Source organism: Mesorhizobium sp. M0862, from assembly GCF_040319795.1.
GTDB lineage: Bacteria > Pseudomonadota > Alphaproteobacteria > Rhizobiales > Rhizobiaceae > Mesorhizobium.
On the sequence record NZ_JAMYOJ010000001.1, the window covers coordinates 446221 to 503891 of the forward strand.

General features: G+C 63.7%; 52 protein-coding genes and 1 pseudogene (2 of these 53 only partly in view). 27 read left to right on the top strand and 26 right to left on the bottom strand.

Translation table 11 applies throughout. The features are described 5' to 3' along the window. From NKI15_RS02255 to NKI15_RS02265, 3 genes are all read left to right on the top strand, one after another. Positions 1 to 710: the final stretch of a mannitol dehydrogenase family protein gene (locus tag NKI15_RS02255; RefSeq protein ID WP_023739712.1), read on the top strand. It extends 769 nt beyond the left edge of the window; the window shows 710 of its 1479 coding nt (coding positions 770-1479); its start codon lies off the left edge, out of view; its stop codon occupies positions 708 to 710. Positions 711 to 721: 11 nt separating this feature from the next. Further along, a complete protein-coding gene (locus NKI15_RS02260) occupies positions 722 to 1381 on the top strand; it encodes an HAD family hydrolase (RefSeq protein WP_023689170.1) in 660 nt (219 codons plus the stop codon). Positions 1382 to 1515: 134 nt separating this feature from the next. Beyond that, the gene (locus NKI15_RS02265; RefSeq protein WP_023736918.1) at positions 1516 to 3102 is read left to right on the top strand and encodes an FGGY-family carbohydrate kinase; all 1587 of its coding nucleotides are present in this window, start codon (positions 1516 to 1518) and stop codon (positions 3100 to 3102) included. Positions 3103 to 3156: 54 nt separating this feature from the next. Here the strand turns inward: NKI15_RS02265 and NKI15_RS02270 are convergent, their stop codons facing one another. The 7 genes and pseudogenes from NKI15_RS02270 to NKI15_RS02300 form a co-directional block, all read right to left on the bottom strand. Then, complete coding sequence (locus NKI15_RS02270; protein ID WP_023739711.1) at positions 3157 to 4251, bottom strand: ABC transporter ATP-binding protein; 1095 nt, start codon at positions 4249 to 4251, stop codon at positions 3157 to 3159. Positions 4252 to 4253: 2 nt separating this feature from the next. Next, entirely contained in the window at positions 4254 to 5300 is a 1047-nt protein-coding gene (locus NKI15_RS02275) for an NAD(P)-dependent alcohol dehydrogenase (RefSeq protein WP_352515098.1), read from the bottom strand. Between the two features lie 15 nt (positions 5301 to 5315). Further along, positions 5316 to 6128, bottom strand: a complete 813-nt coding sequence (locus NKI15_RS02280) for a carbohydrate ABC transporter permease (protein WP_023689174.1) — start codon at positions 6126 to 6128, stop codon at positions 5316 to 5318. 11 nt (positions 6129 to 6139) lie between these two features. Then, on the bottom strand, positions 6140 to 7006 hold the full coding sequence (locus NKI15_RS02285; RefSeq protein ID WP_023683583.1) for a carbohydrate ABC transporter permease: 867 nt from the start codon (positions 7004 to 7006) through the stop codon (positions 6140 to 6142). Between the two features lie 97 nt (positions 7007 to 7103). Further along, positions 7104 to 8375, bottom strand: a complete 1272-nt coding sequence (locus tag NKI15_RS02290) for an ABC transporter substrate-binding protein (RefSeq protein ID WP_023739709.1) — start codon at positions 8373 to 8375, stop codon at positions 7104 to 7106. Between the two features lie 229 nt (positions 8376 to 8604). Next, a pseudogene (locus NKI15_RS02295) lies at positions 8605 to 9521 on the bottom strand (AraC family transcriptional regulator). A 94-nt stretch (positions 9522 to 9615) separates the two neighbouring features. Continuing rightward, on the bottom strand, positions 9616 to 10425 hold the full coding sequence (locus tag NKI15_RS02300) for a helix-turn-helix transcriptional regulator (RefSeq protein WP_023693096.1): 810 nt from the start codon (positions 10423 to 10425) through the stop codon (positions 9616 to 9618). A gap of 113 nt (positions 10426 to 10538) precedes the next feature. On the opposite strand from NKI15_RS02300, the gene NKI15_RS02305 reads away from it, so the two are divergent. From NKI15_RS02305 to NKI15_RS02330, 6 genes are all read left to right on the top strand, one after another. Next, positions 10539 to 11675 carry an ABC transporter ATP-binding protein gene (locus tag NKI15_RS02305; protein WP_023700452.1) on the top strand — a complete coding sequence of 379 codons (1137 nt, stop codon included), beginning with the start codon at positions 10539 to 10541 and terminating at the stop codon, positions 11673 to 11675. Continuing rightward, positions 11656 to 12819 (top strand): ABC transporter substrate-binding protein, encoded by a 1164-nt coding sequence (locus tag NKI15_RS02310; protein ID WP_023711362.1) that lies wholly within the window; start codon positions 11656 to 11658, stop codon positions 12817 to 12819. Before NKI15_RS02305 ends, NKI15_RS02310 begins: the two co-directional genes overlap by 20 nt. Before the next feature lie 34 nt (positions 12820 to 12853). Continuing rightward, positions 12854 to 13744, top strand: coding sequence for an ABC transporter permease (locus tag NKI15_RS02315; protein WP_196813865.1), 891 nt, complete (start codon positions 12854 to 12856; stop codon positions 13742 to 13744). Beyond that, complete coding sequence (locus NKI15_RS02320; protein ID WP_023725981.1) at positions 13744 to 14556, top strand: ABC transporter permease; 813 nt, start codon at positions 13744 to 13746, stop codon at positions 14554 to 14556. Before NKI15_RS02315 ends, NKI15_RS02320 begins: the two co-directional genes overlap by 1 nt. Before the next feature lie 28 nt (positions 14557 to 14584). Then, positions 14585 to 15346: an SDR family NAD(P)-dependent oxidoreductase gene (locus NKI15_RS02325; protein WP_023703705.1), complete on the top strand. Its 762-nt coding sequence runs from the start codon at positions 14585 to 14587 to the stop codon at positions 15344 to 15346. 189 nt (positions 15347 to 15535) lie between these two features. Next, positions 15536 to 16939: an MATE family efflux transporter gene (locus NKI15_RS02330; protein WP_023703704.1), complete on the top strand. Its 1404-nt coding sequence runs from the start codon at positions 15536 to 15538 to the stop codon at positions 16937 to 16939. 174 nt (positions 16940 to 17113) lie between these two features. Here the strand turns inward: NKI15_RS02330 and NKI15_RS02335 are convergent, their stop codons facing one another. Genes NKI15_RS02335 through NKI15_RS02355 form a run of 5 tightly spaced genes read right to left on the bottom strand, consistent with a single transcriptional unit; the run spans position 17114 to position 21822 of the window. Then, the gene (locus NKI15_RS02335; RefSeq protein WP_352443568.1) at positions 17114 to 18106 is read right to left on the bottom strand and encodes a phosphorylase family protein; all 993 of its coding nucleotides are present in this window, start codon (positions 18104 to 18106) and stop codon (positions 17114 to 17116) included. After that, positions 18049 to 18840: an ABC transporter permease gene (locus NKI15_RS02340; protein WP_023703703.1), complete on the bottom strand. Its 792-nt coding sequence runs from the start codon at positions 18838 to 18840 to the stop codon at positions 18049 to 18051. Before NKI15_RS02340 ends, NKI15_RS02335 begins: the two co-directional genes overlap by 58 nt. Then, a complete protein-coding gene (locus NKI15_RS02345; protein ID WP_023703702.1) occupies positions 18833 to 19720 on the bottom strand; it encodes an ABC transporter permease in 888 nt (295 codons plus the stop codon). Before NKI15_RS02345 ends, NKI15_RS02340 begins: the two co-directional genes overlap by 8 nt. Next, on the bottom strand, positions 19717 to 20754 hold the full coding sequence (locus NKI15_RS02350) for an ABC transporter ATP-binding protein (protein WP_023700444.1): 1038 nt from the start codon (positions 20752 to 20754) through the stop codon (positions 19717 to 19719). The genes NKI15_RS02345 and NKI15_RS02350 overlap by 4 nt, the downstream gene beginning before the upstream one ends. A gap of 27 nt (positions 20755 to 20781) precedes the next feature. Further along, positions 20782 to 21822 carry an ABC transporter substrate-binding protein gene (locus tag NKI15_RS02355; protein ID WP_023707771.1) on the bottom strand — a complete coding sequence of 347 codons (1041 nt, stop codon included), beginning with the start codon at positions 21820 to 21822 and terminating at the stop codon, positions 20782 to 20784. 195 nt (positions 21823 to 22017) lie between these two features. Here NKI15_RS02355 and NKI15_RS02360 point away from each other — a divergent pair, with 195 nt between their 5' ends. After that, positions 22018 to 23016 carry a LacI family DNA-binding transcriptional regulator gene (locus NKI15_RS02360; RefSeq protein WP_023703700.1) on the top strand — a complete coding sequence of 333 codons (999 nt, stop codon included), beginning with the start codon at positions 22018 to 22020 and terminating at the stop codon, positions 23014 to 23016. Positions 23017 to 23199: 183 nt separating this feature from the next. On the opposite strand, the gene NKI15_RS02365 is transcribed toward NKI15_RS02360, so the two are convergent. The 8 genes from NKI15_RS02365 to speB form a co-directional block, all read right to left on the bottom strand. Continuing rightward, positions 23200 to 24003: an ABC transporter permease gene (locus tag NKI15_RS02365; protein ID WP_023671272.1), complete on the bottom strand. Its 804-nt coding sequence runs from the start codon at positions 24001 to 24003 to the stop codon at positions 23200 to 23202. Next, positions 24000 to 24854: an ABC transporter permease gene (locus tag NKI15_RS02370; RefSeq protein WP_352515097.1), complete on the bottom strand. Its 855-nt coding sequence runs from the start codon at positions 24852 to 24854 to the stop codon at positions 24000 to 24002. Before NKI15_RS02370 ends, NKI15_RS02365 begins: the two co-directional genes overlap by 4 nt. Then, positions 24851 to 25888 carry an ABC transporter ATP-binding protein gene (locus NKI15_RS02375; protein ID WP_023671274.1) on the bottom strand — a complete coding sequence of 346 codons (1038 nt, stop codon included), beginning with the start codon at positions 25886 to 25888 and terminating at the stop codon, positions 24851 to 24853. The genes NKI15_RS02370 and NKI15_RS02375 overlap by 4 nt, the downstream gene beginning before the upstream one ends. A gap of 95 nt (positions 25889 to 25983) precedes the next feature. Continuing rightward, positions 25984 to 27072, bottom strand: a complete 1089-nt coding sequence (locus NKI15_RS02380; protein WP_502898662.1) for an ABC transporter substrate-binding protein — start codon at positions 27070 to 27072, stop codon at positions 25984 to 25986. A gap of 68 nt (positions 27073 to 27140) precedes the next feature. Beyond that, a complete protein-coding gene (locus NKI15_RS02385; RefSeq protein WP_023671276.1) occupies positions 27141 to 27788 on the bottom strand; it encodes an amino acid ABC transporter permease in 648 nt (215 codons plus the stop codon). Next, on the bottom strand, positions 27785 to 28441 hold the full coding sequence (locus NKI15_RS02390) for an amino acid ABC transporter permease (RefSeq protein WP_023683571.1): 657 nt from the start codon (positions 28439 to 28441) through the stop codon (positions 27785 to 27787). The genes NKI15_RS02385 and NKI15_RS02390 overlap by 4 nt, the downstream gene beginning before the upstream one ends. Before the next feature lie 6 nt (positions 28442 to 28447). Beyond that, positions 28448 to 29242, bottom strand: coding sequence for a transporter substrate-binding domain-containing protein (locus tag NKI15_RS02395; protein WP_352515096.1), 795 nt, complete (start codon positions 29240 to 29242; stop codon positions 28448 to 28450). A gap of 83 nt (positions 29243 to 29325) precedes the next feature. Beyond that, complete coding sequence (gene speB / locus NKI15_RS02400; protein ID WP_023695895.1) at positions 29326 to 30387, bottom strand: agmatinase; 1062 nt, start codon at positions 30385 to 30387, stop codon at positions 29326 to 29328. Positions 30388 to 30594: 207 nt separating this feature from the next. On the opposite strand from speB, the gene gcvA reads away from it, so the two are divergent. From gcvA to NKI15_RS02440, 8 genes are all read left to right on the top strand, one after another. Further along, positions 30595 to 31563, top strand: a complete 969-nt coding sequence (gcvA, locus tag NKI15_RS02405) for a transcriptional regulator GcvA (protein WP_023671280.1) — start codon at positions 30595 to 30597, stop codon at positions 31561 to 31563. A gap of 170 nt (positions 31564 to 31733) precedes the next feature. Next, positions 31734 to 33038 carry a nicotinate phosphoribosyltransferase gene (pncB, locus tag NKI15_RS02410; protein ID WP_023739694.1) on the top strand — a complete coding sequence of 435 codons (1305 nt, stop codon included), beginning with the start codon at positions 31734 to 31736 and terminating at the stop codon, positions 33036 to 33038. Positions 33039 to 33229: 191 nt separating this feature from the next. Continuing rightward, on the top strand, positions 33230 to 34672 hold the full coding sequence (locus tag NKI15_RS02415; RefSeq protein WP_023739693.1) for a hypothetical protein: 1443 nt from the start codon (positions 33230 to 33232) through the stop codon (positions 34670 to 34672). A 152-nt stretch (positions 34673 to 34824) separates the two neighbouring features. Beyond that, entirely contained in the window at positions 34825 to 36129 is a 1305-nt protein-coding gene (locus NKI15_RS02420; RefSeq protein WP_023832554.1) for an ABC transporter substrate-binding protein, read from the top strand. Positions 36130 to 36289: 160 nt separating this feature from the next. Then, the gene (locus NKI15_RS02425; protein ID WP_027049173.1) at positions 36290 to 37171 is read left to right on the top strand and encodes a branched-chain amino acid ABC transporter permease; all 882 of its coding nucleotides are present in this window, start codon (positions 36290 to 36292) and stop codon (positions 37169 to 37171) included. Further along, entirely contained in the window at positions 37168 to 38130 is a 963-nt protein-coding gene (locus tag NKI15_RS02430; protein ID WP_352515095.1) for a branched-chain amino acid ABC transporter permease, read from the top strand. The genes NKI15_RS02425 and NKI15_RS02430 overlap by 4 nt, the downstream gene beginning before the upstream one ends. Beyond that, positions 38127 to 38852 (top strand): ABC transporter ATP-binding protein, encoded by a 726-nt coding sequence (locus tag NKI15_RS02435; RefSeq protein WP_352515094.1) that lies wholly within the window; start codon positions 38127 to 38129, stop codon positions 38850 to 38852. Before NKI15_RS02430 ends, NKI15_RS02435 begins: the two co-directional genes overlap by 4 nt. Next, entirely contained in the window at positions 38849 to 39586 is a 738-nt protein-coding gene (locus tag NKI15_RS02440; RefSeq protein WP_352515093.1) for an ABC transporter ATP-binding protein, read from the top strand. The genes NKI15_RS02435 and NKI15_RS02440 overlap by 4 nt, the downstream gene beginning before the upstream one ends. Here the strand turns inward: NKI15_RS02440 and NKI15_RS02445 are convergent, their stop codons facing one another. Beyond that, on the bottom strand, positions 39587 to 40954 hold the full coding sequence (locus NKI15_RS02445; protein WP_352515092.1) for a sodium:proton antiporter: 1368 nt from the start codon (positions 40952 to 40954) through the stop codon (positions 39587 to 39589). It lies immediately after the preceding gene. A gap of 85 nt (positions 40955 to 41039) precedes the next feature. Next, the gene (gene pncA / locus NKI15_RS02450; RefSeq protein WP_023714546.1) at positions 41040 to 41654 is read right to left on the bottom strand and encodes a bifunctional nicotinamidase/pyrazinamidase; all 615 of its coding nucleotides are present in this window, start codon (positions 41652 to 41654) and stop codon (positions 41040 to 41042) included. Between the two features lie 281 nt (positions 41655 to 41935). Between pncA and NKI15_RS02455 the strand changes: the two genes are divergently transcribed. Genes NKI15_RS02455 through NKI15_RS02480 form a run of 6 tightly spaced genes read left to right on the top strand, consistent with a single transcriptional unit; the run spans position 41936 to position 49213 of the window. Further along, on the top strand, positions 41936 to 42799 hold the full coding sequence (locus NKI15_RS02455) for an FAD binding domain-containing protein (RefSeq protein WP_352460362.1): 864 nt from the start codon (positions 41936 to 41938) through the stop codon (positions 42797 to 42799). Positions 42800 to 42810: 11 nt separating this feature from the next. After that, on the top strand, positions 42811 to 45756 hold the full coding sequence (locus tag NKI15_RS02460; RefSeq protein ID WP_502898667.1) for a molybdopterin-dependent oxidoreductase: 2946 nt from the start codon (positions 42811 to 42813) through the stop codon (positions 45754 to 45756). Continuing rightward, positions 45753 to 47294 carry a 6-hydroxynicotinate reductase gene (locus NKI15_RS02465; protein WP_352460360.1) on the top strand — a complete coding sequence of 514 codons (1542 nt, stop codon included), beginning with the start codon at positions 45753 to 45755 and terminating at the stop codon, positions 47292 to 47294. Before NKI15_RS02460 ends, NKI15_RS02465 begins: the two co-directional genes overlap by 4 nt. Continuing rightward, entirely contained in the window at positions 47294 to 48178 is an 885-nt protein-coding gene (locus tag NKI15_RS02470) for a UPF0280 family protein (protein ID WP_023714548.1), read from the top strand. Before NKI15_RS02465 ends, NKI15_RS02470 begins: the two co-directional genes overlap by 1 nt. Then, complete coding sequence (locus tag NKI15_RS02475) at positions 48171 to 48755, top strand: amino acid synthesis family protein (RefSeq protein ID WP_286440592.1); 585 nt, start codon at positions 48171 to 48173, stop codon at positions 48753 to 48755. Before NKI15_RS02470 ends, NKI15_RS02475 begins: the two co-directional genes overlap by 8 nt. Continuing rightward, entirely contained in the window at positions 48752 to 49213 is a 462-nt protein-coding gene (locus tag NKI15_RS02480) for a MarR family winged helix-turn-helix transcriptional regulator (protein WP_023671294.1), read from the top strand. Before NKI15_RS02475 ends, NKI15_RS02480 begins: the two co-directional genes overlap by 4 nt. Position 49214: 1 nt before the next feature. Here NKI15_RS02480 and NKI15_RS02485 read toward each other — a convergent pair whose 3' ends face one another. Together NKI15_RS02485 and NKI15_RS02490 are read right to left on the bottom strand one after the other, a co-directional pair. Further along, positions 49215 to 50330, bottom strand: coding sequence for an aminomethyl transferase family protein (locus NKI15_RS02485; protein ID WP_352460359.1), 1116 nt, complete (start codon positions 50328 to 50330; stop codon positions 49215 to 49217). Between the two features lie 70 nt (positions 50331 to 50400). Beyond that, positions 50401 to 51171, bottom strand: coding sequence for an ABC transporter substrate-binding protein (locus NKI15_RS02490; protein WP_023695906.1), 771 nt, complete (start codon positions 51169 to 51171; stop codon positions 50401 to 50403). A 253-nt stretch (positions 51172 to 51424) separates the two neighbouring features. Here NKI15_RS02490 and NKI15_RS02495 point away from each other — a divergent pair, with 253 nt between their 5' ends. Beyond that, on the top strand, positions 51425 to 52315 hold the full coding sequence (locus tag NKI15_RS02495; RefSeq protein WP_352885648.1) for an SGNH/GDSL hydrolase family protein: 891 nt from the start codon (positions 51425 to 51427) through the stop codon (positions 52313 to 52315). Between the two features lie 22 nt (positions 52316 to 52337). Here NKI15_RS02495 and NKI15_RS02500 read toward each other — a convergent pair whose 3' ends face one another. Together NKI15_RS02500 and NKI15_RS02505 are read right to left on the bottom strand one after the other, a co-directional pair. After that, a complete protein-coding gene (locus NKI15_RS02500; protein ID WP_352515090.1) occupies positions 52338 to 54020 on the bottom strand; it encodes a hydantoinase B/oxoprolinase family protein in 1683 nt (560 codons plus the stop codon). Between the two features lies 1 nt (position 54021). Beyond that, positions 54022 to 56106, bottom strand: coding sequence for a hydantoinase/oxoprolinase family protein (locus NKI15_RS02505; protein WP_352515089.1), 2085 nt, complete (start codon positions 56104 to 56106; stop codon positions 54022 to 54024). Between the two features lie 219 nt (positions 56107 to 56325). Here NKI15_RS02505 and NKI15_RS02510 point away from each other — a divergent pair, with 219 nt between their 5' ends. Beyond that, on the top strand, positions 56326 to 57153 hold the full coding sequence (locus tag NKI15_RS02510) for a ferredoxin--NADP reductase (RefSeq protein ID WP_023671300.1): 828 nt from the start codon (positions 56326 to 56328) through the stop codon (positions 57151 to 57153). A 218-nt stretch (positions 57154 to 57371) separates the two neighbouring features. Next, a protein-coding gene (gene deoC, locus NKI15_RS02515) for a deoxyribose-phosphate aldolase (protein ID WP_023689207.1) crosses the window boundary here: on the top strand, positions 57372 to 57671 show its beginning. 750 nt of this gene lie beyond the right edge of the window; 300 of the gene's 1050 nt are visible here — the first part of the coding sequence; its start codon is at positions 57372 to 57374; its stop codon lies off the right edge, out of view.

Consider the following 57671-nt stretch of genomic DNA (forward strand, 5'->3'; position numbering starts at 1 on the left):
TCTGCGAGCCGTTCAAGCAATGGGTGCTGGAGGATCATTTCACCGACGGCCGCCCGCCGCTGGAAAAGGTCGGTGTGCAATTCGTGAGGGATGTCGCGCCCTATGAACTGATGAAGATCCGCATCCTCAATGGCGGTCATGCCACGATCGCTTATCCCGCAGGGTTGATGGACATCCATTTCGTCCATGAGGCGATGCAGGAGCCGCTGGTGCGCGGCTTCCTCGCCAAGCTCGAGCATGACGAGATCATCCCGACCGTGCCGCCGGTGCCGGACACCGTGCTGGAGGATTATTACCAGCTCATCGAGCACCGCTTTTCCAACCCCAAGATCGGCGACACCATCCGCCGGCTTTGCCTCGACGGTTCCAACCGGCAGCCGAAATTCATCATCCCGACCATCGCCGACCGGCTGAAAGCCGGGAAGAGCGTTGCGGGTCTCGCGCTGGAATCGGCGCTGTGGTGCCGCTATTGCTTCGGCACCACCGACAGCGGCGCCGACATCGAAGCCAACGACCCGAGCTGGGACCGGCTGCAGGCAACCGCCAAGGCGGCGAAGGATGCGCCCGGCGCCTGGCTTGCGATGGAGGACATCTATGGCGATGTCGGCCGCTCGGCGGCGTTCGCCGAGGCCTTTGCCCATGCGCTCAACGTCTTGTGGGCGAATGGCACGCGCGCGACGCTGACGCGCTACATCTCCGGCAAGCTCTGACGCCAGCCGCAATGACGCCCGAACTGGTCATCTTCGACTGTGACGGCGTGCTGGTCGACAGCGAGGCGCTGTCGGTTTCGGCTCTGCTCGGCATGATCTCTGCCGCCGGGGGCTCGGTCAGCGAGGATGCGGCCTACGAGCATTTCCTCGGCAAGAGCATGAAGAGCGTGCGCGAGATACTTCTTCGCGATTTCACCATCGACATCACCGACGTGCATCTGACCGATATGCGCGTCGAGCTGATGCGCAAATTCCGCGAGGAGCTGAAGCCGATTCCCGGCATCAGCGACATCCTGCCGAGGCTGGGCGTGCCCTGCTGCGTCGCTTCCTCCGGCACGCTCGACCGCATTCGCTATGCGCTCGACGTTACCGGCCTGCTCGGCCTGCTCGAGCCCCATCTGTTCAGCGCTGCCATGGTCGCGCGCGGCAAGCCGGCGCCGGATCTTTTTCTCCATGCCGCCGCTGCCATGGGCGCGCATCCCGGTAATTGCATCGTAATCGAGGACAGCCCTGCCGGCATCGCGGCGGCGCGTGCGGCCGGCATGCGCGTCTTTGCTTTCACCGGCGGTTCGCACGCCGGCAACCCGGCCTTGAAAGCGCGGCTTGCGTCGAGTGAACCGGACTTTATATTCGCGGACATGCTGCAATTGCCCGATCTGATTGCAGGCTAGAGCATGATGCCGAAAAGTGTGAAGCGGTTTTCGGACGACATCATGCTCTACTTCTTTGATTTAGAGACGGATTCAGATTTCAGGTCGAACAGACCTGAAATCATCCGGCTCTAGGGAGCGAGAGTAAAAGCATCTTGACGAAAAGCTTCGTTTGCGCGGTCGATGTCGGCACCGGGAGCGCCCGCGCGGGCATTCTCGACACGTCAGGCACCTTGCTCGGCCGCGCCGAGCATCCGATCGTCATGAACCAGCCGCAGGCCGATCACGCCGAGCACAATTCGCAGGATATCTGGTCGGCTGTGTGCATCGCGGTGCGTGCCGCGCGCGAAAAGGCCGGTGTGTCAGCCGACGATATTGTCGGCATGTCGTTCGACGCCACCTGCTCGCTGGTGGTGCTGGACAGGAATGCCGGCCAGCTCAGCGTCTCGGTGACGGGCGAACGGCGCTGGGACACCATCGTCTGGCTCGACCATCGCGCCATCGCCGAGGCAGATGAATGCACCGATAGCGGCCACGCCGTACTCGACTATATCGGTGGCGTCATGTCGCCGGAAATGGCGACGCCGAAGCTGATGTGGCTGAAGCGCAATCTGCCGGGAACTTGGCATGAAGCCGGCTACCTATTCGACCTCACCGATTTCCTGACCTGGAAGGCGACCGGGTCGCTGGCGCGCTCGCAATGCACGCTGACCGCCAAATGGACCTATCTGGCGCATGAGGAAACCGGCTGGCGCCGTGACTTCTTCGACAGGGTCGGGCTTGGCGATCTGTTCGAACACGGCAGCCTGCCGGAGAAGGCAAGTGCTGTCGGCGCAGACATCGGCACGCTCACCCCTGAAGCGGCGGCGGAGTTGGGCTTGAGCGAAAACTGTCGGGTCGGCGCCGGCGTCATCGATGCCTATGCCGGCGCGCTTGGCGTGCTCGGCGGCTTTGCTGGCGACGAGCAGAATATCGGCCGCCATCTGGCATTGATCGCCGGAACCTCGTCCTGCGTCATGGCGATGTCGCCCGACCCGCAGCCTTTCGCCGGCGTCTGGGGTCCATACTATGGCGCCGCACTGCCAAAACTCTGGCTGTCGGAAGGCGGCCAGTCGGCGACCGGTGCGCTGCTCGACCATATCATCCGCTGGCACGGCGCCGGCGGCGAGCCGGACGCGGCCATGCATGCAAAAATCGCCAGGCGCGTCGCCGAACTGCGCAGCACCGAAGGTGACAAGCTGGCGGCAAGGCTGCATGTGCTGCCGGATTTCCATGGCAACCGCTCGCCGCTTGCCGATCCGCATGCGGTCGGCGTGGTCAGCGGGCTGACGCTGGATTCCTCCTTCGACAGCCTGTGCAAGCTGTATTGGCGCACCGCCGTCGGCATCGCGCTCGGCGTGCGCCATGTGCTGGAGGCGCTGAACGAGAACGGCTATCTCATAGACACGCTGCATGTCACCGGCGGCCACACCAAGAACCCGTTGCTGATGGAGCTCTATGCCGACGCCACCGGCTGCGCGGTGATCGAGCCGCTGGCCGACGAAGCCGTTCTGCTCGGCACCGGCATGGTCGCCGCCACCGCGGCCGGTCTGTTCCCGGACCTGAATGCCGCTTGCGTCGCCATGCAGCAAGGCGGCAGAACCCGCGCTTCGAACCCGGCCGCTTCAGGCCGCTTTGACCGCGACTACAAGGTCTTCCTCGAAATGCACCGCCAGCGGCAGGAGCTCGACGCCATCAGCTAGAGCAATTCCAGGAAAAGCGTGAAACGGTTTTCCGTCCGGAATTGCGTACCAAATCTAGGCCTCCTCTCGCCGGCGCAAGGATGCGCCGGTCGCCGCGTCGAACAGATGCACGCTCTCCTCCTCGAATGTGTAGCGCACAGGCGCGCGCAACGCCGGGCATTCGCGGGCCGATACCAATGCGCCGGCCTCCTTGCCGCCGCAGGCGAACGTCACCAGCGCGTCATTGCCATGGAACTCGATGAGGTCGGCGGTGCCTTGCAGAAGATTGATGCTCTGAGCGCCGGCGGTCTTCAGGTCCGGCGGTCGGATTCCAAGCACGGCGCGCCGGACGCCGCGTAGATCGAAGCCCGAGCCTTCTATGGAGAAGCTCGAGCCGCCGCCTGTCAGCGTCCAGCGTTCGTCCTTCCGCCCGACGGCCACGTCGATGAAATTCATGTTCGGCGTACCGATGAAGCCGGCGACGAACAGATTGCCCGGCTGGCGATAGATCTCCGCAGGCGAGCCGATCTGTTCGATAACGCCATCCCTGAGCAGCACTATCCGGTCGGCCAGCGTCATCGCTTCGAGCTGGTCGTGGGTGACATAGACGGTAGTGGTCTTCAGCAACTGGTGCAGGCGGGCGATTTCGACCCGCATGTGGTTGCGCAGCTTGGCATCGAGATTGGACAGCGGCTCGTCGAACAGGAACACTTTCGGCGTCTTGATCATGGCGCGCGCAATCGCCACGCGCTGCTGCTGGCCGCCGGAAAGTTCGGTCGGCTTGCGGGCGAGGTAAGGTTCGAGGCCGAGCGTCGTTGCCACCGCCTCGACCCGCTTCCGGATCTCGGCCGGGGGCACTTTCTGTCGCTTGAGCCCAAAGGCGATGTTGTCGAAGATCGTCATATGCGGGTAGAGCGCATAGTTCTGGAAAACCATGGCAATGCCGCGCTCGCCGGGCTCGAGATCGTTGACCACTTTGCCGCCGATCGACACTTCCCCGCCGCTGATATCCTCCAGTCCGGCCAGCATCCTGAGCAAGGTCGACTTGCCGCAGCCGGACGGGCCGAGGAATACGACGAATTCGTGCTCCTCGATCGAGAGATTGAGGTCGCGGATGACGGTGGTGGCGCCGTAAGCCTTGTCGACATGGGAGCAAACGATCGCGGACATGGTCAGCCCTTCTCGCCGGTAAGAAGGATTTGCAGCTTGACGTCTTGCGGCTTGCCTTGCGCCGCCCGCTCGAAGGCCTCGATGCTGTCCGAGAAATCATAAGTGCCGGTGATCAGCGGCTTGAGGTCGACCTTCCCCGAGGCGATCAGCTGCAGCGCGCGGTCGAAGATGTTGGCGTAACGGAACACCGTCTCGATGCGCACTTCCTTGGAGATCGCCGCCGGAACGTTGAGAGTGACCGGTTCGACCGGCAGTCCGACCAGCACCACCGCGCCGCCCGGCCGCACGACATCGAACAGGTCGGCGAATGCCTTCGGGCTGCCGCTCGCCTCGAACACGATATCCGCGCCCCAATTGTCGGTCGCGGCGGAGACTGCGTCGACCAGCGATTGGTCGCCGATATTGACCGGCACGATGCCGGGATATTGCGCGGCAATCTTGAGCTTGGGTGCGGAAAAATCGGAGATCAGCACCTTCGAGCAGCCGCCGGCCAGCGCCGCCAGCGCGATCATGATGCCGATCGGGCCGCAGCCGACGACGACGGCGACGTCGCCCGGCACGATGCGGGCGCGGCTCGCCGCCTGCATGCCGATGGCAAAGGGTTCGACCATCGCGCCTTCGGCGAAGGTGACATTGTCCGGCAGTCTGTAGGTGAAGGCGGCCGGGTGCACGGCATAGGGCGCCAGCACGCCATGCACAGGCGGCGTCGCCCAGAAGGAGACGTCAGGGTCGACATTGTAGATGCCGAGCCTCGTCGCGCGCGACGACAGGTTCGGCACGCCCGGCTCCATGCAGACGCGGTCGCCGACCTTCAGCGTGCCGACATTGGCGCCGATCTCGACGATCGTTCCCGCGGCTTCGTGGCCGAGCACCATCGGGGCCCGCACGACATAGCTGCCGATGGCGCCATGGGTGTAATAGTGCACGTCGCTGCCGCAGACGCCGACCGTGTGGATGGCGATCTTGACATCGCCCGGTCCGACGTCGAGCGGCAGCGCGATCTCGCGCAGCGACAGTTCGCCTTTTTTCTCAAGCACCAGTGCCCGCATAGGTAAGTCCTCGCATCAAGTCTTTTTTTGCCGGAAAACGGAATTCAGGAAGCCGCTGAGCACGCCCAGGAACAGCAGCGGCGGTAGCGACAACAGCACGACCGAGGCGTTGAGGATTCCCCACGGCACGTTCATGCCTTGCTGTGAAAGTTCGGAAGCGACGATCGGCAATGTCTTGGCGTTGGAACTGGACAGCATCAGCGCGATCAGGAATTCGTTCCACACCAGCACGAAGCTGAAGGCGACGGCGCCGATCAGCGAGCGCGCCGCTACCGGCAGCGCAATGCGCCAGAACACCGAGTAAGCGCCGTAGCCGTCGAGGAAAGCGGCTTCCTCGATTTCCTTAGGCACGGCCTGGAAGGCGGGAATGGCGAGCCACATGATCACCGAGATGGTGAGCAGCGAATAGGTGACGATCAGCGCCGGCAAGGTGTCGTAGAGCCCGATCTGCAGCCAGATCACCATCAGCGGAATGGCGACTGCCACCGGGGGCAGGAAGCGCAGCGACAACACGAAGAACTGGATGTCGCCAGCGAAGCGATTGGGATAGCGCGCCACCGCATAGGCTGCCGGAAGGCCGAGCATGACGCCGATCAGCACGGCGACGCCGCAGGAAATGACCGAGTTATAGAGACCGGTCATTACGCTGTCGCGGCCGATGATGTAGCTGATATTGTCGAAGGTCGGGGTAAACACCAGGCGCGGCACGCGGGTGATGATGTCGACATTGTTCTTCAGCGAATTGACCGCCGTCCAGGCGAGCGGAAACACCGCCATGAAGCCGGCGAAGGCCAGGATGATCTTGCCGATGAGGCGCCCCGGTCTCATGCGATACGGCCTCATGCCTGCACCCGCTTCCACAGCATGGTGAAGGTGATGACGGTCGCGATCATCATCAGCACCGCCATGGCCGAGGCATAGGACACCTTGCCGGATTCGATGAAGCCTTGCGAGAAGGCGTACATGTCGAGCGTCTCGGTCGCCACGCCCGGCCCGCCGCGCGTCATCACATAAATCAGGTCGAAGGAGCGCAGCGATTCGATCATTTTGACGAACATCAGGCTGATCAGCGGCGCCTTCAGCATAGGCAAGGTCACATAGGCATGGATCTGCCAGCGTTTGGCGTGGTCGAGCCGCGCCGCTTCGATCGGCTGCGGCGGCAAGGTCTCCAGAAGCTTCAGCACGATGACCGCGAAGAACAGTCCCCACTGCCAGACATCGACCGAGGCGACGGCAAACAGGGCCGTCGACGGCTTCGACAGCGGGTCGAAGATCAGCCCGCCGGTGATCAGCCTGTAGGGATAGGTGGCGATGCCGTAGAGCGGATGATAGGCAAACTTCCACACGAAGGCCGCCGAGACACGCGGCAACAGCACCGGGATGATGAACAGCAGGCAGTAGATGTTGCGCAGCCGCGGCGACGCTACTTCGAACATCAGCACGCCGAGCCCGATCGCCACCATCATCGTCGCCACCACGGTGACGATTTCCCACTTCACCGAAACCCAGACCGCGTTGAGGAAACGCCGGTCGGCGAACAGGTCGATGAAGTTCGACAGCCAGACCCAGGAATAGTCCGACGAGCTCAGCTCGCGGTTCTGCAGCGCAATGACGATGGCGTACAGCGTCGGCACCATCGACAGCACCAGAAGAATGGCGAGCGTCGGAACCAGAAACGTCACGGGCAGGGAAGAGCGTCGGCGCATTGCCTATCCTCGGGCTGTGCCTTTTTGGGGAGAACCCGCGGCGCACAGTCCCGGCATCCAGTCGAATGCCGTGGACCGCGCGCCGCGGGCGGGAGGATTACTTCTTCTTCACCAGCTCGTTGGCGTAGGCCTCGAGTTCGTCGAGGCCGCCCTTGACGTCGGTGCGCGTGCCGGTGACCAGCTCTTCCAGGATGATGCCCCAGCGGTCGCCGAGATCCGGCCAGCGCGGATCCTGCCAGAAGTTCACCGCCGTCACCTTGCCGGTATCCGCAAGCGCCTGGCCGAGATCGGCGCCATAGATGTCGGCGAACTCCTTGCTGGACAGCACGCTGGTGCGGTTGAGCTCGCCGAATTGGTGCGCGTCGAGCCGGCGCTTCTCGTTCTCCTTCGACGTCGCCCAGGCGATGAACAGGCCGGCGCATTGCTTCGCGGCGTCATCGGCATTGGCCTTGGCGGCGATGGCGAGGCCGTGGCCGTAGCCGCCGCCGGTCAGTGGCGAGGGCGGCGGCAGGAAGCCGATCTTGCCGACCACTTGCGAGGTCTTCGGGTCGACCGCCATGCCCGACAGCGGCGTCGATTCGACCAAGATGGCAACCTGGCCCGACAGGAAGGCGCCGGTCGATTCATCCCAGCTGCCGGTCTGCGTGCCGGGCGCTGAAGCCTTGAACAGTTTAAGATAGGTCTCGGTCGCTTTGACCGCGGCCTCGGAGTTGAAAGCCGGCTTGTCACCGTCGAACCATTTTCCGCCATAGGCCTTGAAGAACGGCATCCAGCGCCAGACATTGGCGCCCGAGCCACGCGCGCCGCGCAGCGCGATGCCGTACATGCCCTTGTCGGGATCGGTCAGCTTCGGCACGTCGGCGATCAACTCGTCCAGCGTCTTCGGCGGCTGGATGCCGGCGGCTTCCAGAATGTCCTTGCGGTAGACCATCAGGTCGCCGCCGCCGGTCAGCGGCGCGAACCACACCTTGCCGTCATAGGTGGCGACCTTCTGCCGGCCCGGGTCGAAATCGGCGTAGTCGTAGTCAGCCGGGTAATAGTCGGTGAGCGGCACGATCCATTTCGACGAGGCGAACAGCGCCACATTGGCTTCGTCGACATAGTAGACGTTGTAGTTGCCCACCGTGGACGCATCGGCGCGCGATTTTGCCCGGCGGTCGTTCTCGTTGAGATAGTCGATCTGGAAGCTGGCGCCGGCCAGTTTCTGGAACTCGTCCTTGGACGCTTCCAGCAGCGTCAGCCCGTCACGCGGTTGCGCCAGCACCTTGACCGGCGCCGAGCAGACCGGCGCCGCCAGCGCCATGGTCGAGAGGGTCGTGGTAAGCATGAAAGCTGCGCTTATGCTCGCAGCGAGCCGAATTGGTTTCATTGATTTACTCCTCCAGGAACAGTCGCAGGAAGCGGAAGTCTTCGGTTGCGCGATCCTCGCCATCGCCCGAGCGACAAGCCACCCATCGCCAAAATGAGGAGTTGCTAAAGGCCGCGCTAGAAGGCCCGTTGCAGCAGACCTGTACTTTTATGCATTGTGCGCTGCAAAATCCGGCCCGCCTGCACGGCCTCTGTCACATGAGTACCGATGGAGTGAGGAAGGCCGGTTTTCAGGCGCGCATCGTCATCCGCTGCTTCGACAGCTTGCGGTAGGATGACGGCGTCATCCGGTGCTTGCGCAGGAAGGCGCGGTTGAAGTTGGAGATGTTCATGTAGCCGACCTGGAAGCAGATGTCGGTGATCGGAATATCGGTGTCCGCCAGCAGCTTGCAGGCTTGCCAGAGCCGGAGCTTGGCGATGTGGTCGCTGAAACTGTTGCCGGTGTTTTTCTGGAAGAAGCGCGAAAACGTGCTTTCGCTCATCCCCGCCAGCTCCGCCGCCTCCGGCAGCTTCAGGTCCTCGGCGAAGTGCTGGAAGAGATAGGTCAGCGTGCGCTGGATGATGTCCAGCGAGGTTGCGTCGAGCGCGGGTGAGAAATCCGGCGAGGACAAAAGCTCGTATTCGTCTGTCCTGGCCAGCAAATCGACCAGTTCGAGGAAGAGGCAAAACCGGGCGAGCCCGTGCACCGTGCCCATCCGTTCCATCAGCGCGGCGCCTTCGAGCGCGGCGCGGCCATGGAAGACCAGCCGCGCAGCGATCGCTCCAGGAACGGTTCCAGTTCGCGCAGCTCCGGCAGGAGTCCCGCCGAGCCGCGCAGCCGCTGCGGATCGAATTGCAGCACGATGTCGCGTCCTTCGATCAGCTCGCCGGGTTGCACCGATGTCACCCAGTCATGCGGCAGCCCGCCGCCGACGATGCTCAGGTAGCCCGGCCCGAATTCGCCGATGTGATCGCCGACCAGCGCGACCCCGGAAGACTTCCTCAGGAGATGGATCTCGTATTCCGGATGAAAATTCCAGACATTGCGCTCCCAGGGATAGTCGTCGAGCCGCCACAGGAAACTGTCGCTCGCCTCGGTGACGATGTGCTCGAAAGCCGGCACCGTGCGAGGGATCGCGGCCGTGTTCTTTCTGCGCCTGAATGCCATCGTCTGCTCTCCGGGGCGTATGAGGAAGCGACTGGTTTCGGGTAATCCGTAGCAGTCTGTCGCCCGCAAGTGAACGATGTCTGCCTCAGCGATTTCAACGCCGGCTCTCGATGATCTCAATGAAGCGGGCGAACAGCCCGGCCTGGGATTTGATGCCGAGTTTGCGATGGATGTTGCGGCGATGGACCTTCACCGTTCCCGGCACGATGCGCATGGCTCTTGCGATCGACTCGGTGGAATGCCCCTGCAGCACCAGATCGACGACATGCTTTTCGCGCGGGGTCAGCGACAGGCTTTCCCAAATGTGGGCGCGGTCGAACTCGTTGACGGCGGCGATCGTCTCGCCCTGCTCCGCTTCGTCCTGCTCCTCGGCCGCAAGTGCGGGCCAGCGCAACCGGGCGAAGTTGATGACCGCCGGCGCCATGTCGCGCAGCAGCCTGGCATCGGCGGTGCCGAAGGGACCCGAGGCGTGCAATCGCATCAGCGACAGCACCAGCGCATCCTTGCCGGGCAGCGGCACGAAGAAGCCGACCTCCTCGGCCAGCCTTGTCTGGCTATAGTAGGTGCGAAAATACTCGCTGGCATAGAAGCGGTCGGGCGCCAGTTCGCGCATGCGCCAGAACCCCTCCTTGCGCTCCACCGCCGCGTGATGAAATGGGTCGAGCAGATAAGGTCCTTCCTGATAGAGCGTGACGAAGACATGGCTCTCGGCCGGCGAGAAGGTTTCGAACAGCAGCGGCGGTCGCGAGGCGCCGCGGTAACCGAAGATCACGCAGTGGTCGAAGCCGACATGCTGGCTCAACCAGCCGACCATTGCCTTGCCGAACAGGTCGCCGCTCGTCTCCCGTGTCGCCGCGACAAGGGCTGCGAGCCGGCTGTATTCGTCGCTGCGGGACGCACTCAAAATATACCCCCTTAAACGAGAAAATAGATCAGATATACCACCAGCGAGGTATATACTAGCCGCCATTGGCTCTGGTAGCGTCCTGAAATAGCCCTGTTGCTGGAGCCAGCACTTTGACCGCAGTGCCCGACATCGAGTTTCGCGGCGTCACCAAGCGCTATGGCGCCGTGACCGCTGTCAGCGGCATCGATCTGGCTGTGCCGCCCTCCGCCTTTGTCGCCCTTCTCGGACCGTCCGGCTGCGGCAAGACCACATGCCTGCGCATGATCGGCGGCTTCGAGCAGCCGAGCGAAGGCCAGGTGTTCATCCGTGGCCGGGACATGGCCGGAACGCCACCCTATCGTCGGCCGGTCAACATGGTGTTCCAGCAATACGCGCTGTTTCCGCACCTCGATGTGGAAGCCAATGTGTCCTACGGGCTGCGCCAGGCACGGCCACGCCTGTCGTCGCAGGAAATCGGCCGGCGCGCCGGCGAGGCGCTCGAAATGGTGCGGCTCGCCGGCTATGGCCGCCGCAAGATCCACGAACTCTCCGGCGGCCAGCAGCAGCGCGTCGCGCTGGCGCGCGCACTGGTCAACAAGCCGGCGGTGCTGTTGCTCGACGAGCCGCTGGCGGCGCTCGACAAGAAACTGCGCACCGATATGCAGATCGAGTTGCAGAACCTGCAGCGCGAGATCGGCATCACCTTCGTGCTGGTCACCCACGACCAGGAGGAAGCGCTGTCGATGAGCGACTTCGTCTGCGTCATGAATGGCGGCCGCATCGTACAACTCGGCCAGCCGAGCGAGATCTATGACGAGCCGGCCGACCTGTTCGTCGCCGACTTCGTCGGAAAGACCAATCTGTTGAGCGGCAAGGTTGCCGGGCATACAGGCGATCTTGTCAATGTGGCGCTGGCGGACGGAACCGTCATTGCCGCGCGCAAACGAACCGCCTTGCAGCAGGGCGAGACCGTTTCTGTCAGCCTGCGTCCTGAATCGCTAAGCCTCGGCGCCACCAAAGGCAGCCCTTTCAAGGGCATCGTGCGCAACCGGATCTTCTTGGGCTCGACGGCGGAATACGCCATCGAGGTGCAGGGCATCGGAACGCTGCTGGCCAAGGCCGACCATGTGATCGGCCATGGCAACCTCTTCAAGCCGGGTGAACCCGTCGCCATCGGCTTTGCCTCCGGGACGCCGCTGGCGTTTCCGGAGACCAAGAACAACGGGACCAACCAGAGGGTAGCAAAAAATGTCGAAATCATATCGTGACGGACTGCCGATTAGCCCTGAGAACTTCGTCGACCAGCTGATGCGCCTGAAGCGCGGCTCGATCGGCCGCCGCGACTTCCTCCGCCTCACCGGCCTTGGCATCGCAACCGCGGTGATGGCGCGCGAGCTCGGCATCATGCCGACGCCGGCCTTCGCCGCCGAAAACCTCGGCGACCGCATGTCGATCGCCACCTGGCCGAACTATCACGACCCGCAGACCTTCGAGAATTTCAAGAAGGACACCGGCGTCGCCGTCGAGGTCAACGTGTTCGGCTCCAATGAGGAGATGCTGGCCAAGCTGCAGGCCGGCGCCTCGGGCTGGAGCCTGTTCGTGCCGACCAACTACACGATCTCGACCTACAAGAAACTCGGCATCATCGATCCGCTCGACATGGCCAAGCTGCCGAATTTCGACAGCTCCCAGGAGGACCCGCGCTTCACCTCGGAAGGCACGATCGACGGCACGACCTACGCGGTGCCGAAGAACTGGGGCACCACGGGCTTTGCCGTCAACACCAAGAAGCTGGCCAAGCCGATGACCAGCTGGAAGGAATTCTGGGACGTCGCCATGGCCGAGGGCGATGGCCGCACCATGGTCCACGACTACCAGCTGACCACAATCGGCAACGCGCTGAAATATCACGGCTATTCCTTCAACTCGCTGAAGCAGGACGAACTCGCCAAGGCCGAGGAGCTGCTGCTCAAGGTCAAGCCGCATCTGTTCGCGGTCTCGTCCGACTACCAGCCGGGCATGCGGGCGGGCGACGCCTGGATGACCATGTGCTGGACGAATGACGGCGCACAGCTGCATCGCGATATCCCGGAGATCGCCTATGTGCTGGGCAAGGAGGGCGGCGAAATCTGGACCGATTTCTACGCCATCCCGAAGGACGCGCCGAACAAGCCGGCCGGCTATGCCTTGCTCAACTATCTGATGACCCCTGAGGTCGCGGTGAAGGAGCATCTGGCCAACGGCGCGCCGTCGACCGACGCACGCGTCAACAAGCTGCTGCCCAAGGAAGTGCTGGACAATCCGATCCTCTATCCGGCGGCCGACCTGTTGACACCGCTGGAATTCGGTGCGGCGGCGACGCTGACCGATCCCGGCCGCGCCGAGCTGATGGCGCGCTTCAAGTCGGCTTGAGGCCGGCCTGACGCAAACGGAAACCGGTGGGCCTATGTCCGCCGGCATCGGGGCGGTTTCCATGCACGGCAACAGATTTCGGTATAACATCCTGACAGCGCTGCTGCTCGCTCCGGCTACAGCGTGGCTGGTGGTGTTTCTGGTGTTGCCGTTCGTCGCCATTGCCGTGTTCAGCGTCGGCGAGCGGGCGCCGGAGGGCGGCTACCAGGCCGCCTTCACGCTGGCGCAATATGCCAACCTCCCGGCGCGGGCGACTGCCTTCTGGAACACCATGATGCTGGCGCCGGTGGGCGCGCTTGCCTGCCTGCTCGTCGCCTACCCCGTCGCCTACTACCTTGCCCTGAAGGCGCCGCAACGCTGGCGGCTGATCCTGCTTGCGCTCGTCGTCATTCCGTTCTGGACCAGCCTTTTGATGCGTACCTATGCCTGGATGTACATTCTGGGCGGACGCGGCATTCCCGCGCTGCTGGCCTTTGTCGGTATCGAGGATGTCAGGCTGATCAACACGCCGGGCGCCGTGCTGCTCGGCATCGTCTATGGCTATCTGCCGCTGATGATCCTGCCGATCTATGTCAGTCTCGAGCGGCTCGACCGAAGGCTGCTGGAAGCCTCCGCCGATCTCGGCGCGACCCCGCTCTCAACCTTTCTGGGGGTGACGCTGAAGCTGTCGCTGCCGGGCGTCATGACCGGCTTCTCACTGGTCATGATCCTGCTGCTCGGAGAATACCTGATCCCGACGCTGCTTGGCGGCGGCAAGGTGTTCTTCATCGGCAATGCGCTGGTCGACCTGTTCCTGCAGTCGCGCAACTGGCCGTTCGGATCGGCCATCGCCATCACGCTGGTGGCGGTTTCGGTGGTGGTGCTGATCGCGGCAAACCGCATTTCGACACGGGTGTCGGGCGCCCGCAGGGTGGATCTGATCTGATGCGCGCCTTCGTCACAGCCGTCTTCGCCTTCCTCTATCTGCCGATCGCGTTGGTCGTGCTGTTTTCCTTCAACGCCGGCCGCCATGCCAGCGAGTTCACCGGCTTTTCGGTGCAGTGGTACGGCACGGCGCTGTCGAACCCGTTCCTGGTCGAGGCGTTGAAGAACAGCCTGTTCATCGCCACCACCAGCGCCCTTCTGGCGGCGGTGTGCGGCACGGCGGCGGCACTCGGCCTGGCGCGGGTCGGGCTCAGAACCCGCGCCGTCTTCGACGCGCTGATGGGTGCCGCGATCGTCGTTCCCGGCGTCGTCATCGGCATCTCGACGCTTGTCGCGCTGGTCCAGCTGTTTGGCGTGCTCAACCCGTTCCTCGCCTCGATCTGGCCAAACGACCAGCCGCCGCGCCTGTCGCTCGGCTATGGATCGATCATCGCCGCCCACGGCCTGTTTTCGATGGCGTTGGTGACGATAATCGTCGGCACGCGTCTCGCCAGCCTCGACCGCAACCTGGTCGAGGCCTCGAGCGATCTCTACGCCACGCCGCTGACGACGTTTCGCTCGATCGTGCTGCCGCAGATCATGCCGGCTGTGGTCGCCGGTTTCCTGCTCGCCTTCACCTTCTCCTTCGACGATTTCATCGTCGCCTTCTTCGTCGCCGGCGCGCAGACGACGCTGCCGATCTATGTCTTCGCCTCGATCCGGCGCGGCGTGACGCCGGAAATCAACGCCATCGCCACCATCGTGCTCGTCGCCTCGGTTCTTCTGGTGGTGCTTGCCCAATGGCAGCTGCGCCAGCGCCAGCCGTCAAACTGAACAAGCCATCCAGCTGAAAGACAAATTCATGATCCTTAGAGACCGCATCGCCGTGGTGACGGGCGCCGGTTCCGGCATCGGCCGCGCCGGCGCCATGATCATGGCCAGGGAAGGCGCTGTGGTGGTCATCGCCGACCGGGATAAGACCAGCGGCGAGACGACAGCGGCGGACATCCGGGCAGTGGGCGGGCAGGCCGAGGCCGTTGTTACCGACGTCTCTGACGACGCCGCGGTCGAGAAGCTCATCACAGGCACTCTCGGCAAGTATGGCCGCATCGACATTCTGCACAATCACGCCGGCATCCAGGTCGGCGGCACGCTGACCGAGGTCGAGGTCGATGGTATGGATGCGTCATGGCGCATCAATGTACGGGCGCAGTTTCTGGCCGCGCGGCTGGTCATGCCGGCAATGGTCGCGCAAGGCGGCGGCGTCATCCTCAACACGGCTTCGAATTCGGGCGTCTTCTACGACCGCGAGATGATCGCCTATGCCACGTCCAAACATGCCGTGGTGGCGATGACCAGGCAGATGTCGCTCGACTATGCCCGGCACAATGTGCGCGTCAACGCGCTCTGCCCCGGCTGGGTCGACACGCCTTTCAACGAGCCGTTCATCGCCCAGATGGGCGGACGCGATGCGATCGAAACCTATGTCCGCACCAGGATTCCGATGGGCCGCTGGGCCAGCGCCGAGGAGATCGCCGAAGCGATCCTGTTCCTCGTCTCCGACCGCTCATCCTTCATGACCGGCCAGGCGCTGGTGATCGACGGTGGCGAAAGCATCGGCTGATCCAAGGGCGGCCGGACAGGAGGGGGTTCCCGCCTCTGGCTCAATCGCCGGCTGCCCGTCCTCCCTTGCCTTCATGCCGCATTTCGTCCAATAGAACGACGCAAACGCTGCGAAACCGAAGGTTTTGCCGTTTGGAAGTGCGGCTTCCGGCCTCGTTGCCGACGCGCCGCAATCGGAAAGAGCAGGACAATGTCTGCGATCGAAGCCGGCGCTCGTGCGCCGGAAAATCTTTGGCGTCAGGAAATCAGGGCGACGCTGGCGCTGGCCTGGCCGATGGTGCTCACCAATCTCGGCCAGACCGCGATGACCGCCACAGACGTCATGATGATGGGGCGTCTAGGCGCGGACACGCTGGCCAGCGGCGCGCTCGGCGCCAACCTCTATTTCATGCCGCTGATCTTCGGCCTCGGCCTGATGCTGGCGACCTCGCCGATGATCGCCACCGAGCTTGGCCGCCGCCGCTATTCGGTGCGCGATTTGCGCCGCACCGTGCGGCAAGGGCTGTGGCTGGCGATCCTGATCTCGATCCCGATCTGGATGGTGCTGTGGCATGGCGAGGCCATTCTGCTGGCCATGGGCCAGGAGCCGGCATTGGCACATCAGGCCGGCATCTATCTGCGCTGGCTGGAATGGGCGGTGCTGCCCTTCTACGGCTATATCGTGCTGCGTTCCTTCATCTCGGCGCTGGAGCGGCCGGGCTGGGCGCTGATCATCGTCTTCGTCGCCGTCGCCTGCAACGCCTTCTTCAACTGGGTGTTCATGTTCGGCAATCTCGGCGTCACCTCGATGGGCATTGCCGGTTCGGGGCTGGCGACCACGCTGTCGAGCACGCTGATGTTTTGCGGCCTGGCAGCCGTGGTGATGCTGGAGAAGAAATTCCGCCGCTACCGCCTGTTCGGCCGCTTCTGGCGCTCCGACTGGCCGCGCTTCAAGGGTCTGCTGCGGCTCGGCATGCCGATCGCCGGCATCCTCGCCTTCGAGGTGACGATCTTCAACGCCGCAGCCCTGCTGATGGGCCTGATCGATGCGGATTCGCTCGCCGCGCACGCCATCGCCATCCAGATCGCCTCGATCTCCTTCATGGTGCCGCTCGGTCTCAACCAGGCCGTCACAGTGCGCGTCGGGCTGGCCCACGGCGCCGGCAATCCGGCCGGCGTTTCGCGCGCCGGCTGGACCGCCTTCGTCATCGGCGTCTCGTCCATGGCGCTGATGGCGCTGGTGATGGTGCTGTGGCCGCATCTGTTGATCAGCGCCTTCATCGACATGACCGATCCGGCGAACGCCAGGGTGATCGCGCTGGCCGTGTCGTTCCTGGCCTTTGCCGCGCTGTTTCAGATCTTCGACGGTGCGCAAGCCGTTGCCGCCGGCATGCTGCGCGGCCTGCACGACACCAAGGTGCCGATGATCTATGCCGCGATCGGCTATTGGGGCATCGGCCTGCCGCTCGGCGTGCTGCTCGCCTTCCATTTCGGCCTGCACGGCGTCGGCATCTGGATCGGCCTTGCGTCGGGTCTGGCCGTGGTGGCGGTGCTGCTGTTAGCGCGCTGGCTGCGGCGGGATCGATTGGCGCCGCCGCTCGTCTTCAGCCATTGAAGACGCACCAAGCGGTCCGCCAACTGCCCGAAGCAGTCACTGCAGAGCAGATGTATGGTGTCGCCTTTGGGACCGGAAGCGGCCGAACGCTTCGGGCGTGGGATCTTCAAAAGCGGACTCTCAGTTCGACGCGAGCATCGTTGCGAGTGAACGATCCCAGACTCTCGCTGCTTTTCAGAACCGGGTAGAACGCTCTGCCGGTTGGGGCGACTTCAAGCCGTGGCAAGAGCATTCCGGATTGGCCGGAAGTCGCGCCGCGGTCTCCAGCGCAACCCGCGAGGCTGTCATAGAGAGGCTCGGCAGCACGTGCTCCTGCAGCAATTTCTGGCGCTCGCGGTCCATATAGTCGTTGAAGCCGGCCGTGACGAACGCCAGGGGCACGAAACAGGCGCCGATCTCGCGCGATAAGGTGGCCTCAGGGGCGATCGAGTGGTTGAGCACGTCCGCTCCCATGTTTCGATACGCCAGAGCTTCGGCGGGAGTTGTCAGTCGCGGCCCGTAGCAGTGGGCAGCCACCAACTGCTGCTCGATGCCATGGACGCGGCATTCGGCTGGCCAATGGCGCCGGGCGGTCTCGGCCAACAATGCCGCACATCTTGGACATACGATCTGCTTGCCCGAGCAGTCGAAGCTCTGGCGGCCAGGCAGAAGTGAAAACGGGGTCTGCGACAGTTCGATGATATCGGCGTTTACGACTATGTCGCCGGGCTGGATCGCCTTGTTGACGGCGCCAACGGTCGAGCAGGCCAGCACTTGCCTTACACCCGCTTTCATCAAGACCCAGAACGCGCGGCGATGACAGGAATGGTCGATATGGTCTCGGGGATTGCCGTGCGAATACATGCACAGGGCACGTTTCGTTTTGCCCTCGACGGTAATAGATGCATCGAATTCGAGCAGTTTCCAATTGTCGCTGGGACCGAAAGGGGTTTCGAAACTCATGTCTCGTTGCAAGGTGCGGACGCCATCGACTTCGACATCTTCCGGAAAGGCGAGACCCCAATTCGCCGAGCCGGTGATGATCGCCAACCCCACCTGGGGTATGTCCGTTGAATGATCCGCCAGATCGTCGGCTGCATGATGATTGTTGGGCATGTTTCCAATCTCGGTCAGGATTTTTGGCGAAGGGTCACGACGAGGACAACGACCACGACGATGACGGTCCACAAGGTCGAAATCGCCGCAATGGTCGGGTCGATCTGATCGCGCAGCGACAGGAACATGAGCTTCGGCAGCGTGCTGTTTTGACCACTCGCGACGAAGATCGAAATGACGGATTCATCGAGCGAGGTCAGGAAGGCCATCAGCGTGGCCGACAACAGACTTATCCGAAGTTGGGGGACAATTATTCCGCCAATGGCTCTTGCCCAGTTTGCGCCCAGGCTGCGCGCCGCCTGAACCTGGTTCCAGTCAAAGCGGGCCAAGGCGGGCACCAACACAATGCAGGCGACCGGAATGGCCAGCACCACATGTCCGACCAGGACACCGAACAGCGTTCCGACCAGACGTTGGGCCGCCAGAACAAAGAAGAGACCAATCGCGAGCAGGATTCCCGGCACGATAGAAGGGGTTAGCAGAATACCCTGAATGGCAATGGCGGCCTTTCCGCCGAGCCGATTTATCGAAATGCAGGCCAGCAGCCCCAGGGGCACTGCGATCATCGCCGTCAATGTGCCAAGGATCAGGCTCGTCCTGAGTGCGGCCATCCATGCCGCCGAACCGAAGAAAGCCTCGTACCAGCGCAACGAGTATGCGCGCGGCGGGAACTCCAAAAGATTGGACGCCGAAAAAGAGAGCGGCACGACGACGAGCGTCGGCAGCATCAGGAACGCCATAACGAGCGCGCAAAAGCTCCACAGGAGGATGCGGGCCAGCCTGCTATCTGGATAGGCTTCAAGCATGGGCTGTGCCGATGCTGCGTCCGGCAATCAGCCGCCGCGCAGCCAGGAACATCACCCCCACCAACGCCATTAGTACGAGGAGCAGGATGCCCAGGACGCTCGCCGAGCCCCAATCCTGGAAGGTCGATAGCGTGCGCTCGATCCGGGTGGAAAGAGGGTTTACCTTGCCGCCGCCAAGCACCGCGGGCGTGATGAAGAACCCTATGGTGTAAATGAAGACGATGATCGAACCCGAGAAGATGCCGCCGGCCGAAAGCGGCAGAATGACCGTGCGGATCGTTTGTCCGAGCGTGGCGCCCATGCTCGCCGACGCGCGAACGAGGTTTGCATCGATATCGCGCATCGCCGCATAAACGGGCAGCAGGAAGAGCGGCAGCATGTAGTGAACCATGCCGATGAGCGTTCCCGTTAAGTTGTAGACCAGCGGCAAGGGCTCAGCTGTCAGGCCTGAACCGGTCAAAGCCGCGTTGATCAGGCCATCGCGTCGCAACAGAACGAGCCAGCCATAGGTGCGCACCAGAATGGAGGTCCACAACGGCAGCATGACGAAGGCCATCAGCAAATTGGCCACCCTTGGTCTGGTGCTGGCCAGGGCGAGCGCCAAGGGGGTACCGAGTAGAATGCAGATCGCCAGCGTGCCCACGGACAGCTCAAGGGTGGTGACGAGTGCCGACCATGTCAGTCCGCTCGAAAGCACTTTCTCGTAGTTGCCGACGGTGTATTCACCCGCTGTGGTGAGGAAGGATTGCCGGATAATCCAGACGATGGGCAGGATCGCCGCCAGCCCAACGATCAAAAGCGCGGGCACTGAAAGCGACAGGAAGAACCGCCGCTCGCGTCGTGCGTCTGCCGCGAGCGCAGGATCGGCGATGACGGTCACGCTCCTGCTCCCGGTATCGCGTGAACTTTCGCTGCCGGTGCATATGCGGTCACTCGCTGACCGGTCGCAAGCTCGCCGCAGCCGCTGGCCATCGCCGCCGGAACGCAGACAAGAATCTCTTGCCCGCCGTCAAGCGCCAGCGTCAAAAGCCAGTTCTCGCCGCGAAACGCCTTGGCGCGCAGCGTTCCCTCGAGCGCCACCCCGTCTCGCCCGACGAGCTTCGCATCAAGATGGAAACTTTCGGCGCGGATCATCAGAGCTTCGCTTGATGCATCGGCGCCGTCTATTCTGCGCACCGCGCCCGGGGCCACAATGTTGGCCTCACCCATGAACTCCGCGACAAAGCGGGTCGATGGACGATCATAAATCCGCTGTGGCGTGTCGATCTGCTGAATACGGCCGGAATTCATCACCGCGACCCGGTCTGACATGATCAGTGCTTCGCGCTGGTCATGCGTCACATAAATCGTGGTGATCCCCAGATCATCGTGCAGACGCCGGATCTCGTACTGCATGGTTTCGCGCAAATTCTTGTCGAGCGCCGACAACGGCTCGTCCATCAGCATCACGCGCGGCTCGAAGACGATCGCCCGCGCTAACGCAACCCGCTGGCGCTGGCCGCCGGACAATGCGGCAATGTTGCGCTCCGCCAAACCTTCGAGCTTCACGCGGTCCAAAGTGTCGAGCGCCCGCTGGCGGGCGTCGGCTTTCGGTACCTTGCGCAGCACCAGCGGATACTCAACATTTGCCAGAACGTTCATGTGGGGAAACAGGGCGTAGTTCTGGAAGACTATGCCGATGTTGCGCCTGTTCGGGGCCAGGCGGGTAATGTCGCGATCGCCCAACAGAAGTCTACCGGAATCCGGCCGGACAAAGCCGGCCAGAGCCATGAGCAGCGTGGTCTTGCCCGATCCCGATGGCCCCAGCAGCGTGAGGAATTCGCCAGCCCGAATGTCGAGCGAGACATCGTCCAGCGCGACGTAAGATCCATAGGTCTTGCGCACGCTGTCGATGGTGATCGGGAGCGACTTCATCATGTGCTCAAGCCTTAGAGCTGAGACTCAGCGGGCCATCATCTCATCGAAGGCTTTTTGGGCAGCCTCGCCATTCCTGACCCACCATTCTGAATTCGAAAACACCGAAGTGCCGGCATTTTCAGGCGCGGTCGCCAGCGTCTTGAGACGGTCCTCGGGGATAAGGCCACCCTCATAGCCAGCAGGATTGACCGGGCCATAGGCTATGAAGTCGGTCAGCTTCGCCACGCGCGCGGGCTGTGTCATCGCTGCGATGAGCTTCATAGCTGCTTCCTTGTTCGGCGCCCCTTTCGGCACCGCAAGACAGTCGGTGCCAATGACGGAACCCTTGAACGTGTAGTCGGCCGCGCCGCCATCTGCTTTTACGGTTTGGGCCCGCCCGTTCCAGGTAACGACCAAATCCGCCTCACCATCTTTCAGCAACTGCGCCGACTGCGCTCCCGAGGTCCACCAAACGGCGACATTTGGCTTGAGTGCTTCGAGCCGCTTGATAGCGCGATCCAGACCCTCTGGCGTGCTGAGAACGGGATAGACGTCCGCCGGTGCTACGCCATCGGAGAGCAGCGCGATCTCGATCGAGTCCTGGGCATTGGCACGCAGCGCACGACGGCCGGGGAATTTGGCAACGTCCCAGAACTCCGCCCATGTCTTCGGCGGGTTTTCGCCATAGGTCTTGGTGTTCCACGACAAGACGGTGCCATAGGAGTCGAATGGATAGCAGTAGTCGGACTTTGCGCCGTCCGGCACGGCCTTTGGGTCGATGATCGTGTAGTCGAGCGGCTCCAGCAGCGACTGTGCGGCGGCCTGCGCGCCCTCCGGTGAGCCCAGGTGAATGACGTCGGTTGTGACCGTGCCCGAGGTAACCTGCATCTTCAGGGCGGCCAAGCCGTCGCTGAGGGTCTCCTCGCGGATATCATAGCCAAGCTCTTTTGCAGCGGGGGCCCACATGGCTTCCTTCATGGCGTTGCCATAATCGCCGCCCGCGGTCGTGATGGTGACTGATTGGGCATAGACCGGCACGGCGGCCGAGAATGCGAATGCCGTCAAGGAAATGCGTAACCAAGACATAGGTTCTCCTCCCTAGAATTTGTTGAGACGCGCTAAAAAGGGCCAATTCTTGCCAATCGTAACGTTACGATTGCATCCAATTGCAGGAGAGTCAAGCTGCTTTAGCGAGAGCTTGGATTGACCGTGAGGTGGAATTCGGTCACCTAGTGAAAGTCAGCAAATCAGCCGGCGCTTTCGCAAATGAGGTCGGGCGACATGACCAACCTGAAACAGATCGCGGCGGAACTTTCCCTTTCGGTGACCACGGTATCCCGCGCGCTGAAGGATGGGCCGGAGGTTCATCCCGCCACCATCGCTCGCGTCAAGGAAGTGGCGCAGCGGGTCGGCTATGTGCCAAATCATCATGGCTTCGCGCTCAAAACTGGCCGCACGCTGACGATGACAGCAATCTACCCGATGGAAACACAAGATCATCTGTCCGATCTGTTGAAGCTTCCGTTAATCGAAGGCATGACGCTGGCGGCGCGGCAAGCGGGTTATAGTCTATCCATCTACTCCACCACGCCCGATGATGACCCCATCGAGAGTGTGCAGCGACAGCTTCAGGCGGGCAGCACAGACGGACTGATTATCACGCGCATGGTCTTGGGTGATCCACGCGTTAAGCTATTGCTGGATAGAGGCATGCCATTCGTCGCGTTTGGAAGAACTGACCTGGATACAGCATATCCTTATGTCGACATCGACAATGAACAGATTGCCTACGAGGCGACCCGGCGGCTCATGGACCAGGGCTGCCGACGCATTGCGCTGCAACTTCTCGTTCCGGGCGACCAGGCGAGTGCCATGCGTCTTTCCGGGTATGGAAGGGCAATGGCCGAGGCTGGTATTCCGATCGACCAGTCGCTGATCGGTCATGGAATGTTCACCATGGAATCGAGCGCAGCCTGGTTCGATCGCATGCTGGCCTGGTCAGATCCGCCGACGGGCTTGGCTTGCGCCAACGAACTGGGCCTTTTGGGGGCACTACACGCTCTTGGCAGAAGAGGTCTCGCGCCAGGGAGTGACATCCACATTGTCACTCGGGACAGCACGCGGCTGTCACGTTTCTTGCCTGCGAAGATCGGCGTTCATTTCGTGGACATAGCGGGTGTCGGACGCAAACTTGTCGAAGTCCTGGAGAGCCGGATCGTCAATCCCCTCGGGCCGGTGGAGACAGTCTTGTTCAAAGGTGAGTTCGACCCTGGCGAATAGTCGGGCGAAGAAGTCAGTTGTCCGCTTTCGAGGAGCACTTAAGTTCACCCCTGAGTCCGAGATGAGGCGCGAAGCTGCCGCCTGCGCGAGTGCATAGGGTGCACTCAGCACCTTCATGGCATTGGTGGTCTGAGCAGCGATCGAGGGGTGTTGTACTGGTGCTGTTACTTAGAATGAATGCGCTCAGCTCCCATCCGACGACATCGCCCCGAGCAGCCTGCGTATATCGCCGAACCTGGCGATCGAGCCGAACACCAGTGCCGCCACCGCGACGAAGAACACCGACACCGAAGCCATGGTCGGCGTGTAGCCGTAGCGCAGCGCGTTGAAGATCTTGATCGGCAGCGTCTCGGTGGTGAAGCCGATCGTCATATAGGCGACGATGTATTCGTTGAGCGACAAGACGAAGGCGAAGGCGTAACCCGAGACGAGGTAGGGCAGGATCAGCGGCAGCACCACGGTCTTCAGCACCGTGCGATCATCGGCGCCCATGGTCGCCGCAGCCTCGACCAATGAGCGGTCGATCGAGGCAAAGCCGAGCGACAGCGTCACCAGCGGCAGCGTCACGAAGAAGATAGCGTGGCTGATGATGGCGGTGAAGAACTGGCCGAACAGCCCGACCGTCGCCCAGAAGGAGAGGAAGCCGAGCGCGGTGATGACCGGCGGCAGGATGAAGGGGGCAAGCCCCAGCACCTGGAAGATGTTCGCCCATGGCGCGATGCGCCGCCACAGGAACCAAGCCAGGGGCAGCGCGACCGCCACGGCAATCGCGGCCGAGCAGACGGCCAGCGTCACCGAATGGATCAGCGCCAGCCGCCATTCCGGATCGGTGAAGATCTGGGCGTACCAGGCGAGCGAGAAGCCGACCGGCGGGAAGCTGAGCTCCTGCCGCGAATTCACCGACACGCCGGCGACGACGATCAGCGGCGCCGCCAGGAACAGCGCGACGATGGTGAAATAGACACGGCGCAGCAAGGTCGCGGTCATAGGGCGTTCTCCCTTCGTCCGACGAGCAGTGTCAATCCGACCAGCGCCAGCGAGATCAGCACCAGGAACACCGCCATTGCGGCCGCGAACGGCATGTTGGACTGGTAGATCGCCTGGTCGGTGATCAGCACCGACAGCGTCCAGTGTTGCGGCCGTCCCAGAATCTGCGGCAAAAGATACGAGCCGAGGGCGAACACGAAGACCATGATCAGTGTCGCCACAATGGTGTTGCGCAGTGCCGGCGCGACGACGGTGAAGAAGGCGCGGATCGGCGAGGCGCCGAGCGTGCGCGCTGCCTCGAGCAATGTCGGGTCGAGGCGCACGAGGGCGGGGTACAGCACCAGGATCGTATAGGGCAGCGCCTGGTAGACCATGCCGGTCAGCACCGCGCCAAAAGTCGGCAGCAGCGCCACCGGCTTGTCCATCAGCCCGATCGCCACGAACAAATTGGTGATGCCGGCGGTGCGCGAAAACAGCGTCGACCAGGCAAAGCCGATGATGACTTCCGACAGCGACAGCACCGACAGCAGGCCGACCAGCCACAGCGTCTGCACGCGGCGCGGCCGACGGGTCAAAAGGTAGGTGAAGGGGAAGGCGATGGCGACGCAGCAGACGGCGACCAGCACCGCCAGCAGCAGCGAAAAGCCGAGCACGCCGCCGAAGAACACCGACAGGAAGCGGGCGTAATTGTCGAACACGAAATCCGGCGTGTAAAAACCGGACGGGTTGCGCTTGAAGAAGCTGACCGCGATCATCGTCGAGAACGGCACGACGAAGAAGACGACCAGCATCAGCGCCGGAAAGAACAGCGGCGTGTAGTCGGCTATCGACTTCGGGGCTTCGCGTCTCATGCGCCGAGCACCACGCAGCTTGCCGGCGGCAATGTTACGCCGACCTTGGCGCCGACCGGCACGTCATGCCGCTCGCGCGGCGTCGTCACCGCAATGATGCTGGTGCCGCCGACGTCGACGAAGGTCTCGATGGTGCCGCCGAGATCGCGCACGAAACTCACCTCGCCGGTGATGGCCGAGCCGCCGGGGCTGCCGAGATGCACATCCTCCGGGCGAACCGAAACAGACGCTTTGGTCTGACCCGCCGGCATGGCAAGGCCCGGAATGGCTGTGCCCAGAATGGTGGTGCGCCCGGTGCTGTCGATCTCGGCCGGCAGCAGATTGGTGATGCCGATGAAGTCGGCGACGAAGGCGTCGGCCGGCTTGCGGTAGATCTCGATGGGCGGCGCCGCCTGCAGGATCCTGCCGTGGCCCATGACGACGACCAGGTCGGCCATGGTCATGGCTTCGCGCTGGTCGTGGGTGACGACGATGGTGGTGATGCCCAACCGCTGCTGCAGCTGCCGCAGTTCCACCTGCATGGCCTCGCGCAGTTTGGCGTCGAGCGCCGACAGCGGCTCGTCGAGCAGGAACAGCTTTGGTGACAGCGCCAGTGCCCGGGCGATCGCCACGCGCTGGCGCTGGCCGCCCGACAGTTTGGCCACCGGGCGGTCGGCAAAGCCGGTCAGATGGATCAGGCCCAGCAACTCGTCGACGCGTTTCTTCTGCTCCTCCTTCGAGGCGCCGCGAATGCGCAGCGCATAGGCGATGTTGTCGCCGACAGAGAGATGCGGAAACAGCGCCAGCGACTGGAACACCATGCCGAGATTGCGCTTGTGCGTCGGCAAAGGCGTGATGTCCTCGCCGTCGAGCACGATGGCGCCGCTGGTCGGCTCCTCCAGCCCGGCGATCATGCGCAGCAGCGTGGTCTTGCCGCAGCCCGATGGGCCGAGCAGACACACGAACGTGCCATGCGGCACGTTGAGCTGGACATTGTCGACGGCGGCGAAGTTGCCGAATTTTTTGGTGACGGCGTTGATATCTAGTCCGGACATGCTCATCCCTCTCAGGCTGTGCGCTGGAGCAATTCCAGGAAATGGCCGCCGGAGGAAATCCGGCGGCCGATCAGTTTTCAAGCGGAACGGGCGGCTCAGCCGACGATCAGCTCGGTCCACTTCTGGTTGATCCAGTCGGCCTTCGACGTATAGAGGTCATAGCGCGGGATGATCGGATCGATATCCGACGACACCGCGGCGAACTCTTCCGGCTTGAGGTCGAGCACCTCTTTCTTCAGCGTCGGCGTGGTGCCGACCTTGCGCGACATCAGACCCTGCATCGACGGCTGGCTCATATAGTCGATGAATGCATGCGCCTCGTCGACCTTGGTCGAGGCGCGCGACAGCACCCAATTGCCGGAATCCTGGATGCCGCCTTCCTTCGGGAAGGTCGAGCGGACATGGAAGCCGTCGGCGACCGCGAGGCCGGTGACGTCGTGATAATACTGGCCCATCGGGATCTCGCCCGACTTCAGCGCCTGCTCGAACTGCGCCTCGTCGCGATACCACAGCCGGACATTCGGCTTGAGCTCGGCGAGCTTTTCGAACGCCTTGTTCAGTCCGTCCTCGGTGTCGAGCGCATTGGTGCCGCCCATGAAGGTCTTGGCTGTCACTTCGAGCAGGAACGAGTTCGAGGCAAGTGCCAGAAGGCCAAGCTTGTCCTCATTGGCCTTGTCCCACAGAGTCTCCCATGAGGTCGGCGCATCCTTGTAGACATCGGTGTTGGAGACCAGCGTGATCCACCAGGCGACGGCGCCGATGCCGGCAACGCGGCCATCCGGGTATTTGTTGATGAAGCGCGGCAACAGGTCGTTGTAGTGCTTGAACTTCGACGTATCGAGCGGCGTCCACAATTCGGTCGACTGGCCCTTCAGCGTCGAGGTCTGCGACATCATCGAAAGGTCGGCCGGCGCCTGGCCTGCCTTGGACGCCTGTTCGAGCTGCACCAGCCAGGCTTCGCCGGTCGGCTCGGCGACCGATTCCACTGCAATGCCGGTGGCCTTGGTAAAATCTGGGAAGACGTGCTCGTCGAAGGATTTCTTGAAATAGCCGCCATAGACGCCGACCTTCAGCGACTTGTCCTGCGCGCGCAGGATCGACGGCATGGCGAGCACGCCGGCTGTAGCGAGGCCCGCACCAAGCACGCCGCGCCGTGTCAGGGATTTTCCAATCAGTCTGTTCATCTGGTTTCTCCTCAGTTGATGCCGTTCTATTCCGGCAGGTTCCCTTCACGCACTGTCGCCGCCTGGCGTCAGTGGGCCGCCGCTCGTTGTTCGAGCGTACGGGCGTATTGCGTCAGTGGAAAGCACATGACGAAGAAGATCAGCGCCACCAGCCCGTAGACCTTGAACGGTTCGAAGGTGGCGTTGTTGATGGCGTTGGAGGTTCTGACCAGCTCCTCGAAGCCGATGATCGAGGTCAGCGCCGTCGATTTGATCAACTGCACCAGGAAGCCGACGATCGGCGCCCTTGTGATCGAGAACGCCTGCGGCAGGATGATCAGCCTGAGCTCCTGCAGACGGTGCAGCCCAAGGCTGGCGCCAGCGTCCCACTGCCCGCGCGGCAGCGCATCGACGCCGCTGCGCCAGATCTCGGCCAGATAGGCGCTGGCGAAGAAGGTCAGGCCGAGCACCGCTGCCGTCCATGGCTCGATGCGCAGGCCGAGCATCGGCAGGCCGAAGAACATCAGGAACAGCTGCATCAACAGCGGCGTTCCCTGGAACAGGGCGATGTAGCCGGAAGCGATGCGCCGGCTCCATTTATTTTCGGCGATGCGGAAGAACAGCACGATCAGCCCTACCACCGCCCCGCCGACAAAGGCCGCCAGCGACAACAGCACCGTCCAGCGGGCGGCGAGCAGCAGATTGCGAACGATGTCCCAGAAGGTGAATTCGATCATGTGACACCTGCCCCCAACACGCGGCGCCCGCCTGTGACCAGCAGCCGGCGCAAGGCCATGGACAGGACGAGGTAGACCAGGGTCACGACGAAATAGGTTTCGAAGGACCGGAAGGTGCGGGCTTGCAGCATGTCGGCCTCATAGGTCAGCTCGCGCACGGCGATCTGCGACACCACGGCCGATTCCAGCATCATGATGACGATCTGGCTGGTCAGCGCCGGGTAGATCACCTTGAGCGCCTGCGGCAGCACGATCTTGACAAACACCTGGCGTGGCCGAAGCCCGAGTGCCAAGGCGGCTTCCGTCTGTCCGCCGGGCACGGCATCGAGGCCGGCGCCGACGATTTCAATCGTGTAGGCCGCCATGTTGAGCGTCATTGCCAGCATGGCGGCCAGGATCGGATCGAGCCTTATGCCGAGGCTGGGCAGGCCGAAGAAGATGAAGAACAGCTGCACCAGGAACGGCGTGTTGCGCATCACCTCGACATAGACCGCGATGGCGCGCTTCACGAATACCGGGCCGTTGCGCCGGCCGGCAGCGCCCAGGATGCTGAGCAGCGTGCCCACGAGCGTGGTCACGACGATCAACAGGATCGTCGTGGCCGCGCCGCGCGCGATGTCGCCCACAGCGCCTGGGAGCCAGGCAAAGGCCACGAGAACTCAATCCTTGAGGTTGTCGGGATTGAGCGGCGTCTTCAGCCAGGCCTTCGAGCTCTCATCGAGCTTGCCGTCGGCCAGCATCTTGGCAACCGCATCATTGACCGCAGTCTTCAGCCGGTCCTCTTTCTTGTTGAGGCCGATATGCGAGGGCGAGGTCAAGAGCTGGAACTTCTGCTCCGGCTTCAGCGCGTCCTGCTTGGCCAGCACCTGCGCGCCGACATCATTGCCGACCACCATCAGCTGCGTCTGGCCGGAGATGAAGGCCTGGATGACGGAGTTGTAGTTGTCGAAGCGCTTGATGTCGGCCGATGCCGGCGCCGCCTCGGTCAGCGACGTATCCTCCAGCGTGCCGCGATTTACGGCGATCGACTTGTCGGCAAGGTCTTCCTTGCCTTTGACGGAGAGCGCCGCCGGACCGATGACGGCGATGTAATAGGGCGCGTAGGCGGCGGCGAAATCGATCACCTCCTCGCGCTCCTTGGAATAGCCGACGCTCATCAGGATATCGACGCGCTTGTCGGTGAGATACGGGATGCGGTTCTGGCCGGTGACGCTGACCAGATTGAGCTTCACCTTGAGTGAATCGGCGATCGCCTGCGCGACGTCGACGTCGTAACCCTTGATGCTCATATCGGCGCTGGCCGAGGAGAAGGGCGGAAAGTCGGAGAAGATGCCGACATTGATGGCGCCGGCCTTGGTGATGTCGTCGACGGCGTCGGCATTGGCCTGGGCGGCGAAGCCGAGGCCGGCGAGCATCAGCGCGGCGGCGATGGTTGATTTCATTTGGATTGTCATTGGTATTCCCCTTCTGGAAGCTTGTTTGTTTTGGAAACGGCCGCCGGCTCCAGCGCGGCGGCCGCCTTTGCATGTGAAATCCGTCAGGCCCCCTTGCCGGTGATCGCCGGGCTGAACACCATCAGGCTCAGGATCTCGAAAAGGACCTGGGCGCCGACATGGGCGGTGTTGGTGGTCGCGTCATATTGCGGCGCCACCTCGACGACGTCGCCGCCGACGATGTTGAGGCCTTTCAAGCCGCGCAGCAGTTCGAGCACTTCGCGCGTCGTCAGGCCGCCGATTTCCGGCGTGCCGGTGCCTGGCGCGAAGGCCGGATCGACACTGTCGACGTCGAAGGAAATGTAGGTCGGGCCGTCGCCGACTATTCTGCGCGCCTTCTCGATGATGGCCGGAATGCCGAGACCCGTCACCTCTTCGGCATGCACGACCGTCATGCCGGATTCATAGGTGAACTCCCACAGATACTCCGCCGAGCCGCGGATGCCGATCTGGATGGTGCGGGTGGGGTCGAGCACGCCGTCCAGCACCGCGTTGCGGAACGGTCCGCCATGATGGAACTTGGTCATGTCGAACAGCCCGCTTGTGTCGCAATGGGCGTCGATATGGATCATGCCGACCGGCGCCTTCTTGCCGACCGCCTTCAGGATCGGATGGCTGATCGAGTGGTCGCCGCCGACCGAAAGCGGCAGCACGCCGGCATCGACGATCTGGTTGGTGCGGCGCTCGATGTCTTCGTGGCTGACCTCCAGCCGGTAGCGGCTGCGGAACGGCGTATCGCCGATGTCGGCGACGCGCAGCTCATGCGTCGGCGCGCATTCCAGCACATGATTGTAAGGGCCGATGCGCTCGATGGCGCGCAGCGCCCTTGGCCCGAAGCGCGAGCCGGGCCGGTTGGTGACGCCGAGATCCATCGGCACGCCGATGATCGCCACCTGCAAATCGCCGAAATCGGGATTGTCGGCTGCGATTTCGCGATAGGGCGCGGCGAGGAAGGTCGGGATGCCGGCATAGGGCGCGAGTCGGGTGCCGCTCTTGGAGAAGATCTTGTCGGCGACCTTGCGGAACTTCGGGTCGAACATCTCGCCGCCATGGCTCTCGCCATATTTGCGGCGCAGCGCGTCGAGCTTGCCTCTGTCATAACCCATGTCGGTCTCCTCCTGCCGGGCTGGTGCATGCGGCAGCGTCTGCAAACTGACCATTATCCGGCCGGGTCGCTGTCCCGCTGGCTGCCTGTAGATTTCACGTCATTGATGCTGTTGACCTGCCAAAGTGTCCGGCAGCCGCATTGAAAAATCAATTGATATTGTTACGGTGCTGATTGTGAGAAAATCTCACAGAGTATCCGGTTGCTCATGGCCAAGCGTCTGCCCCCCTTGAATCCCTTGCGCGCCTTCGAGGCGACGGCGCGGCATGCCTCGCTGACCAAGGCGGCGAGTGAGCTCAACGTCACCCACGGCGCGATCAGCCACCAGATCAAGGCGCTCGAGCAATCGCTCGGCGTAAAACTGTTCGAACGCACCGGACAGCGGGTAAAGCTCACCCCGCACGGCGCCGAATTGCTGCCGGCGGTCTCGACCGCCTTCGACGGCATCGCCGCCGCCACCCAGCGCATGACCAGGCCAGCCAGCGCCGGTACGCTGTCGGTCTCCTGCGTGCCGGCGCTGCTGCTTCTGTGGATGACGCCGCGGCTCGGCAGCTTCATGGCGCAATATCCTGATATCAGGTTGACGCTGATCCCGTCCAACGACCCCAAGGACATCCGCGCCCCACAGGTCGATGTCTGCGTGCTCTATGGCGACGGCAGCTGGACCGATTGCTGGATGCGCAAATGGTCGGGCCTCGAACTGTTCCCGGTGGTCAGCCCGACGCTGATCAACAACCGGCCGCTCCGCATCTGCCGGGATCTTGCTGGCCATGTCATCCTGCATGGCGATGATGGCCGCGAATGGCACACCTGGCTGGCCGCCGCCGATGGGCTCGACCTCGAACGTGGCCGCCGCCACCATCTCGGCGACGCCCGCACCGCGATCGAAGCCGCGGTGCACGGACATGGCGTGGCGCTCGGCGATTCCGTCACCGCCAGCATGCTGCTCGCCAGGGGCCTGCTGGTGGCGCCGTTCAGCCTGTCGGTGCCGGCGGTCGACGATTTCTATGTCGTCTGCCGCAACGAGATGCGTTCAGCGCCGATCGTGCAATTGTTCGTCGACTGGCTGTTCGCCGAAAAGGAACAGGCCGACAGCCGCGCCGACGCGCCGGTGGCCGGCCGCATCGGCAGCCGCCGGAAGCGTCCGGCGCTGCGGGTGGTGGGCGCCAAGAGTTGAGGCTGGACCGGGAGCGACTGCTTTTTGTCGGGCCAGCCCGGAAAGCGGGAAGCGCTTTCAAAAATTCAATGCTACTAAGCTCTTGCCCGGCAATTCCAGGAAACGAGTGCGGCGGTTTCCCGTCCGGAATTGCGTAAGACAGACGTGAGCAGCGAAGGCGACGGCAGGACATGGCAAGAACCGATATAGCGCGGCGCGTCTATAACCACACCTGGAAGCTGGACCCGATCGTCCGCAGCCTGCTCGACACCGATTTCTACAAGCTTCTGATGCTGCAGATGATCTGGGGCATGTACCCCAAGGTCGACGCCACCTTTTCGCTGATCAACCGCACCACCTCGGTGCGGCTTGCCGACGACATCGACGAAGGCGAATTGCGCGACCAGCTCGACCATGCCCGCACGCTGCGCTTCTCCAAGAAGGAGATGATCTGGCTTGGCGGTAACAATTTCTATGGCCGCAAGCAGATCTTCGAGCCGGAATTCCTCGCCTGGCTGGAAGGTTTTCGGCTGCCCGACTACGAGCTGTCCAAGCGCGACGGGCAGTACGAGCTCTCCTTCAGTGGCCCCTGGATGTACACTACGCTGTGGGAAATCCCGGCGCTGGCGATCATCAACGAGCTTCGTTCCCGCGCCGCCATGCGCGCCTTCGGTCCCTTCGCGCTTGACGTGCTCTATGCACGCGCCAAGGGGAAGATGTGGGCCAAGACCGAACGCTTGAAGGCGCTGCCCGGCATCCGCATCTCAGATTTCGGCACCCGCCGCCGCCATTCCTTCCTGTGGCAGCGCTGGTGCGTCGAGGCGCTCAAGGAAGGTATTGGCGAAGCCTTCACCGGCACCTCCAACGTGCTGCTGGCCATGGACAACGACCTCGAAGCGCTCGGCACCAACGCGCATGAATTGCCGATGGTGTTTGCCGCCCTTGCCAAGTCGGAAAAGGAATTGAAGGAATCGCCCTACAAGGTGCTGCAGGACTGGCAGCGCTACTACGGCGGCAACCTGCTGATCGTGCTGCCCGACGCTTTCGGCACCGCATCCTTCCTGCGCGACGCCCCGGACTGGGTCGCCGACTGGACCGGCTTCCGCCCCGACAGCGCGCCGCCGATCGAAGGCGGCGAAAAAATCATCGACTGGTGGCGCGAGAAGGGCAAGGACCCCAGGCAGAAGCTGCTGATCTTCTCCGACGGTCTCGAGGTCGAAACCATCGAGGAGACCTACAGGCACTTCAAGGGCAAGGTGCGCATGTCCTTCGGCTGGGGCACCAACCTCACCAACGATTTCGAAGGCTGCGCGCCGACCAAAACCAACAGCCTGGATGCGATATCGCTGGTCTGCAAGGTGACGGAGGCCAATGGCCGGCCGGCGGTGAAGCTGTCGGACAATCCGGCGAAAGCGACGGGCGACAAGAAGGAGATCGAGCGCTATCTCCGGATTTTTGGGGCGAAGGACCGCGTGGAGCAGCTGGTCAAGGTTTGAGGGTCGGCGGGTGCCTTGCTGGACGAAATGGAAATCGCGATAGCGTGAGTTCCCGCCCACCCCCCTCTGTCCTGCCGGACATCTCCCCCGCAAGGGGGGAGATTGGCAGCGTCGAGTACCGCGCCTCTTTCTTCACCCTTGAAAGTTGGCGAAAGCCCCGGCGACATCCAATCTCCCCCCTTGCGGGGGAGATGGCCGGCAGGCCAGAGGGGGGTGTGAAGGATCGCGTCAGGCTGACATATGTCGCCTGCTCCCCCACCCTCACACTCCTCCCCACCCCTGCCTTCGCCCACGCCTCCGACCGCGGCCACGTCCTCCTCCTCCCGACCGGCTACTACATCGCCGGCGGCGCGCTCGCCGTCGCCGTCAGCTTCCTCGTCCTCGCCCTGCTGCCACCCGCAACCCTCGACCGCTTCTGGCGCCGCCGCCTGCCGCTCTTCCCATTCGCCGACACCGCCCGCATAATCATCAGCCTGCTCTCCTTTGCCGGCTTCGCAACCCTCATCGCCGCCGGCCTGTTCGGCAGCCGCGACCCGCTCTCCAATCCGCTGCCGCTAACCATCTGGACGCTGCTCTGGGTCGGCCTTGCCATCGCGCAAGGCCTGTTCGGCGATCTCTGGTCGTGGCTGAATCCATGGTATGGCCCGCGGCGGATCGAAAGCCGCCTGTTCAAGTTTCGTGGCCGTGAGGGACAGGAATCGCGTTTGCCTTCATGGCTCGGCTGCTGGCCGGCCGTTATCCTGTTCTTCGCCTTCGCCTGGTTCGAGCTGATCTACCCGGCGCCCGACGACCCGGCGCGGCTTGCCTATGTCGCCGGCCTCTACTGGTTGCTTACCTTCATCGCCATGCTCGCCTTTGGCTACCGCGATTGGAGCCGGCGCGGCGAATTCCTGACGGTGTTCTTCGCTATGGTGGCGCGCTTCGCCCTTGTCGAGCGCGATGAACACGGGCGGCTCGCTCTCTGCTGGCCGGGCTCAAAACTGCTCGGCGCAGCGCCCCTGCCGGCAAGCGGCATCGCTTTCCTGCTGCTCAGCCTGTCATCGGTGTCCTTCGACGGCCTGTCGAAAACCTTCTTCTGGCTCGGCCTGTTCGGCATCAACCCGCTGGAATATCCCGGCCGCACCGCGCTCATCGGCATAAGCAGCTTTGGCCTCGTGCTGACCTTCGTCCTGCTCGCGGCGGCATTCCTGCTGGCCGTCATACTCGGCCAGCGCCTTGCCGGCAGCCGACATTCCCACGGCGAGGCCGCCGGGCTGCTGGTCTGGTCGATCGTACCGATCGCGCTCGCCTATCATGTCGCGCACTATCTGACGGCGCTGCTGGTCGACGGCCAGTATGCGATTGCCGCTTTGTCCGACCCGTTCGCGCTGGGATGGAACCTGTTCGGCGCCGCCGACATGCAGATCGAGGCCGGCATCGTCGCCGGGGCCCACTCCGCCTGGTGGCTGTGGAACCTGCAGGCCGGCATCATCATCGCCGGGCACATGCTGGCGGTGCTCGTTGCCCATGGACTGGCCTGGCGACTGCACCAGGTGCCATCGCGCGCCGCCCTCAGCCAGTTGCCGCTCACCATGCTGATGATTGCCTACACGATCTTCGGCCTGTGGTTGCTTGCCACGCCGACGGCCGGATGAGACAAGCTGATCCACATGCCTTTGCGGAAAGCCCGCTTGCAAGCTCTGTGCTTTGGTGATTTAGTTTGTACACATGCAATTTCTGCCCCTCCTGCAAGGGAGTGGCCTTGCCTCGTTACAGCCAGTCAAAACTCAAAAACAGGGGAACTGCCGTGACTGACAAGAATGGGTTTTTCGATCTCTCCAAATCCACCCTTAGCCGCCGCACCGCGCTGAAAGGTCTCGCCGCCGGCGCCGGGCTGACGCTCGCGCCCGGCTTCGTCCGCTACAGCCAGGCGCAGAGTTCGGCGCCAATCAAGATCGGCTTCCAGTCGCACCGCACCGGCATCGGCGCCGCCTATGGCCGCTGGTACGAAAAGACCAGTGCCGCCGCGGTCAAGGCGATCAACGATGCCGGCGGCATCAACGGCCGGCCGGTCGAACTGGTGATCGAGGATGACGGCACCGATCCCGGCCGTGGCGCCGAGGTGGTCGGCAAGTTCGCCACCCAGCACAAGACCGACATCGTCTTTGGCACGCTGTTCTCGCATGTCGTGATCGGCTCGGCCCCGGCCGCCGGCGAAAACAAGATCCCCTATTTCGTCGTCAGCGAAGGCCACCATGTCGCTTCGACCAAGCTCAACCGCTACGTCTTCCAGCCCGGCATCACCGATGTGAAGAGCCAGATCCAGTCGATGGCGCCATGGATCGCGGCCAATGCCGGCAAGAAGGTGACGCAGATCTTCCCCGACTTCGCCTTCGGCTACGACCATCGCGACTACCTGCCGCCGGCGCTGAAGGCGCAAGGCGCCGAGGTCATCGCCCAGATCGCCATCCCGCCGACAGAGTCATCTTTCACGAAATACTTCCCGCAGATCCCGGCCGAGACCGAAGTCATCTACCACGTCATGGTCGGCCCGGCCGTGCTCACCTTCGTCAAGGAACTCGGCGAGTTCTACGGCTCCAACCGGCCGCAGTTGTTCGGCTTCATCGATTCGCTCGAAGCCACCGACATCAACAGCCCCGGCCTCGAATTCCTGGACGGCAGCCATTTCTGGGAAGGTTCGCCGCGCTATGCGCAGGCCAATGACTCGGCCGCGCAGAAAGCCTACCGCGCCGCCGTCGGCATCGACGAAAATGGCGCTGCAGTCGGCGACCCCAAGGACGTCTCCACCGCCGCCCACATGTTCGGCTGCTGGGAGACGCTCTATGTCGTCAAGAAGGCGATGGAAGATGCCGGCTACAAGGGTCCGGAAGACCGCGCCAAGCTGGTCGAGGCGACCGAGGCTCTGACCGAATTCGCCGAAGGCCCGGAGCATCCGCAGGGCCCCAAGACCTTCAACGGCAAGATCCACCAGTGTTTTGGCATCCAGAACATCTCCAAGGTCGAAGGCGGCAAGATGAAGGTCGTCCACAAGACCAAGATCGAGGACGGGCTTTACGAGGCCGAAGGGGATTATACGACGCAGGCGCTGTGAGGCGCCTTACCCTCCCCCTTGTGGGGAGGGTCGGCACGCAAGCTTCGCACTTTTGCGAAACATGCGAGACGGGGTGGGGGTCGCGACGGCCCGTGCCCAACCCCCCACCCGACCGCTGCGCGGTCACCCTCCCCACAAGGGGAGGGTAAGGGCGCCCTGAATGCATTTCGGACCCCATCTCCTCCTCGCCGCCCTCGAAGGCCTTGTCACCTCAGCCGTGTTGGCGCTGACGGCGCTTGGGCTGTCGCTGGTGTTCGGCGTCATGCGCGTCGTCAACGTCGCCCATGGCGAGTTCTTCATGCTGGGCGCGGTGCTGGCCTGGGCGATCTCGACGGCGATACCCGGCCATCCCACGCTCGGCTTCCTGGCGGCGCTGGTGATTGCGCCGCTGATCGTCGGCGCCATTGCGCTGGTAGCCGAGCGGCTTGTGCTGCGCCGGCTCAATTACAATCCGGAAGCCACCATCGTCGCCACGATCGGCATGCTCTACATCATCCAGCAGCTGGCGTTGAGCTTCTATGGCCCGGAAGCGCGCCCGGTGGAGCCGCCCTTCAGCTACCGCATCCTTTTGCCCTGGTTCGGCTATTCCGGCTACAAGCTGTCGATCATTGCCGCTTCGGCCCTTCTGCTCATCGCCACCTGGCTGGTGCTGACGCGCACCAAGATCGGCCTCATCATGCGCGCCACCCAATATGACAGCGAGACGGCGCAGGCCTTCGGCATTCCGGTCGCCCGCGTCTATGCCGGCGTCTTCGCGCTCGGCGCCATGCTGGCGGCCATCGCCGCCGTGCTGATCGTGCCGACCAGTCAGGCGCATTATCTGATGGGACAGGACCCGCTGCTGTTGTCCTTCATCGTCGTCATCATCGGCGGCCTCGGCTCGCTGCGCGGCACCGTCGTCGCCGCCGTGCTGATCGGGCTGTCCGACGGCATCATCTCGGTGTTCTTCTCGCCGACTTTGGCCAAGATCATCGCCACGCTGCTGGTGGCCATGGTGCTGGTGTTCCGGCCGCAGGGCCTGTTCGGGCAGGCGCCGCGATGAGCGAAGCTTCGCCGGCAAAAGCCTATGCATTGCATCTCGGCGTCATCGCGCTGCTGTTCGCCCTGAGCTTCGTCCTGCCGGATTATCATCACGGCCTCGTCGCCCGCATCATGGTGCTGGCGGTGTTCGCCATGGGCTACAACATGCTGTTCGGCTATGTCGGCCTGCTCAGCCTCGGCCACGCCATGTTCTTCGCCGCCGGGCTCTATGGCGCTGGTCTCGCCGTCATCCATCTCGGCTGGAACGTGCCTTTCGCTTTCCTCGCCGGCATCGCCTGCGGCGCGCTGCTGGCACTGGTGATCGGCCTGCTGGCGCTGCGCACCACCGGCGTCGCCTTCATGATCGTTACCATGATGTTCGCGCAGGTGTTTTACCTCGTCATCCTCTATTTCGCCGCCTGGACCGGCGGCGACCAGGGTCTGGTGGTGCCGCAGCCCGCGCGGGTTCTGGCCTTCGGCGCGACATCGCTCGACCTCACCAACCCGACCGTGCGCTACATGAGCGCGCTGGCGCTGTTCTCGGTCGTGCTGCTGATCACCCTCGCCATCGTCCGCTCCCGTTATGGCCGCGTTTTGGTCGCGGTGCGCGAGAACGAGGAGCGCACGAAAATGCTGGGCTACGACACCTTCTCCAACAAGCTGATCGCCGTCGTCGTCTCCGGCACCATCTGCGCCGCCTCGGGTGCGGCCTATGCGCTGCTGTTCGGCTATGTCGGCTCGAGCTTTGCCTCGGTGCAGTATTCCATCCTGCCGCTGCTCTGGGTGCTGCTCGGCGGCGCCGCCACGACGCTGGGCGCGCTGCTCGGCACGGTGTTCATGTACTATGTCATCGACACCGCCAGCGGCTACACCTCCGCCTATCTCCTGATCGTCGGTATTGCGCTCATCCTGCTGGTGTTGTTTTTCCCCAAAGGCATTCTGGGCACCATCCGCCAGCGCTGGCTCGGGTGGCTCCCATGATGCCGTTGCTGACCACCAAAGGCCTGGCGCGCAGTTTCGGCGGCCTGCGCGCCGTCGACGGTGTCGATTTTCAGCTGATGCCGGGCGAGATCCGCGCCGTCATCGGCCCCAATGGCGCCGGCAAAACCACCTTCGTCAGCCTGGTCAGCGGCCGCATTCAGCCATCGTCCGGCATGATCGTCTTCGACGGCGCCGACATCACCAGCCAGCCGGCCTATCTCAGGGTGCGCCGGGGCATTGCCTACACCTTCCAGATCACCAGCGTCTTCGCCAACCTCTCTGCCTACGATAATGTCGCGTTGCCGGTGCAGCGCACGCTGACCGATGGCCGCTCGAAAGGTGCGGTGCGCACCGGCGTCATGGCCGCGCTGGAACGCACCGGACTTGCCGGCCGCGCCCATATGCCGGCCGGCCAGCTTTCCTACGGCCACCAGCGCCTGCTGGAAGTCGCGATGGGCCTGGCGCTTAAGCCGCGGCTTTTGATCCTCGACGAGCCGACGCAGGGGCTGGCCGACAGCGAGATCGACAATTTCATCGGACTGGTGCGCGAGATTGCCAAGAGCGCCACCGTGCTCCTGATCGAGCACAACATGCCGGTCGTCATGCAGCTGGCGGACCGCATCACCGTCTTCAACGCCGGCAGGATCCTGGCCGAAGGCACGCCCGAACAGGTTCGCGCCAACACACAGGTGCAGGAAGCCTATCTGGGAACGGCGGCATGAGCGAAGCCCCCAAAACTGATACCCACACGACTGAAGCGCTGACCATCTCCGGGCTCGACTGCTTCTATGGCGAGGTTCAGGTGCTTTACGAGCTTGATCTCGTGCTCAACAAGGGCGAGGTGCTGTGCCTGTTCGGTCGCAACGGCGCCGGCAAGACGACGGCGCTGAAAGCGACCATGGGGCTGGTTCGCTCGAGCGCCGGTTCGATCCGGCTCGCCGGCAAGGAGTTGACCGGCCTGCCGGCGCATGAGGTGCCCAAGGCCGGCGTCGCCTATGTGCCGCAAGGCAGGCGGCTGTTCGCCGAGATGACGGTGGCGGAAAACATCGAGATCGGTCTGATGGCGCGCGGCAACGGAAGAGCGACGCGCGAGAGCGTGCTCGACCTCTTCCCGTTGCTGCGCCAGCGGCTGCGGCAGCGCTCCGGCACTTTGTCCGGTGGCGAACAGCAGATGTTGGCCATGGCCCGCGCCCTTTGTCTGGAGCCGCAGGTGCTGTTGCTAGACGAGCCGACGGAGGGGCTGATGCCGTCGATGATCGCCAAGATCCGCGAGACGGTGGTGAAGCTGCGTGAGCTAGGTGTCTCCACCATTCTGGTCGAACAGCGCGTCGACGCCGTGCTGTCCGTCGCCGACCGCGTCTGCTTCATCGAGAACGGCCGCAACCGCGAGACCGTCGATGTCGAGCAATTGCGCGCCGACCCATCGGCAGTCAGGCGCTATGTCGGCGTCGGCTGATCAGCCGAAAAATAGGAACCCCGCGATCAAAAAGATCGGGATCAGCACCAGCCCCGACCATGCCATGTAGCCGAAGAAGCCCGGCATCTTCACGCCGCGATGCCGGGCTATGGCGTAGACCATGAAGTTGGGTGCATTGCCGATATAGGTGTTGGCGCCCATGAACACCGCGCCGGCCGAGATCGCGGCCAGCGTCGAGGCCGCCTCCGTCATCAGGTGCCGCGCGTCGCCGCCTGCGAGTTCGAAAAACACCAGATAGGTCGGCGCATTGTCGAGGAAGGACGACAGCCCGCCGGTCAGCCAGAAATAGGCGAGATCATTGGGCTGCCCGGTGGGTGACGTCACCAGCGCGACCAGCGGCGCCAGCGCGCCGTCATGGCCGGCGCGAAGGATGGCAATGACCGGCACGATGCAGATGAAGATGCCGGCAAACAGTTTCGCCACCTCCGCGATCGGGCCCCAGGTGAAGCCGTTGGCCTCGCGATGGCTCTTGAGTGACACGACAAGCGACAGTCCGGCGAGCCCCAGGATGATGGCATCGCGCACCAGGTTCTGCAGTTCGAGGCTGACGCCGAGGATGGAGAAAGTCACGCCCGGCTTCCACGCTGCCGACAGCAGGATGGCGGCGATGACGCCAGCCAGCAGCGGCAGATTGGCCAAGCCGCGAAGGCGCACCTTTGTATCCGGCGTCGGATCCTTGATCTTCGGCGCGCCGCCTTCACGGCGATGCAGCATGATGTCGATGGCCAGGAAGACAAGCAGCACCAGGCCGCCGGTAAACAGCGTCTCGCGCCAGAGGTTCGCCGGCGTCCAGAAGAAGTCGACGCCGCGCAGGAAGCCGACGAACAATGGCGGGTCGCCCAAGGGCGTCAGCGAGCCGCCGATGTTGGACACCAGGAAGATGAAGAAGATGGCGACATGGGCGTTGAACTGCCGGTTGTCGTTGGCGCGCAGCATCGGCCGGATCAGGATCATCGAGGCGCCGGTGGTGCCGATCACCGAGGCCAGCATTGCCCCGACGAGCAGCAGCCCGGCATTGACCAGCGGCGTGCCATGGATGTTGCCGGCCACAAGGATGCCGCCCGAAATGGTGTAGAGCGCGAACAGCAGGATAATGAACGACATGTATTCGGTGAGCAGCGTGTGCAGCACGGCTTCGCCGGCTACCGGAACGCCGAATGCAACCATCAGGGGGATGATCGCCAGCGCTGCCCAGCCGGCGGCGATCTTGCCGTAATGATGCTCCCAGACATGGTGGAACAGCAGCGGTCCGGTGGCGATCGACAGCAGCAGGCCGGCGAAAGGCAGCGCCCACCACAGCGACATGGCAGCATCGGGCAGGCCGCGGGCCTCGGCCGCGAAGGCCATTTGCGGAGACACAGCGGAAGCGAGTACACCTGCCGCGAAAGCCTTCCCCAACTGTGCGCAGCCCCCTCGATGCCTCACGATCCAGTCACTCCGAGATCGGGTCTTCGAGCCTCACCCCGGCATCGCGCATCCGCTTCAGCATCGCCTCGACCGAACCGTTGAGATCGATGCCGCGGCAGGCGTCGAGGCGAACCGTCGTCTTGAAGCCTTGCTTGACCGCGTCGAGGGCCGAGAAGGCGACGCAGAAGTCGGTCGCCAGGCCAACCAGGGTCACGGTGCCGATGCCGCGCTCCTTGAGGTAGCCGGCGAGCCCGGTAGGCGTCTTGTGGTCGTTCTCGAAGAAGGCGGAGTAGCTGTCGATATCGGGGCGGAACCCCTTGCGGATCACCAACTCGGCCTTGGTCCAGGCGAGCCCCGAGTGAAAATCCGAGCCGAGGCTGCCCTGGATGCAATGGTCGGGCCACAGAGTCTGCGGCCCATAGGGCATCTCGATTGCGCTGAAGGGCTGCGCCCCCGGATGGCTGGAGGCAAAGCTCGAATGTCCGGCCGGGTGCCAGTCCTGCGTCAGCACGACATGCTCGGCATGCCGAATCAGATCGTTGACCAGCGGCACGATTTCGTCGCCGCCGGCAACCGCCAGTGCGCCGCCGGGGCAGAAGTCGTTTTGCAGGTCGATGACAACAAGCGCTTCGTCGGCCATGGCGCCTCTCCTCTTCTACGTCTCGAACGGGGGATCGAGTGAAATACGCCGCTGATGCGACCGGATGCTGAAACTTGACCGGATGGCCGCCTGCGTCAACCTCTGCAAGCGTAAGAAATGCTTGGCGGCCGGGTTCCCTTAAACTCCGGCTTTGACAATTTCCGCCAGCTTGATATCATTTGCATACGAATGAATTTGGCCTGATCAGACACTGGCGGGTTCGGGAAGTCCCCACCTTTGAAGGCCCCAATGGGAAGGCCGATTTTTTTGGAAGGCAAAGCGTGATCCGTTACGCGAAACCCGCCACGCTCGACGAGGCGCTCGTTCTGCTGGGCGAGGGCGCCTGGCGCGTGCTTGCCGGCGGCACCGATTTCTATCCGGCGCAGGGCGCCAAACCGTTCCGCGAGAATGTTCTCGATATTAACGGCCTGCACTCGCTGCGCGGCATTGCCGAGACCGAAACCCATTGGGTTTTGGGCGCCCGCACCACCTGGACCGACCTTGTCCGCCATCCATTGCCGGCGGCTTTCGATGCGCTGAAGCAGGCCGCGCGCGAAGTGGGCTCCCTGCAGATCCAGAATGTCGCCTCGATCGCCGGCAATCTCTGCAATGCTTCGCCTGCCGCCGATGGCGTTCCGGGACTGCTGGTGCTGGACGCCGAGGTCGAGCTGCGCTCTGCAGCCGCGACGCGTCATCTGCCGCTGCAGGAGTTCATTCTCGGCAACCGCCGCACCGCGCTGCTACCGGGCGAGCTGGTCACCGCCATCCGGGTGCCGAAGCCCAGGGCCGCCGGCACGTCGGCCTTCGTCAAGCTCGGTGCGCGGCGCTACCTCGTCATCTCCATCGCCATGGTGGCGGCGCGCCTCGTTGCCGAGGCTGGCATCGTCATGGAAGCCGCTGTCGCGGTCGGGTCCTGCTCGGCCGTGGCCAAGCGGCTCGCCGCTGTCGAAGCCGTGCTGGTGGGCAAGCCTGTCCGCCCGGCACTCGCCGATGCGCTCCTGTCCGCGCCGATGGCCGAGCTCTCGCCGATTGCCGACGTGCGCGGCAGCGCCGAATACCGGCTCGACGCAGCGCGCGAGCTTGTCGCCCGCGCCGTGCTGGGGGCTTGCGGGCTGACGAACGACAACAGCATGGTGGCGGCATGAGCCACTCCGAGATGATTGAAGCCCTGCCTGATCTCGTGCCGGGTTTCGGCCCCGAGCGCGTAGACATCGTCTTCGCGGTCAATGGCGGCGCCGTCTCGGTCAATGTGCCGCCGTTGCGCCGGCTGTCGCAGGTGTTGCGCGATGAATTGCAGCTGACCGGCACCAAAGTCGGCTGCGATGCCGGCGATTGCGGCGCCTGCACGGTGCTGGTCGACGGCGACGCCGTCTGCGCCTGCCTGATGCCGGCGGCCTCCGCAGCCGGGACGTCCGTAACGACCGTCGAAGGCCTCGCCGATGGCCTTCTCTCGGCGCTGCAGGCGTCCTTCCTGGCACATGGCGCCGCGCAATGCGGCATCTGCACGCCGGCGCTGCTGGTCGCGGCAACGGCGCTGCTGGATGGCACACCGAATCCGACCGAGACCGAGGTGCAGGATGCGCTGGGTGGCATCCTGTGCCGTTGCACCGGCTACAGAAAGATCATTGCGGCAGTGATGGATGCGGGACGGTTCGAGACGTCGACCGACGGCGCTGCCCCTCATCCGCCTGCCGGCACCTTCACCCCGTATAGTGACGGGGAGAAGGGAAGTGCTCCAGCGCCGACGCTCCCCTCTCCCCGTTCTTCACGGGGAGAGGGTAAGGGTGAGGGGCAGCGCCAACGTCATTCGTTGGAATTCAACTTTGAACGTAGAATGCCAACCACAGGGAATGCTGTAGGCGCCTCCCCGGTCCGGCTCGACGGCGTGCCAAAAGTCACCGGCGCTGAAAAATTCGGCGCCGATGCCTTTCCCGCCGATGCGCTGGCCGTGCTGGTGGTCCGCTCGCCGCATTATCATGCCGGCTTCGCCTTCGGCGACCTGGAGGGCTGGGTGAAGTCGCATCCCGGCATCGTCGGCGTCTTCACCGCCGCCGACATTCCGGGAAAAAACTGTTTCGGCGTCATCGGTCCGTTTGCCGACCAGCCGGCGCTGGCCGAAGGCTTTGCGCGGCTGCGCGGCGAGGCAGTGGCGCTGGTCGCCGGCGAGCGCGAGGCCATGCTCGATCTCGACCTCCAGGATTTCCCGGTCCGCTGGACCGAGCTGCCGCATTTTCTGCAGCCCGGCGACGCGCAGGCAGAAGGGGCGGCGCTCATCCACGCGAACCGCCCGGCCAATTTGTTGACCAAGGGCTTTGTCGAGCGCGGCGACCCCGAGGCGGCGCTTGGCGAGGCTGCCTTCACAGTGTCCGGTGCCATCGACACCTCCTATGTCGAGCACGCCTATATCGAGCCGGAAGCCGGCCATGCCTACATGGACGGCGACACGCTGGTCGTCGTCGCCTGCACCCAGGCCCCCTACATGGATCGCGACGAAACGGCGAAGGTGCTCGGTCTTGCCGTCGACAAGGTGCGCATCGTGCCGACCGCGACCGGCGGCGGCTTCGGCTCGAAACTGGACGTTTCACTGCAGCCGCTCATCGGCCTTGTGGCGCTGAAGACCGGCCGGCCGGCAGCACTGGCCTACACCCGCAACGAATCCATGATGTCGACCACCAAGCGACATCCCGCCGAGATGAAGGCGACCATCGGCGTAGATGCCGAGGGCCATGTCACCGGCATGGTCTTCACAGGCGATTTCAACACCGGCGCCTATGCCAGCTGGGGCCCGACCGTCGCCAACCGCGTGCCGGTGCATGCCTCCGGTCCCTATGCGACGCCGAACTACCGCGCCGAAGGCCGCGCCATCCACACCCACGGGCCGATTTCCGGCGCCTTCCGTGGCTTCGGCGTGCCGCAGGCGACGATCATGCAGGAGACGCTCTATGATGAGCTCGCCGGCAAGCTGGGCATGGACCGGCTCGATTTTCGGCTGAAGAACTGCCTTCGGAACGGATCCGAAACGGTTACCGGACAGCGACTGGAGTCGGGCGTCGGCATATTCGAGTGCCTCGACTCCTTGCGACCGCATTGGGTTCGCGCGAAGGCCGACGCAGATAAATTCAATACCGCCAATACGAGCAAACAACGCGGCGTTGGCGTCGCGTCCTGCTGGTATGGCTGCGGCAACACCTCGCTGCCCAATCCGTCGACCATCCGGGTCGGTATCTCGCCAGAGGGGGAGGTCATCCTGCATCAGGGCGCCGTCGATATCGGCCAGGGCTCCAACACCGTCATTGCCCAGATCTGCGCCGACGCACTCGGCCTGCCGCTGGAAAAATTCAAGCTGAAGAGCGCCGACACCGCGATCAGCCCCGACGCCGGCAAAACATCGGCCTCGCGCCAGACTTTTGTCACCGGCAAGGCGGCCGAGAAGGCCGGCCGCGCCTTGCGCGAAAAGATCCTGCGCTTTGCCAATGTCTCGGACAACGCGGCCCTGCAATTGGACGGCCCGGCGATCGTCATTCGTGAGGGCGAAGCCACTCGGCGTATCGATCTCGCCGCGCTCGATGTCGATGCGGACAGTTTCGTCTTTCGCGCCGAGGAGACCTACGATCCGCCGACGCTGCCGCTCGATGCCAAGGGCCAGGGCAAGCCTTACGCCGTCTATGGCTATGGCGCGCAGATCGCCGAACTCGAGGTCGACCTCAAGCTCGGCACGGTGAAGCTCTTGAAAATCACCGCCGCGCACGATGTCGGCAAGGCGATCAATCCGCTGCTGGTCGAAGGCCAGATCGAGGGCGGCATCGCGCAAGGCATCGGCATGGCGCTGATGGAGGAATACATCCCCGGCCGCACCGAGAATTTGCACGACTATCTCATCCCGACCATCGGCGACGTGCCTGAGATCGAGCACATTCTGATCGAGGTTCCCGATCCGGAGGGACCGTTCGGCGCCAAGGGCCTGGGCGAGCATGTGCTGATCCCGACCGCACCCGCCATCCTCAACGCCATACGCCACGCCACCGGCGTTCTCATCACCAAAGTTCCGGCGACGCCGGCGCGCATCCGCGCTGCTATCCGCGACAAGGAGGCGCGCCGATGAGCGAGCTTGCCGAACGCTTTGAAACCCACGATCCCGGCCAAAAGCTGGTGGCGGAAAAGATCCGCTGCGATGCCTGTCCGGTCATGTGCTACATCGCCGATGGCCGCACCGGCGCCTGCGACCGCTACGGCAATGTCGGTGGCCGCATCGTGCGTATGGACCCGCTGACCATCCTAGACCATGCGGCAGAGAGCGGCGCCGCGGTCGTGCCCTTCACCGCCGAGGGCGAGCAATGGGACGGCGAACTGGTCAACACCGGCCGACGCTTCGTCACTGCGATCGGCGCCGGCACCACCTATCCCGACTACAAGCCGGCCCCCTTCATCGTCAGCCAGGAGGTCGAGGGCGTCGACCTCGTCACCGTGGTCACCGAGGGCATTTTTTCGTACTGCGGCGTCAAGGTGAAGATCGATACCGACCGCCATCTCGGTCCCGAAACGGCAATCGTGCGCGCGCAAGGCGAGCCGATCGGCCACGTCACGACAGGCGAATATGGCTCGCAGATGCTGTCGCTCGGCGGCGTGCATCATCTGACCGGCGGCTCCAAGGCCGAGGGGCGCGCAACCTGCGACGCGATGCTCAGTCTGTGCAATCGCAAGCCGGTCGAACTGACCATCGATGGCGGCGCCACCATCACCGTCGAAGCCGGCAAACCACCTGTCATCGACGGCAAGCAGGAACACCGCATGCGGGTCGGCTGCGGCTCGGCCACCATCGGCATGTTCGCCACGCAATGGCGCGGCCTTGTCGACGAGGTGGTGGTGGTCGACGACCATATCACCGGCGTCGTCTCCGAGCATCAGGCCGGCAAGGTGCTGGGCTGGCAGGATACCGGCATCAAGATCATCGGCCGCCGTTCGACGCCGGGCCGCTATTTCAAGGTTTCCGAGCCCGGCCTCGGCTGGGGCGGCACCTCGATTTCCGACCCGCTGTCGATCCTCGGCGAATGGAACGCCAAGAAGGGCGCCCGCCCCGGCCTGTCGCTGCTGATGGTGTCGACCACCGGCGAGCAGTTCGCCTATTACGAGCTCGACGACGAGTTGAAGCCGGTGGAAAAACCGTTCCCCGAGCGGCTGCAGAAATCGGTCGGCCTGATCGAGGACAATTGCGAGCCGGCGCTCTGCACCGTGCTGTTCATCGGCGGCGCCGGCGGTTCGCTGCGCGCCGGCGTCACCGAAAACCCGGTCAATCTCACCCGCTCGGTGCAGGGCTTGAATACCTATGTTACCGTTGGCGGCGCGCCGGTCTATGTCTGGCCGGGCGGCGGCATCACGCTGATGGTCGACGTCATGCGCGTGCCGGAAGGCGCCTTCGGCTATGTGCCGACGCCGGCGCTGGTGGCGCCGATCGAATTCACGCTACGCCGCGACGACTATGTCCGGCTGGGCGGCTACGAGGCCGAGATACGCAGCGTCGAGGATATCGTTGCCAAAGGCGGCGAATATCTCAACCCGCGCCGCGGCTCAGGCGCCGAGGCCCACAATCCATGGCCGCCGCTGGCGCAGTTGCGCCGCGTCGGCTCGAACGGGGCCTCTTGATGCAAGGCCCGCAAGTCCACTGGCTGCAGGACGGCAAGCGGCTGCACCTCAACCACGGGCCGATCGACCTGATCGTCGAGGCCTTTGGTGAGGCGGCTGAGTGTCGTGCCGCCTACGATCAGGCGATCGAGCGCTTCCAGACGATCCTGATCGAGTTGGTCGAGGAGCTTCCCGAATTGCGGCTGCCGGCATTTTTCCTGGCGCCGCGCACTTTCGCCGGCCCGACCGCGCGGCGCATGGAAGCAGCCGTCATGCCGTTGGCGGAATGCTTCATCACGCCGATGGCCGCCGTCGCGGGATCGGTAGCCGACGAAATGCTCTCGGCATTGCTTGCCGGTCGCAAGCTCGACCGGGCCTATGTCAACAATGGCGGCGACAGCGCCCTCCATATCGGCAAGGGCCAGTCGATGAACCTGGCGATCGCCGGCACCGGCAACGGCATGGCCGACCGCCTCACCATTCGCTCGGCGGACGGCGTGCGCGGCGTCGCCACCAGCGGCTGGCGCGGCCGTTCGTTCTCGCTTGGCATCGCCGACGCCGTCACTGTGCTGGCGCGCACCGGCGCCGAGGCCGATGCGGCGGCGACACTCATTGCCAACGCCGTCGACCTGCCCGGCAATCCCGCCATCAAGCGCATTGCCGCGCAGGAACTGGCGCCCGACAGCGATCTCGGCGCACGGCTGGTGACACAAGCCGTCGGCATGCTCGCGCGTGACGATGTGGAGCGGGCGCTGGACAATGGCCTTGCCGTCGCCGAAGATTTTCGCCGGCGCGGCCTGATTGCCGCATCGGCGCTGTTTCTAGGTGGGGAAGCGCGCATCAGTGGTTCCATGGCGCTTGCCGCGCCCAACAAAAATCCAGGGAAGGAAGTTGCCCATGCCTGAGTTTCCGATCCGCAAGATTGCGGTTCTGACCGAAGAGATCTTTCATGATGGCGGCCCGGCCGCAGCTGTGCCGCGCCGCCGCGCGGCGGCCGTGGCGCTGGTCAAGAACCCGTTCGCCGGCCGCTACGTCGAAGAACTGCAGAGCGCCATGGACGATCTGAAGCCGCTTGGCCTGCTGCTCACCGACAAGCTCATTGCCGCATTGGGCGGCGACATCAAGCAGATCGACGCCTACGGCAAGGGCACCATTGTCGGCTCGTCGGGGGAGCTGGAGCACGGCGCGCTGTGGCACGTTCCTGGCGGCTACGCCATGCGCGAGCGGCTGGGCGACGCCAAGGCGATCGTGCCGTCGGCAACCAAGGTCGGCGCCTTCGGCTCGCGGCTTGACGTGCCGCTCGGCCATACCAACGCCGCCTATGTCCGCAGCCATTTCGACGCCATGGAGGTCGGCCTCAGCGACGGGCCGCGTGCCGACGAAATCCTGTTTTGCCTCGCCATGAGCTGCGGCCCGCGCGTGCATGACCGCATGGGCGGCCTGGCTGCAGGCGACATCAAGGTCTGGGATGGCTTGCGATGAGCGGCGGGGACAATCTGCTGAAACTGGTCGAGGCCGAAGAGCCCGACGAACATGATTACCGCCTGCAGGAGCAGGTCGGCTTCATCCTGCGCAAGGCGCATCAGCGCCATGTCTCGATCTTTGCCGCCCAGATCAGCGACCTGACGCCGCCGCAATTCGCTGCACTCGCCAAGCTGCACGATGTCGGCGAGACCTCGCAGAACCAGTTGGGAACGCTGATCGCCATGGATGCGGCGACCGTCAAGGGCGTGATCGACCGGCTGAAGGCGCGTGGCCTGGTCGACCTGACCAAGCATGAGGTCGACAAAAGGCGCCTGCTGGTCAACCTCACGCCAGAGGGACGCGAGGCGATCGAACGGCTGATCCCGTTGGCCCGCGCCATCACCCAGGAAACGCTGGCGCCGCTGACGGCCAAGGAAGCGGCCACGTTTATGCGGCTGCTAGCGAAGTTAGCCTGACTTAGGCCCGCAGCCGAGCGCCTTCAGGATCGAAGAATGGCATCGGCGCCACCACCGCGCGGGTCGGCTTGCCGTCGATGTCGATGCTGAGTTCGGTCCCGATGGCGGTGAACGGCAGCCGCAAATGCGCCGTCGCCAGAACTTTGCCTAAGGAATAGCCGTGATCGCTGTAGGTGACGACGCCGGCATCCTCGCCGTCGGCGAAAACCCTGGCATCCGTCGCGGCCGGCTTGTCACCGTCGAGAATCAGCCCGGTCCAGCGTTCGTCGAGCCCCTTGTCGCGAATTTTGAGCAATGCCTCGCGGCCGATGAACTCGCCCTTGTCGAACTTGATCCAGCGATCGAGCCCGACATGGAAGGGCGTACGGCTCTCGTCCATGTCGATGCCATGCGCCGGATAGGCCTTTTCCAGCCCGAGCGTGAACATGGCCAGCACGCCGTATGGCTTCAAGCCGAAATCGCCGCCGGTCCGCACCAGCGCGTCCCAGACGGAAGTCGCCTCGTCCGCCGGCACGAACAGTTCGAAGCCGAGCTCGCCGGTCACCCCGGTGCGTGAGATCAGGACTTTGGTCTCGCCGACGCGCCCTGAAGTGAACGCCCAGCGTTTCAACTCATCGAGATCGGCATCCGAAACCAGTGCTTTCAGCAGCTCGCGTGAACGCGGCCCCTGTATCGTCGGAAAGGCGACGGCCGCCGTGATGTCGGTGACATAGGCCTTTCGCGCTTCAGCATGATGTTGCAGCCAGGGCAGCATCTTCAGCCGGTTGACCGAGCCGGTCACCAGCATGAAATGCTCAGGCGCCAGCCGGAACACGGTGAGGTCGTCCATGATGCCGCCATCGTCGCGGCAGACGGTGGAATAGCGCACCTGGCCGGGGCTCATCGCGGCCGCATCGTTGACGATGATGTGGTTGACCAGCGCCTCGGCTTCCGCCCCCTTGATGTCCATCTTGCCCATGGTGCTGAGATCCTGCACGCCGACATTCTTGCGCGTGTTCAGATGCTCGTCGGCGATGCCGGAATAAGTTTTGGCCGAGACGAAGTCGCCGCCGACCCGGCCCATCGTGGCGCCGAGGCCAACGATGCTGGTGTAGAAAGGGGAGCGCCGCTCAACCAAGAAACTTCTCCGTCATCTCATGAAAACGGCAGCGCCTGATGGCGCTGCCGAGGTAGGAGCGGTGAAGGGGTTAACTTCCGTAGACGTCGAACAAGAAGTATTTGTCGTTGATTTCCTTGTACTTGCCGTTGGCACGCAGGGCGTCGATGGCGGCATTGAACTTGTCGGCCAGTTCCTTGTTGCCCTTTTGCAGGGCGATGCCGACGCCGGGTCCATGAATGGCCGGATCGGCGGCCAGCGTGCCGAGCAATTTGCAGCAGGCGCCATCGGGCTTCTTCAGCCATTCGGTCAGGATGATCGAGCCGTCCATCATCGCGTCCAGCCGGCCATTGGCCATGTCGGTGCGGGCGTCGTCGCCGGTCGGATAGGCCTTGACGGTCGAGCCGGAGTATTTCTGCTCGGCGAAATTCTGGTGGATGGTTGCGCTCTGCACGCCCAGCACCTTGCCCTTCAGATCGTCCGGCGATGTGCCGGCGATGGTCGAATCCTTCGGCACGGCGATGGCCGGCGGCGTCTGGTAATATTTGTGGGTGAACTCGACCTTCTCGGCCCGTTCCGGCGTGATGGTGATGTTGATGATGGCGTCGAACTTGCCGGCCTGCAGCGCCGGAATGGAACCATCGAAGTCCTGTACGGAGAATTCGCACTCGGCCTTCATCTCGGCGCACAGCGCCTTGCCGAGGTCGATGTCGAAGCCGCCCAGCGTGCCGTCCGAATTGGCATAGTTGAAGGGCGGATAGGCGCCCTCGGTCCCGATCCTGAGTTTCTCGGCGGAGGCAGCACCGGTCCCAAGCAGCAGGGCGGCGGACGCGGCAAGCACGAAACGACCGAAAAGACGCATGTTCCTGATCTCCGTTGACTAAGCAATTCCAGGGAAGGTGTTGGGTTTCCCGTCCGGAATTGCGCGAAAACAAGGATAGAAGTCTATGGTCTTTTGCAGGCCCCACGGAGACGGAAACGACATGCTCTGCGGCGATCACGGCGCGGCAAGCCGTCCTTCCCCAGGAAATCTTACTGTGATCTAAATTACAGACCGATCATGGACATCGGCGCATGCTCAGCTGGAAGTAGACGGTCGTGGGAGGGACCTGGGGATGGACCAGCAGGAATTCGTGCAGGAAGCCGCGCAACGGCGCATCGATGACGACATCGCCAAGCGCATCAGGGTTCACCAAGCCAACATCGAGCGGCTCGAAACCGCAAGGGAAAGTGCCGGCAATCTCGAGGCCGCCGTCGCCAACCGCCCGCTGGTCATGCTGGCGCAGGGCGATTCCTGGTTCGACTATCCGCTCACCGGCAACGGCTTTCCGTTCGTCGACACCGACGTGATCGCGCAGCTGCGCCGCATCGGCTCGATGCCGCCGACCATCCTCAACCTTGCCCATCATGGCGATGCGGCGACCGACGAGATGTCGCTGCCCAAGCAGCAGCGCATGATCGCCGCCCTGCGCAAAAAGGCCAACTGGCTGGACGGCAAGCCCGATGCCATCCTGTTCTCTGCCGGTGGCAACGACATTGCCGGCGACCAGTTCTGCATCTTCCTCGACTTCAATGACGGCCACGCCCCCGGGCTGAACAAGAACCGCTTCACCAAGGCGCTCGGCATGGTCGAGGCCTGCTATCTCGATTTATTCGCGCTGCGCGACCGCGTCGCGCCAGGCGTGCCGATCTTTGGCCATTGCTATGATTTTCCGATCCCGAACGGAGCGCATCCGTCCTGTGTCGGCCCGTGGCTGAAACCGTCGCTCGATTTCTGCAACTGGACGGTGGCCAAGGGCACGGCCATCGTCCACGACGCACTGGCGGCATTCCGCGATGTGGTGAAGCGCCTGGCCGACGAGCCCAAAAACAATTTCCATCTGGTCGACACGCAAGGCACGCTGAAAGTAGCCGACTGGGCCAACGAACTGCATCCCGATCCCGCCGGCTTCAAGAAGATCGCGCAGAAATTCGCCGATGCGCTGAAGGCCAAGCTGCAGACCTGACGCGGCTCGGGCTTGTCGGCTCTCAGGTTCCGAACAGCTCTTTGGCTTGTTCATCGGTGTAGTAACCAAGCCGGACATCCTCGGCGACCAGTTTCGGATCGCGCTGACGCGGATCGCCATAGCCGCCGCCGCCCGGCGTGCCGACGCGCACGCGGTCGCCGGCCTTGAGCGCGATGTCCTGTTCCTTGGACAGATGCGGCGGCACGTGTGCCTCGCCGGCGCGGAACACGGTCACCGTGTTGACCGCGCCGTCCCTGCCGCCGAGCGCGCCTTGCGGGCCGAAACGGCCATGGTCCATGACGAAGGACGCGCGCGCTTCGCCTCGCAATATCTCAACCTCATAGGCCAGCCCGAAGCCGCCGCGCTGCTTGCCGGCGCCGCCCGAGCCTTCGCGCAAGGCATAGTGGCGGTAGAGAACCGGAAAGGCCTGCTCCATGATCTCGACCGGCGGCGATTTCGAAATGCCGATGGTCGAGCAGCCATTGGTCAGGCCGTCATGGCCGGAATTGCCGCCATAGCCGCCGCCGGAGATCTGATACATCACATAGTCGCGGCCGCGCGCCGGATCGTTGCCGCCCAGCGCGAAATTGCCGCTGGAGCCGGCGGGCGCGGCCGTCACCTTTTCCGGCAGCGCCTGCACCATCGCCGCGAACACCGCCTCGGCGATGCGCTGCGAGACTTCAGCCGCGCAGCCCGAGACCGGCCGCGGGTATTTGGCGTCGAGGAACGTGCCTTCCGGCCGCTTGACGATCAGGGGCTCGAAAGCGCCGGCGCTGATCGGCACATCAGGGAAAATATGGCGCATGGCGAGATAGACCGACGACAATGTCGTCGCCAGCACGCTGTTCATCGGCCCCGCGCATGGTTTTGACGAGCCGGTAAAATCGAAGGTCAGCGTGTCGCCCTGCTTCTCGACGGCGAGCGCGATGGTCAGCGGTTCGTTGACCACGCCGTCCGAGTCGACAAAGGCCTTCGAACTGTATGTGCCGTCGGGAATGGCGGAGATGTTGGCGCGCATCTGCTCGGCGGCGCGGCGACGCAGTTCGGCGATCGCCCCGACGACAGTTTCGTCGCCGTAACGATCGAGGATTCCATTGAGCCGGTCCTGACCGATCAGCAGTGCTGCGGCCTGCGCTCTTATATCGCCGATGCGCTGGTCGGCGACGCGGATGTTGGAGCAGATGATGGCGTAGATTTCCGTGTCCAGCACGCCCTTCTTGAACAGCTTGACCGGCGGCAGCCGCAGGCCTTCCTGCTCGACGGCGGTCGCGGAAGCGGAGAAGCCGCCCGGCACCGAGCCACCGATATCGGGCCAGTGGCCGGTATTCGATAGCCAGCAAAATATCTTGCCGTCGCGGTAGACCGGCATGGCGAAGCGCACGTCCATCAGATGCGTGCCGCCGAGATAGGGATCGTTGACGATGTAGATGTCGCCGGGTTCCGGCGGCAGGCAACGGCCGTTGGCGATCATCTCGATCACCGTCCTGGTCGAATACTGCATGACGCCGACGAACACCGGCAGGCCCTGGCTGCCTTGTGCGATCAGCGAGCCGTCGACGGCGGAGTAGATGCCGTCGGAGCGGTCATTGGCTTCGGCGATGACAGGCGAGAAGGCCGCGCGGGAGAAAGTGAGATCCATCTCGTCGCAGACCTGCTGCAAGGCTGCCTGCAGGACCGAAAGCGTGATGGCGTCGAGCTTTTGCATCTCAGGCCTCGCCGATATCGATGATGATGTTGCCGTCGGCGTCCGATCTTGCGCGGTCGCCGGGTTCGAGCACTGTGGTCGCATCCATCTGTTCGAGGATCGCCGGCCCTTCGATGACGGCATCGGGCGGCAACTTTTCGCGTGCGTATATCGGCGTATCGTGCCAGCGTCCTGCGTACCAGACAGGCCTTGTTTCGCGCAGCGCCTCGTCTAGCGTCTTTGTACGTCCGGCCGGGTCGATCAGCCGTGACAGGTCGATCGCCGGCCGCACGCCCGTCACCGACGTGTTGAGGTTGACCAGATTGGCGCGGATCTCCGGCAACTCGACCTTGAAGCGGGCGAAATAGGCTTTTTCGAACAGCACCTGCAACTCCTGCCTTGTCACCGATGAAGACGGCAACGGCACGTTGATGATGTGGGTCTGGCCGACAAACTGCATGTCGGCAGAGTGGGTGACGCGGATCGTTTCCGGCTTCACCGCTTCCTTGCCGATCAGTTCCTCGCCTTCCCCGCGGTGACGTTCCAGCACCTCGCGAAGCCGGGCTTCATCGAGCACGGCGACCGGCTGGTTGATGGTGTTGACGAAGTCGTGACGCAGATCGGCCACGACGCAGCCGAGCGCATTGGTGATGCCCGGACGGGCCGGCACCAGCACGCGGGGCAGGCCGAGTTCGCGCGCCAGCGCGGAGGCATGCAACGGTCCGGCGCCACCGAAGGCGAACAGCGCGAAATCACGTGGATCATGGCCGCGCGACACCGAGACCATGCGGATGGCGCCGGCCATCTTCATGTTGCCCAGGCGCAGCACCGCGCCCGCCGCTTCGACGCCGGAGAGGCCGGTGGCCTTGCCTATTCTGTCTTCGAAAATGCCGGTGACCCGCTCGACGGTGACCGGATTTTCGACCGCCAGCAGCTTCTTCGGCGCCAGCCGGCCCAGCACCAGATTGGCGTCGGTGATGGTCGGCTCGGCTCCACCACGACCGTAGCAGATCGGGCCGGGATTGGCGCCAGCACTTTCCGGGCCGATCTGGATCAGGCCGGCCGCATCGACGCGGGCGATCGAGCCGCCGCCGGCACCGACCGTATGCACCGCCACCATCGGCACGTGGATCGGCATCGCATATTCGATCTCGATCTCGTTGGAGACCGCCGGCTCGGCGTTGCGGATCAGCGCCACATCGGTCGAGGTGCCGCCCATGTCGTAGGTGACGAGGTTTTCAAAGCCGGCGCGCTTGCCCGTATAGGCGGCGGCGATGACGCCGGAAGCCGGGCCGGACATCACGGTCTTGGCCGATTCGCGGGTGACGAAACGGGCCGAGATCATGCCGCCATTGCCGTTCATGATCAGGAAGTCGCGGGCGTAACCTTTGGCAGCCAATTCCTTGCGCAGCCGCTCGACATAACGCTCGAGGATCGGCTGCACCGAGGCGTTGACCGCGGCGGTCACCCCGCGCTCGAATTCGCGGGCTTCCGACAGCAGCGCATGGCCAGTCGTGATGTAGCCGTTCGGCCAAAGCTCGGCGGCGATTTCGGCCGCGCGCCGCTCATGCCCAGGGTTGGCGTAGGAATGCAGGAAATGGATGACCAGGGACTCGCAGCCGGCCCCGATCAGCGTCTTCACGGCGTCGCGCATCTCGGCCTCGTCGAGCGGCGTGCGCACCGCGCCCGACGCCTCGACGCGCTCCGACACTTCGAGCCGGAGATCGCGCGGGATGATCGGAACGAAGCTTCCGGTCATGCCGTAGGGCTGCGGCCGTGTGCGGCGGCCAAGCTCGATCACGTCGCGAAAACCGCGCGTGGTGATCATGCCGGTTTTCGCCAGCCTGCGTTCCAGCACCGCATTGGTGGTGGTGGTCGTGCCATGCACGATGAGGTCGATGCCGTCTATGGCAAAGCCTGTGGCGCCCAGCGCTGAAACCACGCCGAACGCCTGATTGTCGACCGTCGTCGGCGTCTTGGCGATATGCACCTTTCCGCCGTCATTTCCGTCGATCAAAATGAGGTCGGTGAAGGTTCCGCCGACATCGATGCCGGCAACGACGTGACCCAGGGAATCCGGTTGTTGCACCGAAAAATTCTCTTTCATTGTCGAAATCCGAAATGGCGGAACTACGAATATGCCGCAGTTTGGAAAGCTGTTTTAGCGTGGTATCTTGACACAAATATCGTTTGTATACTAATAAATTTGGGACACAAGAGCTCACTGCTTTGGAGTGTGTGAACGGCTCGACGGGACCTGAATGGTCTGGGCGCGCAGGAAACGGTTTGGCGCCCGCACAGGCGTGAGCAAGACAGAGTTGGATTGATGAACACCACATCCGCACTCAACACAGCCGGCGCCCGTCCGCTGCAGTTTCCGATTCCGGCCAATGTCTATGCCGAAACCGTCGTCTCGGTGAAGCATTACACCGACCGCCTGTTCTCGTTCCGCATCACCCGTCCGCAGTCGCTGCGCTTCCGCTCCGGCGAGTTCGTCATGATCGGGCTGCCCAATGCCGAAAAGCCGGTGTACCGCGCCTATTCGGTCGCCAGCCCGGCCTGGGACGAAGAGCTGGAATTCTTCTCGATCAAGGTGCCGGATGGTCCGCTGACCTCCGAATTGCAGAAGATCCAGGTCGGCGACACCGTCATCATGCGCCAGAAGTCGACCGGCACGCTGGTTGTCGACGCGCTGACCCCGGCAAAGCGCCTGTTCATGATCTCGACCGGCACCGGCATCGCGCCCTTCGCCAGCCTTCTGCGCGACCCCGATACCTACGAAAAATTCGATCAGGTCATCCTGACCCACACCTGCCGCGACAATGCCGAACTGACCTATGGCCAGGAACTGGTGGCCGCGCTCGAGAACGATCCCCTGATCGGCGAACTGACCGGCGGCCGCGTCACCCTCTACAATTCGACGACCCGCGAAGAATCGGCGCGCATGGGCCGCATCACGGCGCTGATCGGCTCCGGCAAATTCTACGACGACCTCGGCATCGAGAAGCTCAATCCGGAGACGGATCGCATAATGATCTGCGGCTCGATGCATATGCTGAAGGACGTCAAGGAAATGGCCGAAAGCCTCGGCTTCCATGAGGGCTCGCTCAGCCATCCCTCGACCTTCGTCGTCGAGCGCGCTTTCGTCGGCTGACATCAGCAGGCGCCTCGGCGCCTGCTTCTCGATTGGAATTTTGACCATGCGGTCAAAATTCAGCTGCTTTCGCCGCCTTTTTCCGCTATGACCGCTTGAAGGACTCGTGAAGCGATGCTTCACGGGCTATCTTCGGTGTGCGTCGCCTAAAGCCGCCGTGCGGTCCGGGAGCAACGACACGCACCACGACGTAAAATCGTCGAGCGAAAGGGCAGGAGATGAGCAGCACAATCCGCGAAGCCGATCTCGGCGGGTCCAAGGTCACGCCGCTGCCGGCGCGTGCCGCAGCCAACACGCCCGTTCCGCAATCGCATGGCATCGCCCGCAACACCGGCATGCGGCTCGATCTCGGCTTCATGGAATCGGTGCGCTCGGTCAATCGCTCGGCGCTGGAGCGCCGCGTCGCCAGCCTGACCAAGCGTCGTTCGATCAAGGCCGACAACCAGGCCGCATGGCTGCTGCGCGCGGTCTCCTGCATGGATTTGACGACGCTGAATTCCAACGACACCGAAGAGCGC

Bases quoted from the DNA above. Each gene is read 5' to 3' on its own strand.
- NKI15_RS02270 (WP_023739711.1), bottom strand. From the start codon at position 4,251: ATGTCCGCGATCGTTTGCTCCCATGTCGACAAGGCTTACGGCGCCACC.
- NKI15_RS02260 (WP_023689170.1), top strand. From the start codon at position 722: ATGACGCCCGAACTGGTCATCTTCGACTGTGACGGCGTGCTGGTCGAC.
- NKI15_RS02385 (WP_023671276.1), bottom strand. From the start codon at position 27,788: ATGATCGAATTCACCTTCTGGGACATCGTTCGCAATCTGCTGCTCGCC.
- NKI15_RS02425 (WP_027049173.1), top strand. From the start codon at position 36,290: ATGCATTTCGGACCCCATCTCCTCCTCGCCGCCCTCGAAGGCCTTGTC.
- NKI15_RS02480 (WP_023671294.1), top strand. From the start codon at position 48,752: ATGAGCGGCGGGGACAATCTGCTGAAACTGGTCGAGGCCGAAGAGCCC.
- NKI15_RS02415 (WP_023739693.1), top strand. From the start codon at position 33,230: ATGGCCGGCAGGCCAGAGGGGGGTGTGAAGGATCGCGTCAGGCTGACA.
- NKI15_RS02330 (WP_023703704.1), top strand. From the start codon at position 15,536: ATGTCTGCGATCGAAGCCGGCGCTCGTGCGCCGGAAAATCTTTGGCGT.
- NKI15_RS02470 (WP_023714548.1), top strand. From the start codon at position 47,294: ATGCAAGGCCCGCAAGTCCACTGGCTGCAGGACGGCAAGCGGCTGCAC.
- NKI15_RS02435 (WP_352515094.1), top strand. From the start codon at position 38,127: ATGATGCCGTTGCTGACCACCAAAGGCCTGGCGCGCAGTTTCGGCGGC.
- gcvA (WP_023671280.1), top strand. From the start codon at position 30,595: ATGGCCAAGCGTCTGCCCCCCTTGAATCCCTTGCGCGCCTTCGAGGCG.
- NKI15_RS02350 (WP_023700444.1), bottom strand. From the start codon at position 20,754: ATGAAGTCGCTCCCGATCACCATCGACAGCGTGCGCAAGACCTATGGA.
- NKI15_RS02430 (WP_352515095.1), top strand. From the start codon at position 37,168: ATGAGCGAAGCTTCGCCGGCAAAAGCCTATGCATTGCATCTCGGCGTC.
- NKI15_RS02275 (WP_352515098.1), bottom strand. From the start codon at position 5,300: ATGCGGGCACTGGTGCTTGAGAAAAAAGGCGAACTGTCGCTGCGCGAG.
- NKI15_RS02370 (WP_352515097.1), bottom strand. From the start codon at position 24,854: ATGAGACGCGAAGCCCCGAAGTCGATAGCCGACTACACGCCGCTGTTC.
- NKI15_RS02505 (WP_352515089.1), bottom strand. From the start codon at position 56,106: ATGAAAGAGAATTTTTCGGTGCAACAACCGGATTCCCTGGGTCACGTC.
- NKI15_RS02380 (WP_502898662.1), bottom strand. From the start codon at position 27,072: ATGAACAGACTGATTGGAAAATCCCTGACACGGCGCGGCGTGCTTGGT.
- speB (WP_023695895.1), bottom strand. From the start codon at position 30,387: ATGGGTTATGACAGAGGCAAGCTCGACGCGCTGCGCCGCAAATATGGC.
- NKI15_RS02285 (WP_023683583.1), bottom strand. From the start codon at position 7,006: ATGCGCCGACGCTCTTCCCTGCCCGTGACGTTTCTGGTTCCGACGCTC.
- NKI15_RS02440 (WP_352515093.1), top strand. From the start codon at position 38,849: ATGAGCGAAGCCCCCAAAACTGATACCCACACGACTGAAGCGCTGACC.
- NKI15_RS02280 (WP_023689174.1), bottom strand. From the start codon at position 6,128: ATGAGACCGGGGCGCCTCATCGGCAAGATCATCCTGGCCTTCGCCGGC.
- NKI15_RS02325 (WP_023703705.1), top strand. From the start codon at position 14,585: ATGATCCTTAGAGACCGCATCGCCGTGGTGACGGGCGCCGGTTCCGGC.
- pncB (WP_023739694.1), top strand. From the start codon at position 31,734: ATGGCAAGAACCGATATAGCGCGGCGCGTCTATAACCACACCTGGAAG.
- NKI15_RS02460 (WP_502898667.1), top strand. From the start codon at position 42,811: ATGATTGAAGCCCTGCCTGATCTCGTGCCGGGTTTCGGCCCCGAGCGC.
- NKI15_RS02355 (WP_023707771.1), bottom strand. From the start codon at position 21,822: ATGTCTTGGTTACGCATTTCCTTGACGGCATTCGCATTCTCGGCCGCC.
- NKI15_RS02490 (WP_023695906.1), bottom strand. From the start codon at position 51,171: ATGCGTCTTTTCGGTCGTTTCGTGCTTGCCGCGTCCGCCGCCCTGCTG.
- NKI15_RS02395 (WP_352515096.1), bottom strand. From the start codon at position 29,242: ATGACAATCCAAATGAAATCAACCATCGCCGCCGCGCTGATGCTCGCC.
- NKI15_RS02340 (WP_023703703.1), bottom strand. From the start codon at position 18,840: ATGCTTGAAGCCTATCCAGATAGCAGGCTGGCCCGCATCCTCCTGTGG.
- NKI15_RS02320 (WP_023725981.1), top strand. From the start codon at position 13,744: ATGCGCGCCTTCGTCACAGCCGTCTTCGCCTTCCTCTATCTGCCGATC.
- NKI15_RS02315 (WP_196813865.1), top strand. From the start codon at position 12,854: ATGTCCGCCGGCATCGGGGCGGTTTCCATGCACGGCAACAGATTTCGG.
- NKI15_RS02375 (WP_023671274.1), bottom strand. From the start codon at position 25,888: ATGTCCGGACTAGATATCAACGCCGTCACCAAAAAATTCGGCAACTTC.
- NKI15_RS02495 (WP_352885648.1), top strand. From the start codon at position 51,425: ATGGACCAGCAGGAATTCGTGCAGGAAGCCGCGCAACGGCGCATCGAT.
- NKI15_RS02365 (WP_023671272.1), bottom strand. From the start codon at position 24,003: ATGACCGCGACCTTGCTGCGCCGTGTCTATTTCACCATCGTCGCGCTG.
- NKI15_RS02290 (WP_023739709.1), bottom strand. From the start codon at position 8,375: ATGAAACCAATTCGGCTCGCTGCGAGCATAAGCGCAGCTTTCATGCTT.
- NKI15_RS02500 (WP_352515090.1), bottom strand. From the start codon at position 54,020: ATGCAAAAGCTCGACGCCATCACGCTTTCGGTCCTGCAGGCAGCCTTG.
- NKI15_RS02475 (WP_286440592.1), top strand. From the start codon at position 48,171: ATGCCTGAGTTTCCGATCCGCAAGATTGCGGTTCTGACCGAAGAGATC.
- NKI15_RS02310 (WP_023711362.1), top strand. From the start codon at position 11,656: ATGTCGAAATCATATCGTGACGGACTGCCGATTAGCCCTGAGAACTTC.
- NKI15_RS02465 (WP_352460360.1), top strand. From the start codon at position 45,753: ATGAGCGAGCTTGCCGAACGCTTTGAAACCCACGATCCCGGCCAAAAG.
- NKI15_RS02360 (WP_023703700.1), top strand. From the start codon at position 22,018: ATGACCAACCTGAAACAGATCGCGGCGGAACTTTCCCTTTCGGTGACC.
- pncA (WP_023714546.1), bottom strand. From the start codon at position 41,654: ATGGCCGACGAAGCGCTTGTTGTCATCGACCTGCAAAACGACTTCTGC.
- NKI15_RS02445 (WP_352515092.1), bottom strand. From the start codon at position 40,954: ATGGCCTTCGCGGCCGAGGCCCGCGGCCTGCCCGATGCTGCCATGTCG.
- NKI15_RS02510 (WP_023671300.1), top strand. From the start codon at position 56,326: ATGAACACCACATCCGCACTCAACACAGCCGGCGCCCGTCCGCTGCAG.